38 protein-coding genes (1 of these 38 running past the window's edge) are annotated in these 57,671 nt (G+C 50.9%); 9 read left to right on the plus strand and 29 right to left on the minus strand.

What is annotated here, in order from left to right; all coding sequences use genetic code 11:
• Window positions 1-158 precede the first annotated feature (158 nt).
• Entirely contained in the window at window positions 159-881 is a 723-nt protein-coding gene (gene bglS, locus A3849_RS14930; protein WP_074112140.1) for a beta-glucanase, read from the plus strand.
• Between the two features lie 190 nt (window positions 882-1,071).
• Window positions 1,072-1,806 (plus strand): beta-glucanase, encoded by a 735-nt coding sequence (bglS, locus tag A3849_RS14935; protein WP_372237767.1) that lies wholly within the window; start codon window positions 1,072-1,074, stop codon window positions 1,804-1,806.
• 65 nt (window positions 1,807-1,871) lie between these two features.
• On the opposite strand, the gene A3849_RS14940 is transcribed toward bglS (A3849_RS14935), so the two are convergent.
• Window positions 1,872-3,452 (minus strand): extracellular solute-binding protein, encoded by a 1,581-nt coding sequence (locus A3849_RS14940; RefSeq protein ID WP_074112141.1) that lies wholly within the window; start codon window positions 3,450-3,452, stop codon window positions 1,872-1,874.
• Window positions 3,453-3,571: 119 nt separating this feature from the next.
• Between A3849_RS14940 and A3849_RS14945 the strand changes: the two genes are divergently transcribed.
• Window positions 3,572-5,317, plus strand: coding sequence for a sensor histidine kinase (locus tag A3849_RS14945; RefSeq protein ID WP_083613520.1), 1,746 nt, complete (start codon window positions 3,572-3,574; stop codon window positions 5,315-5,317).
• The gene (locus tag A3849_RS14950; RefSeq protein ID WP_074112142.1) at window positions 5,295-6,902 is read left to right on the plus strand and encodes a response regulator; all 1,608 of its coding nucleotides are present in this window, start codon (window positions 5,295-5,297) and stop codon (window positions 6,900-6,902) included. The genes A3849_RS14945 and A3849_RS14950 overlap by 23 nt, the downstream gene beginning before the upstream one ends.
• Before the next feature lie 5 nt (window positions 6,903-6,907).
• On the opposite strand, the gene A3849_RS14955 is transcribed toward A3849_RS14950, so the two are convergent.
• The 9 genes from A3849_RS14955 to A3849_RS14995 all read right to left on the minus strand — a co-directional run bounded on the left by A3849_RS14955 (window position 6,908) and on the right by A3849_RS14995 (window position 20,845).
• Window positions 6,908-9,877, minus strand: coding sequence for a GH36-type glycosyl hydrolase domain-containing protein (locus tag A3849_RS14955; protein WP_074112143.1), 2,970 nt, complete (start codon window positions 9,875-9,877; stop codon window positions 6,908-6,910).
• A 33-nt stretch (window positions 9,878-9,910) separates the two neighbouring features.
• On the minus strand, window positions 9,911-10,768 hold the full coding sequence (locus A3849_RS14960; protein WP_074112144.1) for a carbohydrate ABC transporter permease: 858 nt from the start codon (window positions 10,766-10,768) through the stop codon (window positions 9,911-9,913).
• Window positions 10,765-11,745 (minus strand): carbohydrate ABC transporter permease, encoded by a 981-nt coding sequence (locus A3849_RS14965; RefSeq protein WP_083613521.1) that lies wholly within the window; start codon window positions 11,743-11,745, stop codon window positions 10,765-10,767. The genes A3849_RS14960 and A3849_RS14965 overlap by 4 nt, the downstream gene beginning before the upstream one ends.
• 79 nt (window positions 11,746-11,824) lie before the next feature.
• A complete protein-coding gene (locus A3849_RS14970; RefSeq protein WP_256700783.1) occupies window positions 11,825-13,231 on the minus strand; it encodes a sugar ABC transporter substrate-binding protein in 1,407 nt (468 codons plus the stop codon).
• A 133-nt stretch (window positions 13,232-13,364) separates the two neighbouring features.
• On the minus strand, window positions 13,365-17,912 hold the full coding sequence (locus tag A3849_RS14975; protein WP_074112145.1) for a carbohydrate binding domain-containing protein: 4,548 nt from the start codon (window positions 17,910-17,912) through the stop codon (window positions 13,365-13,367).
• A 232-nt stretch (window positions 17,913-18,144) separates the two neighbouring features.
• Window positions 18,145-18,354, minus strand: a complete 210-nt coding sequence (locus A3849_RS14980; RefSeq protein WP_042179559.1) for a hypothetical protein — start codon at window positions 18,352-18,354, stop codon at window positions 18,145-18,147.
• A gap of 14 nt (window positions 18,355-18,368) precedes the next feature.
• A complete protein-coding gene (locus A3849_RS14985) occupies window positions 18,369-18,890 on the minus strand; it encodes a PRC-barrel domain-containing protein (RefSeq protein WP_074112146.1) in 522 nt (173 codons plus the stop codon).
• Window positions 18,891-18,986: 96 nt separating this feature from the next.
• Window positions 18,987-20,138, minus strand: a complete 1,152-nt coding sequence (locus A3849_RS14990) for a cysteine desulfurase family protein (protein ID WP_074112147.1) — start codon at window positions 20,136-20,138, stop codon at window positions 18,987-18,989.
• A 227-nt stretch (window positions 20,139-20,365) separates the two neighbouring features.
• The gene (locus tag A3849_RS14995) at window positions 20,366-20,845 is read right to left on the minus strand and encodes a 2-thiouracil desulfurase family protein (protein ID WP_074112148.1); all 480 of its coding nucleotides are present in this window, start codon (window positions 20,843-20,845) and stop codon (window positions 20,366-20,368) included.
• A 137-nt stretch (window positions 20,846-20,982) separates the two neighbouring features.
• On the opposite strand from A3849_RS14995, the gene A3849_RS15000 reads away from it, so the two are divergent.
• A complete protein-coding gene (locus A3849_RS15000) occupies window positions 20,983-21,663 on the plus strand; it encodes an SOS response-associated peptidase (protein WP_074112149.1) in 681 nt (226 codons plus the stop codon).
• An 83-nt stretch (window positions 21,664-21,746) separates the two neighbouring features.
• Here the strand turns inward: A3849_RS15000 and A3849_RS15005 are convergent, their stop codons facing one another.
• From A3849_RS15005 to cymR, 13 genes are all read right to left on the minus strand, one after another.
• Complete coding sequence (locus A3849_RS15005) at window positions 21,747-22,307, minus strand: DUF1541 domain-containing protein (RefSeq protein ID WP_074112150.1); 561 nt, start codon at window positions 22,305-22,307, stop codon at window positions 21,747-21,749.
• Window positions 22,308-22,558: 251 nt separating this feature from the next.
• The gene (locus A3849_RS15010) at window positions 22,559-23,290 is read right to left on the minus strand and encodes an SDR family NAD(P)-dependent oxidoreductase (protein ID WP_074112151.1); all 732 of its coding nucleotides are present in this window, start codon (window positions 23,288-23,290) and stop codon (window positions 22,559-22,561) included.
• A 52-nt stretch (window positions 23,291-23,342) separates the two neighbouring features.
• Complete coding sequence (locus tag A3849_RS15015; protein ID WP_074112152.1) at window positions 23,343-24,626, minus strand: condensation domain-containing protein; 1,284 nt, start codon at window positions 24,624-24,626, stop codon at window positions 23,343-23,345.
• 65 nt (window positions 24,627-24,691) lie between these two features.
• Window positions 24,692-26,137, minus strand: coding sequence for an MFS transporter (locus A3849_RS15020; RefSeq protein WP_074112153.1), 1,446 nt, complete (start codon window positions 26,135-26,137; stop codon window positions 24,692-24,694).
• Between the two features lie 59 nt (window positions 26,138-26,196).
• A complete protein-coding gene (locus tag A3849_RS15025) occupies window positions 26,197-26,808 on the minus strand; it encodes an anthranilate synthase component II (RefSeq protein WP_074112154.1) in 612 nt (203 codons plus the stop codon).
• Window positions 26,805-28,205, minus strand: a complete 1,401-nt coding sequence (locus A3849_RS15030) for an anthranilate synthase component I family protein (RefSeq protein WP_074112155.1) — start codon at window positions 28,203-28,205, stop codon at window positions 26,805-26,807. Before A3849_RS15030 ends, A3849_RS15025 begins: the two co-directional genes overlap by 4 nt.
• Window positions 28,195-29,523: a phenylacetate--CoA ligase family protein gene (locus A3849_RS15035; RefSeq protein ID WP_074112156.1), complete on the minus strand. Its 1,329-nt coding sequence runs from the start codon at window positions 29,521-29,523 to the stop codon at window positions 28,195-28,197. The genes A3849_RS15030 and A3849_RS15035 overlap by 11 nt, the downstream gene beginning before the upstream one ends.
• A complete protein-coding gene (locus A3849_RS15040) occupies window positions 29,520-35,051 on the minus strand; it encodes a non-ribosomal peptide synthetase (RefSeq protein ID WP_074112157.1) in 5,532 nt (1,843 codons plus the stop codon). Before A3849_RS15040 ends, A3849_RS15035 begins: the two co-directional genes overlap by 4 nt.
• A 39-nt stretch (window positions 35,052-35,090) precedes the next feature.
• Complete coding sequence (locus tag A3849_RS15045; protein ID WP_256700784.1) at window positions 35,091-36,251, minus strand: DNA glycosylase AlkZ-like family protein; 1,161 nt, start codon at window positions 36,249-36,251, stop codon at window positions 35,091-35,093.
• 33 nt (window positions 36,252-36,284) lie between these two features.
• Window positions 36,285-37,637, minus strand: coding sequence for a serine hydroxymethyltransferase (locus tag A3849_RS15050; RefSeq protein ID WP_074112158.1), 1,353 nt, complete (start codon window positions 37,635-37,637; stop codon window positions 36,285-36,287).
• Window positions 37,621-38,622, minus strand: a complete 1,002-nt coding sequence (locus A3849_RS15055; RefSeq protein WP_074112159.1) for an alpha/beta fold hydrolase — start codon at window positions 38,620-38,622, stop codon at window positions 37,621-37,623. Before A3849_RS15055 ends, A3849_RS15050 begins: the two co-directional genes overlap by 17 nt.
• Window positions 38,623-38,673: 51 nt before the next feature.
• Entirely contained in the window at window positions 38,674-39,717 is a 1,044-nt protein-coding gene (locus tag A3849_RS15060; RefSeq protein ID WP_218619239.1) for a hypothetical protein, read from the minus strand.
• Between the two features lie 588 nt (window positions 39,718-40,305).
• On the minus strand, window positions 40,306-40,725 hold the full coding sequence (cymR, locus tag A3849_RS15065) for a cysteine metabolism transcriptional regulator CymR (RefSeq protein ID WP_074112161.1): 420 nt from the start codon (window positions 40,723-40,725) through the stop codon (window positions 40,306-40,308).
• 313 nt (window positions 40,726-41,038) lie between these two features.
• Between cymR and mnmA the strand changes: the two genes are divergently transcribed.
• Complete coding sequence (gene mnmA, locus A3849_RS15070) at window positions 41,039-42,157, plus strand: tRNA 2-thiouridine(34) synthase MnmA (RefSeq protein WP_074112162.1); 1,119 nt, start codon at window positions 41,039-41,041, stop codon at window positions 42,155-42,157.
• Between the two features lie 120 nt (window positions 42,158-42,277).
• On the opposite strand, the gene A3849_RS15075 is transcribed toward mnmA, so the two are convergent.
• From A3849_RS15075 to A3849_RS15090, 4 genes are all read right to left on the minus strand, one after another.
• Window positions 42,278-45,259, minus strand: a complete 2,982-nt coding sequence (locus A3849_RS15075; protein ID WP_074112163.1) for a glycoside hydrolase family 48 protein — start codon at window positions 45,257-45,259, stop codon at window positions 42,278-42,280.
• Window positions 45,260-45,286: 27 nt separating this feature from the next.
• Window positions 45,287-48,022: a glycoside hydrolase family 9 protein gene (locus A3849_RS15080; RefSeq protein WP_074112164.1), complete on the minus strand. Its 2,736-nt coding sequence runs from the start codon at window positions 48,020-48,022 to the stop codon at window positions 45,287-45,289.
• A 380-nt stretch (window positions 48,023-48,402) separates the two neighbouring features.
• Window positions 48,403-49,707, minus strand: a complete 1,305-nt coding sequence (locus tag A3849_RS15085) for a replication-associated recombination protein A (protein WP_074112165.1) — start codon at window positions 49,705-49,707, stop codon at window positions 48,403-48,405.
• A 240-nt stretch (window positions 49,708-49,947) separates the two neighbouring features.
• On the minus strand, window positions 49,948-50,229 hold the full coding sequence (locus A3849_RS15090; protein WP_074101937.1) for a CD3324 family protein: 282 nt from the start codon (window positions 50,227-50,229) through the stop codon (window positions 49,948-49,950).
• Between the two features lie 435 nt (window positions 50,230-50,664).
• On the opposite strand from A3849_RS15090, the gene A3849_RS15095 reads away from it, so the two are divergent.
• The 3 genes from A3849_RS15095 (at window position 50,665) to A3849_RS15105 (ending at window position 53,939) form a co-directional block, all read left to right on the plus strand.
• Entirely contained in the window at window positions 50,665-52,245 is a 1,581-nt protein-coding gene (locus A3849_RS15095) for a helix-turn-helix domain-containing protein (RefSeq protein ID WP_074112166.1), read from the plus strand.
• Window positions 52,246-52,338: 93 nt separating this feature from the next.
• On the plus strand, window positions 52,339-53,355 hold the full coding sequence (locus tag A3849_RS15100) for an ABC transporter substrate-binding protein (protein ID WP_218619240.1): 1,017 nt from the start codon (window positions 52,339-52,341) through the stop codon (window positions 53,353-53,355).
• 11 nt (window positions 53,356-53,366) lie between these two features.
• Window positions 53,367-53,939: a nitroreductase family protein gene (locus tag A3849_RS15105; protein ID WP_074112167.1), complete on the plus strand. Its 573-nt coding sequence runs from the start codon at window positions 53,367-53,369 to the stop codon at window positions 53,937-53,939.
• A gap of 152 nt (window positions 53,940-54,091) precedes the next feature.
• On the opposite strand, the gene A3849_RS15110 is transcribed toward A3849_RS15105, so the two are convergent.
• Both A3849_RS15110 and A3849_RS15115 read right to left on the minus strand, forming a co-directional pair.
• Window positions 54,092-56,290 (minus strand): HelD family protein, encoded by a 2,199-nt coding sequence (locus A3849_RS15110; RefSeq protein ID WP_074112168.1) that lies wholly within the window; start codon window positions 56,288-56,290, stop codon window positions 54,092-54,094.
• 183 nt (window positions 56,291-56,473) lie between these two features.
• On the minus strand, window positions 56,474-57,671 hold the 3' portion of the coding sequence (locus tag A3849_RS15115) for an NCS2 family permease (protein WP_074112169.1). The gene runs 104 nt beyond the window's last position; only the last 1,198 of its 1,302 coding nucleotides appear in the window; its start codon lies beyond the right edge, outside the window; it ends in the stop codon at window positions 56,474-56,476.

The raw sequence follows: 57,671 nt of genomic DNA on the forward strand, positions 1-57,671 counted from the left end.
ATATCAGTATGTGTGGGAGGATGGCAAAATACTCTTGTTGCCCAACAAAAAATTGCTTTTTTGTTATTTCGCTTCGGAAGTTGGTATGGTGGCCGGAATAGGCATTGGTTACAATTTAAATGTAAAACGCTTTCATTTCAAGGAGGGATGCTTTTATTATGAGAAGGTTGAAAAATCTTTGCGGTGCAGGTCTGACTTTGCTGCTTGCCGGATTGCTGGCGGGGGCTCCGTCTGTTTCGGCAGCCACCGTCTTTTATGAGCCACTAACCTACTTCAATTCCGCAACCTGGCAAAAAGCCGACGGCTATTCCAATGGCGGTATGTTTAACTGCACCTGGCGCGCTAACAACATCTCGTTTACCAGCGGAGGACAGCTTCGCCTTGCGCTGACCAGCTCCAGCTACAATAAGTTTGACGGTGCAGAGTTTCGGTCTACTAACAAATATAGCTACGGGAAATATGAGGTCAGCATGATGCCGGCTAAGAACAGCGGAATCGTCTCCTCCTTTTTCACCTATACCGGACCTTCCGACGGAACTCCCTGGGATGAAATAGATATCGAGTTTCTGGGTAAAGACACCACCAAGGTCCAGTTTAATTATTACACGAACGGTGCCGGCAACCATGAGAAGATTGTGGATCTTGGATTTGACGCTTCCCAAGGATATCATACGTACGCCTTCGACTGGCAGTCAGGCTACATTAAATGGTATGTGGACGGCGTCTTAAAACATACGGCAACCAGCAATATTCCCTCCCATGCCGGTAAAATCATGATGAATCTGTGGAACGGTACAGGTGTGGATTCCTGGCTCGGGTCATATAACGGAGCCAATCCGCTGTACGCTTATTACGATTGGTTGAAATATACAAGCAACTAAATGTGGGTATTGGACCCCGACAGGCGAGCAGACTGCGTCTGACAGGGTCCTTTTGCTTCTAATGGAAATCCAGTATCTTCAGAATTTGTTATATGGATTGATACATTGGTATGGCGGCCTAAGCCGGCATTCAGTACGATAATAGCAAGACAATATCACAGGAGGAACAGCATTGAATCGCAGAAGGTTAATCAAATTGTCCGCAGCGGTCGCAGCTCTGTCGGCCGCAGTATGGGGCATATGGGCCTTCACTTCAGTATCTAAATCCGAGGCTGGAGTTGTGAAGGACAATTTCTCAGCATTCAACACGGAGTTATGGAATAAAACAGACGGTTATTCCAACGGAGACATGTTCAATTGCACCTGGCGCGAGGACAACATCAAGTTCGCAGGTGACGGTCTCATGACCCTGTCAATCACCAGTCCGTCTTCTGGAGAATTCGACGGTGCAGAGTACCGTTCGCTGGACAAGTACAGCTATGGCAGATACGAAATCCAGATGAAGCCGGCTGCCAATCCCGGTGTAGTCTCTTCTTTTTTCACTTATACCGGTCCCTCGGAAGGGGAGCCTTGGGACGAAATCGACATTGAATTTTTGGGCAAGAACACACAGCAGATGCAGTTGAATTACTTCACTGACGGCGTAGGGAAGCACGAGCAGGTGATCGACCTTGGCTTTGACGCCTCACAGGAATTTCACTGGTACGGCTTCGACTGGAAGAAGAATTCCATTACCTGGTACATCGACGGCCGCCCCGTTCACACGGCAACCGAGAACATTCCCTCCACTCCGGGCCGCATTATGATGAATCTCTGGAACGGGACAGGTGTGGATTCCTGGCTGGAGCCGTTTGACGGCAAAGTCCCGCTCTATGCTTACTATGACCAGTTCCGCTATACTCCGGATAAATCGTCGGACAAGTAAGTAGTTCCGGCGCCATTCCGACAAGAAACCGCCTTAATCAAGGCGGTTTCTTGTCCCTGCGGCTCTCATCGACGGCTGCGGTCCCAGGCATTGACCTCCGAGGTTTCGGTTAGTCCCCCATAGGCTTTCCATTTATCAACGAATTCGTCAAATTCCCCGATGCCGCTGTCCGCAAAGATGATTTTTTGGAAGCTTTTTTGTTCCAGCTTCTTCAGCAATTCGCCGTCGCTCTTCATCGTCGCAGTTGGCGGTCCCGTGAACTGATCCTTGCGGGAAGCCTCCTTCTGGCCGAGCAGCACGGGGGTAATGTCCGTCGGTATTTCCTTGACGACCTTGGAGGGAATTCTCGCTCCATCGAAGGTTAGCGTGTAGGAAGCGACCCGGACACCTCCCAGCGGCAAAGCAGAGGGCGCAATAGTCGGCTTACCGCCTACCATTGCCCAATCATACCCCTCTGCAAGACCATTGGCGAATTCGCCGGTCGAGGTAGCGTAATAATCAAACAAATCATTCTGATAGGTAAAAAAGATTTCAGGATGCTTCATTTTCTTGTTGATTAGAATAGCGCCGTTGACAGGCAAAGTCCCTCTTCTCATGGCGATGCCGTCAGGGCCGTATGGTATGGCAACGGCCTTAACGCGCGCCCGAGGGTCTTTGTCGGTCAGGATGGACAAGGGCCAGCCGCGCATCCAGTACGGACCGGCAATAATGCCAGTCTTGCCGGAGACGAACAGATTAGCGGCACCCTCTTCATCAAGCCACGCACTATCGGTGGACAAGTATCCTTGCTGCACCCAATGCTTCATAAGCGCGACAGCATTCCGGGCGCCTGGCTGCACAGACCCGTATTCAAGTGTTCCGTCGCTCCGGCGGTTCCATTGCTCGGGAACCGTACCGAACGCGCCAAAAATCCAACTGCTGTCCCCCATCCAGGTACTCGGACCGTTGCGGAAACCGACGGCAAGGCCGTAAGTGTCCTTAATACCATTGCCGTCCGGGTCCCGGTTGACAAAGGCATCCATAACCTGCTCCAGTTCGTCCAGAGTCCGCGGCTCAGCAAGTTGCAGCTTGTCCAGCCAATCCTGGCGAATCCAGAGCAGTGGATCAGAGTTATACTCGTAATCCATAATTGGTATCGCATACTTGTGCCCGTCCCGCACAAAGGTATCCCATGCCGAAGGGTCTTCGGCCACAGCCTCCTTCCATACTTTGGAAGCGTACTGTTCAAATAATCCGCCGACTTCCATGAATTGCCCGGAGTCAATCAGTTCCTGAATGATGTCGGCATCCCGTGTCGTTACGACATCGGGCATATTGCCTTTGACCATTTCAAGCCTCAGCTTGTTGGCATAGTTCTCCGAGGTGCCGGAGATGGTCCAAAGATAACGGATACGGATGCCAAGCCGATTCTCGGCCCAAGTTGTATGAACGTTATTTTCAAGGCTCTCGCCTTTTTTAAAGGTCAGATTGGGGTTCACGGAGCCTACCGTATATAGATCTACAGGAGGATTATATTTGCCCGTCTTGATATCGAAATGAGGCGAAGTGCTCTCCGTAGAGATTGCCGGGAGACTTTCACCTGAGCTATGAAACGCGCAGCCCGACAACGTCAAGAGCAGCACGAACAGCGAAAATCGAATTTTCATAGAACCACCTGCTTTTCGTAAATGTTCTGGGGAGTCCCAACAAATTGTACCATAAGCTTCTTGGGCATCGTGTGATACACTTCTTTTAGTACAGCGAAGTCTTTGAAAAGGATGATCTTATGACCTGGCGTCCGAACCTATTTATTAAAATGGTTGCGATTCTTCTCTCCCTTATTTCAGTCACGCTTTTATTCTATGGATTATCCTACCGCAAGGATATCGGTGTCATTTCGAGTCAGATCAAAACGACCGATTTGAATCATCTTGAGTTCATGACCCAGCAGATGGACAACAATATCAACCAATTAGCAGGCAGCATGTATGCCCTTCAGAGAGATCCCACCGTCCGCGACTATGAGCAGATCCGGCAATTGGGCCATCTCATTGATCCCGCCCAGACCATTATGACCGTGCTGGAGAAGCTCTCCCTTCAGACCAGCTCCAGCACGTGGGAGAACCGGATCATCCTGTACAAGCCGAACAGCGGCGAGACCCTGGGCTCAGATTCCTCTCTTTCCTTTGATTCCTCCGTACTGGACAAGCCTTTGCCTTCTGGCTGGGAGTATATATCGGAGGACAAGGGCAGCACTGAGGCGGGCTTCCGTCTGTTGCTGTCGGACCCTGCCGAGAAGAGAATTGTTCCCCGCAAGGCGGGACTACTGATGTCAATGTATTTTCCTGTATCCAATATTGAACGGATGTTCGATGCCTACCAATCGCAAAACAAGGGTGACACCTTCCTGTTCCATCCGTCATTCGGGGTGATTCTTTCACGCAATACCGACCGGGAAATGGCGGAGCAGATCATTACAACACTGGCTCCTTCGACCAATCAGGGGAGTTCAGAAATCTTCAGCCTCAAGGAGGGCAGCTTTCTTGTCAGCTCCGTCCCATCCTCGGCCATTAATTGGCAGGTCGTGCATTATTCGCCGCTGAAGCAGATTCTTCAGCCGATTCGAAGCAGCCGTTATACCTTTCTGACGGGCTCGGCGATACTTTTGGCCATGAGCCTGCTGTTCTCGCTGCAGCTCTACCGCCAAGTGCAGCGTCCGGTAAGCCTCTTGCTGCGTTCCCTCAACAGAATGAAGGAAGGGCGCTGGTCTACCCGTATTCATACCAAGACCAATCCTGAATTCACGATGCTCAACGAAGAGTTCAACGAGATGGCGGAAAAGATCCAATCGCTGATCGAGCAGGTCTACCTGGAACAGCTCCGGGCTAAGGACGCTCACCTGAAGCAGCTTCAATCACAGATCAATCCGCACTTTCTCTACAATTGCCTGTTCTTCATCAAGAGCAAAGCCGTTGTAGGCGATACGGATTCAGTGGAAGCGATGGCGCTTAATCTTGGCGAGTATTACCGCTATATTACTAAGGTTGACCACTCTCTCACAACGCTCCAGGATGAGCTGAAGCTGCTGGAGAATTACTTGGAAATTCAGAATTTGAGGAAACAGCGCATCCGGTACGAGATGGACATTGCTGATGATGTGCTGGGTCTGCAAATTCCCCGGCTGCTGATTCAACCCTTAGTCGAGAACAGTATCATCCATGGCATTGAGAAAAAAATTGGCCCGGGCTTCATCCGAATCACCGCCAGCCAGACGCATGAGGCGGTCACCGTCACCGTTGAGGACAACGGAGCCGGCATGACCCCTGAAGCGATTGCCTCTCTGTATAACACAATATCCGAATCCACGCGCGAGGACGGAGGATGCGGGCTATGGAATATCCAGCAGCGTCTTAAGTCTCATTATGATGATTCTTCCGGCCTTCTGATCGCCCCTTCGCCTGACGGCGGTCTAAAAATCACTCTCCTTATGGAGAAGAAAGAGGAAACAAATGCATCAAATTCTGCTGGTTGACGACGAACCTTACGTCGTCGATGATCTATCCATCTCGCTTCCTTGGGCGGAAATGGGGTTCGAACAGGTTCATAAAGCCTACTCCGGGTACGAGGCGCTGGAGCTGCTTCAGCACTATCCTATCGACATTGTAGTAACTGATATCAATATGCCGGAAATCTCAGGCATTGAACTGATCGCTTCCATCCGCAGCCGTTGGAAGCATATCCGGGTAGTTATGCTGACCGGTTATGCCGAGTTTGAATACGCCCGCAAGGCGATAGAAGAGCAAGCCAGCTCCTACCTTCTAAAACCGATTGCAAATGACCAGTTGATCGCCGTCATCGTTAAGCTCCAGGAAGAGCTTCGAAAAGAGTGGGAAACATGGTCCTCCTATCAGCGAACCATGCAGACCTTCCGCGAACACCTTCCTCTCCTGCGGGATCGCCTGCTCAGCGAGCTGCTACAGGGACGGAAGCTGTCCGGGGCGCAACTGCAAGAACGGCTGGCCCAGTTCGATCTACCGCTGCGGACCGATCTGCCAGTATGCCTCGCAGTCGTAAGACCGGAGGAGTTCTTCCGGCGCCAGGACATGCACAGCATGCTGTTGTTCGAATACGCGATCATTAATATCGCACAGGAGCTGTTCCAGGACCTTTTCCGCATATGGTCCTGCAAGGATGTACATGATTATCTCGTATTTCTGCTCCAGCCCAGGGATGACATTGAATCCGACGGCGATCCGGCAGATGATGTAGCCCAGGCGGCCTATCAGCTGCAGAACCATGTCAGCACGCTGATTGGTGGCGGCCTATCCGTTGTGACTACAGGCTGGGGAGACTTCCCCGACCAGGTCTACCCTCTCTATCAATCCGCCATCTCGGCCATTCGCCAGCATATCGGCAGCGAAACAGGCATCTATCTGGATGTAACGGACAACAGCGGCTCCCAGCCTGTGGAGATTCTTCAGCCGCTCTATGAGCCTCCGCTGCTCTTTCACATGTTCGAAGCGAGCAACTGGCAGGGTATCGAAGACAAGCTGAATGCAATCACTTCGGAGCTGGCCCGAAATCCGGACCGCTCGCTGGAGCACATCCATGAAGTCCGTCTTCATCTGGAGACGGCATTCTATTATTTCGCCCACAAGAACAACAAAATGCTGAGCGAGATTGTCGGCAATCCGATGCTGGAGCAGGCTCCCTTTCAGACGCCGGACAAGCTGCGGGAATGGGCGCTTGAGGTAATCGTTCTGCTGAGAGAGCATTTTGAATCGGAACGCCGGGACAGCCGGACCGTCCTGATTCGGAACGTTCATGAATATATCAACAGCAATCTGCATTATGTCTCACTCCAGGCCATCGCCGATCATGTTCAGATGCACCCGGTCTATTTATCCAAAATGTACAAGCTTGAGACAGGCAAGCGAATCAGCGACTATATCAGCCAGATAAAGATGGAAAAAGCGGCGTATTTGCTAATCCATACGCCGCTGAAAATTTATGAAGTTTCCGCTGAGCTTGGCTACTCCAACGCCCATTATTTTATTAAGCTTTTCAAGGAATACGCTGGCATGACTCCGCAAGAGTTCCGCGATCGGTCGTTGTAACGATCTTAGCCTCGAAATCGCAGTTCCACCTCATGGGAGAGGCCGTCATCTATAGCGGGTACAAGCCCTCCCTCAAGTGTGCGGCCATCCATAATCATATGGGCCGTGCTGTCCTGCGTCCGGCGGAAGCCCTCCGGCTTGCTGATCCGAATCCGGTACGAGGAGCCACCGAGCTTGAGCGTGTAGGCGAACTCCGTCTGCTCTTCCCGCAGGATCGGATTGAGTGCAATGCCTTGCGCTGTATATTCAATGCCCAGCGCTTCCATAAGCGAGAGGGTGAGCCAGGTCGAGGTGCCGCTAAGCATCGGACCGATGTTCTCACCAGTCTCGCTGTTATTATATTGGGTGCAGAATCGCGGATTTCCGCAGATTGCAAACGGATCTTCCATGGTCTTAAACGGCATGATCCGGTCCAGCAGCCAATAGCCGAAGCGACCCAGCTCCGCGGCAAGTTCCGTATCCAACACTTCCTTGGCACCCTTGAACATCGCTGCAGCCGCCATCATGCAGGCATGCTTGAACACGCCGCCATTCTCCCTGTCACCCGGAAAGTATTCGTCCGAAGCTGTGTGGGAGGACACCCGTCCCAGTGCAACAGGCGAGACCAGCTTCAGCCCGAAAGGCGTCATGAGATGCGACTTCATAGTGTCCAGCATCACAGTGATCTGTCCTTCATCGGCACAGCCGGACAGGATGCTCCAACTGAAGGAGTTCAGGAAGTAAGAACCATCGGATGCCGGATCTGAGGACAGACCATCCCCCGCGGCTCCCAAATACGTGTATTCGTCGTTCTCATACCGGTTGAACAGCACGCGCGCGAAGAAGTTATCCTTCCAGGCATGATATTGAATACGTCCCCGCAGCTCTGCTCCAAAGCGTTCCAGCTCCGCGGCATAGTCTTGCTCTCCCTTCCGGGCAGCCAGTACGGATAATTCATCCACCGCTACCTTCAGCAGGAAAGCATTCATGACGCTCTCGGAATAATCGCTGTCCAGCGGATCGCCGAAGACTCCACCAGCTTGTAGCTGCTTCCGGTAGCGTTCTTCCTTGGCCGGGCCGTTCAGATACGTATCGTCGAGCTTCAGGCAATCGTTCCAGTCTGCGAAATCCAGCAATGGAAGACCGTGGCGGCCAACCGAAATACGTCCCGAATATACAATGATCGCCTTCAATGTCTCGAAGACCGGACGACTGGTTTCTTGTCCCGCCACCGGGCAAGACTCGTCCAGGAATTCAAGATCTCCTGTAAGCATTACATATCGATAGACGGCTTGAACAAGCCATAACGCGTCGTCGGACCATTTGCCCGGCTCCTTGCCGACCCAGAAGAAATTGTGATAGGCATAGCCCATTTCGAACACCATACCGGTCCATTCCTTCAGCAGGCTTTTCACCAGACCGCTTCTTCCCATTGAAGCGAAATAATACATCGAAGCGTACAAATCCTGGATTTCGCGGAAGCCAATCTCCCTGTACCCCTTCTGCGTCTGGCAAAAGGAACGGGAGACAAACGATTGGTAGAGCACCTGAAACGGCAGGTTACGATTGACAAATACATCGAAATCCCTGTCACCGGAGGATACCTGCAGGAACTTGCCATACTCGCGCACGAAGCCAGACGATTCCTCAAGCGCCGATTCCGCCGCACTGCGGTCAGCGAAACGGGCAAGCAGCGGCCCTACCTCATCCGCCAGCACCGTTTCGCTCCAAGGCGCACCGCTCTTATCCGAGACAAGCCCGGTCAACTGGTCGATAGTTACCACGCTTCCGGCTGGAATATGAACCTCACCGGCTACAGCGAAAAAGCCCGGTCCCTTGCGGTGCAGAATGCTGCTCAGTTTGAGCGCACCGGCCGGCCGGTGCAGTGAGCCTGTACCGACGAATTCATTGTAGCTGACGCAGTATTCACGCGGCAGTAACGGCCCTTCGGCTCCATGAACGATCATCGTGTGGAAGCGCAGGTCGTGACGGCCTCCTTCCGGATAATAATCGGGACTGATGGCAGCAACGCCTCCCGAGGAATCCTGGAGCACGCCGCCCTGCATGATGACATTGCTGTACAGCACATCCTCGAACAGTGCACCCGGAGCAGCAGAACCGAACATTCCGGTGTAGACAAGCCGGAGACGGCGGTCGCCTTCTCCGTGATTTGCAATCTCAATCTGCTGTATTTCGGTGGCCAGAGGCAGACCTTCGGAGTGCGGCAGGATAAAGATGGTGCGGGTGATTTCCAGACCACAGCGGGTGCGATAGCTTATGACGGTTGCATTCTGTGAATGCCGGCAGATCGCCGATTCAATGGCTGCCTCGCCGGGGTCGGCGGAATAGAAAATCTGCTGACCGTCCTCGAACAGATAGAACTGCCGGTTAGCGGGGAAGCCATTCTCCTCCTGGCGCATATCCCAGCGGGTCGCCAGCACCTGAGTAGCTGCATGTGAACGAAAGCTGCCGCCACCGAACCGGTCTACAACACTCTTCGGTGTAGTCTGGAGCGGATGGGGGAACTGCAGACGGTTGCCCAGCAGCAGATTGACCGCGAAATGCGGACCCGGAACCGGTGAGCGCAAATCAATTACATGCTCACCTTCAGCGTTAAGGATGCCGGCCCAGCCTGGTGCAGCTTGTAGCTGCGCCAGTGCCTCGCTTGCGGTGGCCTTCGGTATGGCAACCGTCTGTTCCGCTCTTCCGGCGTGCCGGATATACAGGGACAATTCCGTGCCTTCACCGTTTGCGGCGAACAGCGCGGATGCGCCGGCCTCGGCCGGGAGCAGCGCTGCCACGGCCGGGAGCTTCAACAGCTCCTGAATAGCCGGCAGCCGAAACGGCAGACCAGCGATGCCGACAGCCCCGCTGCGCTCCGAATCGGTAAAGACGGCGCTAACGTGTACACCGGCGCCAAGCCGGTCGGCAAAGGCTTGCCTCAGAATATCCTCAGCTGAGACTTTGGTTTCTCTAGCGGTATTAAATATCAACATGATTTACTCTCCTCTTCCCTGGCATACTACGGCTCAGCCCTTGACAGCTCCCGCGGTCATACCGCTGATAAAGTATTTTTGCGTCATGAAGAATATCACCATAACCGGCACTGTAACAACTGTAGAAGCTGCCATCAGCAGGTCATAACGGGTATTGTACTGACCGACAAACAGGCGGATGCCGACTGGAATGGTCTGTACATCCGAGCTGGTCGTAAGTACCCAGGCGAAGAGAAGCTCATCCCAAGCCGTAAGGAAGATAAAGATACCTGTCGCAATGATACCGGGCAGAGACAGCGGCAGAATAATTTTGTAAAAGGCTTGGAATTTCGTACAGCCGTCAATGGTAGCCGATTCTTCCAAATCTCTTGGAATCGAGACAAAGAAGCTGCGCATAATCCAGATACTGATCGGGGTGTAGAACGCCGTATAGACGAGAATCATTCCCCAGTATGTGTTGATCATCGGTAAGCCGAATGTATTCTTGATCCACAGGAACATCAGATAGATCGGGAACAAGAACATAATCCCCGGAATCAACTGAGTGGATATGATACTCATGCTGAACAGCTTCGATCCCGGAAAATCAAACCGGGCCAGTGCATATCCGGCCAGCACAGCAAAGGTACCAGCAAGCAGAGTCGTTGCACCGCAGATCAGAAGGCTGTTGCGGAAATAGACGGCAAAATTAACTGTATCCCACATATTGATATAATTGACCCACTGCGGCTTCGGAAGGCTGAAGGTAGTGATCCCGTTCAGAATTTGATCATTGGAGTGCAGAGAGGTGAAGACCATCCACAAGATTGGGAATATCGTCAATATAACGATAAGCCAAGTCACTGAAGTCAGCAGGAACGAACTGACAGAACGTTTACGATGTGTACTCATTGTGCATTCAACTCCGTTCTAAAAGCGCGGTACCAAACGCCGACGATCAGCAGCATGGCAAACATCAGCATGATTGAAGCGGCAGAACCTGAACCGAATGACCAATAACCGAAGGATTGGCGGGTCAAGGCTGTCATCAGGAGGTCGCCCCATTCCCCTGGATATCCGGCACCGTTGCCGAACATCGTGGAAACGATGTTATAGGAGTAGACGTTGTTAATAATTTGGAATAAAAGCTGTACGGCAATAACCGGCTTAAGCATCGGCAGCGTCATATTCCAGAACTGGCGGAACTTGCCCGCACCGTCAATGGTTGCCGCTTCGTAGATATCTTCCGGAATCGTCTGGAGTCCAGCCAGGAAAATAACCATAAGGAACGGCCAGCCGCGCCAGATGGTCGGGATAATGATCGCCCAAATCGTATTCGGTCCAAGCAGCCAGAAAGGCTTCTCTGCATAGAGATGCAGAACGTCAACCAGGAAATAGTTGATAATACCGTTTTGCTGCCACATGAAGCCCCAGAGTACACCGACAACATAAGACGGTACAACCCATGGAAGCAACATTGCTGTACGGGCAATACTGCGGCCGGGAAAATCACGGTTCAGCAGCATGGCCATCATTAGGCCCATGACCATTACACCAATCGTCACGATGACCGCGTAAATGGCCGTGTTGCGAATGGCGAAATTCAACCCTTGGCGGACCGGATTATCGGAATTGAACAACAGTCCAACATAATTGTCCATCCCTACAAAAGGTGCCTTCAAATATTTGCCCAACGTAAATTGGTTCAGCTTCAAAAATGACATCCAGAATCCCTGAATCATCGGGAGCAGATGCACCAGTAACATGAAAATGATGGTAGGAACCATTAGCATATAAGCAAATTTATTCTCTCTAACCCGCTTGCGCCACAGTGCGCGTTTGCTTACGGCTGCTTTTGCGGGAAGATTTTTTTCAGTATGGAGTCCCATCTCTTATCCCTCACTTTAGTAATGGAAGAGCCGCCGCGCCTTATCGCGCGGCGGCCTCCCTACTCCTTGTAGTTATTGATTATTGATTGATAATGGCTTTGACTTCAGCTGCTGCGGAATCCAATTCTTCCTTAACGCTTTCTCTGCTATACTTGCCCTTCACGCCGGCAACGATATCCCAAACGTTGGCAAAATGCTTTTGCAGTGCTGTTTCTGTAGGCCCCCATTGCGGAATAGCCGGATAGGTTCTTCCGTATTTGGTTGCTTCCGAGAATGCTTTCATGTTGGCATCCAGATCTGGCGATTCCAGAAGAGACAGTCTGGCTGGAAGCTGACCGGATACGGCAGCATAGGCCTTCTGCGCTTCATCGGCGGTCAGGTATTTAATAAGCTCCCAAGTAGCTTCCTTGTTCTTCGAGCCGCTGAAAACGGTCAATTCACTGCCGCCGACAAAGGTAGCTTGTCCGCCGGGACCGGCTGGAAGCGGAGCAACCGCGAAGTTTTTCGCTGCTTTCTTGTCATCCATACCGCCGTTTGCTTTTGGTGTCGCAAAGTTCTTAGCAAGCCATGGCCCAGAGATAATTACGGCCGATTTGCCATCACCGAAGTCACCCTCGATCTGCGACGAGTTCTTTTCAAGCGATGCCTTATCAACAAGGCCTTCCGCTGCGAGTCCTGTGTAGTACATAACGCCATCAAGCCCTTTGTCTTCGTTGAAGGCTACGTTTTTGTTATCTTCCGACAGAACGTCGCCGCCTGCAGCCCAGATCCAAGGGAAGATATTATGCACTACGTTCCAGTCGTTTTTACCCGGAAGTCCAAGTGCAGCGATCTTCTTGCCGTCAACCGATTGTCCGTTGACCGCTTCCAGCGCACTTTTGAAGGAATCCCAATCCTTGAATGCAGTTTCCGGATTTACCCCTGCTTGTTTGAATACATCGGTCCGGTAGTAAATGGCGCGCGCATCCACGAACCACGGTACTCCGTACACCTCGCTGTCACCTGCGATGGAGGTTGTTTTCCAGATAGCCGGCAAGAAGGCATCTGCGCCGCCCACATCGGCAACCTTATCAGTCACTTTATCAATACCGCCCATGCTGGCAATTGCCGGCACCCAGGTGCTACCCAGTTGAAGCAGATCCGGGCCTTCGCCGCTTGTTGCCGCCGTTGTGATCTTAGTCCAGGCAGAACCCCAGTCAAGCACCGTTACCTTGACTTTGACATTCGGATGCTCTTTCAGGTAGGGATCAAGGGTCTTCAGGAAGTCCGCATCCGGTTTCGGGCTGTTCGGCATCACCCAGGCATTCAGTGTAACCGGTTCCGTGCTTGGAGCTTTAGAAGCTGCTGGAGCCGTAGTCGCGCTGGAGTCACCTTTCTCTCCTCCGTTGTTAGCAGAATTGGATGAGTTGTTATTGCCACCACATCCGCTGACGACTACTGAAAATGCCATGAGCAGCGCACTAATTGAAACGGCTGTCTTTTTCACAATTAATCTCCCCCATTGTCTTTTGAAGATCATGGAGAACGGTTGCCCATCCCCCATGTCTTGATTATAAAAGCGTTTGTCACCGGTCTAAATACCAAATCCCAAGCCTGGATAACAAATTATTAAGCTTGTCTCAAGGTGCAGATACCGTTCCGTTGTTCATCAACACAATATCATCGACATCTACGGCAAGATGGCCTGTACCTCCGTCCGCAATATTTCCCAGTTCGAAAGAAATGCGGCCGATGGATGTGCTTCCTCCGTTAACATCGAATTCCAGAGTATACTCAGCGTAGTCCGTACCAAGATCAATTATTTTGCTCGTATATCCGTGCCAGGTGTAATTGTTCGCAACGTCCAGCCAGCCGATGCTGATGTTCATTTTGCGTGGTGCTCCTGCCTTGGCTTTAAAAGTGAGCGTATAATGATTGCCTTCGTTGTAGGCTACTCCCTCGTAATAGACCTGCCGGTCCCAACTGTTCGTTCCTGTGGATCCGATCTGCATCCGCAAAGCCTCATTCACATTGTCAATAGACAATTCACCGCTGTCGGATGAATAGGAGCTCCAGCCCTGGAGCGGTGCTGAGAAATCTCCGTTCGGGATCAGATTCTCCCCATACGCTTCTCCGGCAATCACCGGATTTACCTGAAGGAGGGAAATGTTACTCAGCGTGACAGTATGTGCCCCAAGTGCCTCCGATACCTTGCCGAGACTGAACTGAAGCAGGGCGGCGGCATCGCTCTCTGAAGCGTTAAAATAGTATTCGAAGTGTCCGCCGGCTTCGCTCAGACTAGCCGACTTGTTCGTATACGCGGTCCAGTTGTTGTCCGAAGAACCGTCATGCTGAACTAGTACCCGAATCAACCGGGCTATAGAAGCTTCCGCATCGAAGCGAAGCAGGTACTTCTTACCTTTCTCCACCGGAATCGCGCCTTGCTTGACCTGTACATTCCATTCCTCGTCGCCGCTACTGCCAAGAGCAACCTGCAACGCTCCATTCTTAGCGGTCATTGCAGTATTCTTCACCGGATCATTGTCTACCCAGTCCTTCTTGAATAGCGTCCAGCCTTCGGTCGAATCGTCCTTGAAGCTGCCGTTCACCACCAGCTCGCGGGAAAGATCCAGCCAGGCCAAATTATAGCCGCTGCCGCCGAGACGGAAATAATAGGTTCCAGCGGGCAATTCAAGCGGTGCCCCGATGACTGCGCGATAGGATTGAAGTCCTCCCGTATCCCCAATTGCGGTGCTGTAGACAGCTGCCGTCACCACACTGCGCTTGCTGGCATCCAGAACAGACAGTTCCAGTTCGGAATCCGCCCGTACACTGGACACCCGGGCCACCGGAACAATGCTTGCCGCCTGAGGAAGAACCACTTTGTACTCCGCGTAATCGCCTTTGTCGATATCGGTAATATCCTTGCCGCCCTCGCCGCTCGGCGTCTGGCTGATTCCCGATGCACTCCAGTACTGGTCGCCGCGAAGATGCAGATAGCCGCTCAATGCTGGCGGATCGGCCTTACGGACCAGACGCACGTTGTCGATCTCGGTCTGTCCGGCAGACTGGCCAAGAAGAAACGACAGTGCACCTTCAGTGCCGGACGCGCCGGTCAGCGCTATTTCCGCTGTGTAGCTCTTCCACTCCGGTGACAGTGCAAGGGTTGAGCCGTCGGGATAGAGAGTCTCTCCCCCGCCGGTCTCCAGCTTGATTCCGAGTGGTTGCGCCTTATCCGATCTGGCATTGAATGCGAGCTGATAAACCGCTCCTGTAGACATAGGTATACCTGTCTGGGTGAGCGTCACATCCTCCGGGAATACGCCGGTAGTCTGGACTTCAGCCTCGAACTCCCGCTTCATAAGCGGCAGTTCCAGTATATTGGTTACCTTGGCTTCAGCCACTGCCCCCGAGTTCGGCTTAACCGCAAATGTCCAATAGCCCAGCCGCCCTTCTCCCTGGTCGAATCCTCCATTGTAAATCAGGTTTCCGTCTGTAAGCGGTGTGCGAACCACCGGTAGAGGCTCCGTCTCAACAACCCGGACGTTTGCTAAATATGCTGCAATGTCGCTAAGTCCCAGATTGAACTCGAATCGGACATTGTTGTCGGTAGCCTGGTCCATGTTAAAGGTGTATTCGAACGATTGCCAGTCCGGGGTGAGCTGGAAATTCCGTTCCTTGGAATACGCCGTCCATCCCCCGCCGAATTCGGTAAGCTTGCTCATCAGCGGACGGGCCGCATCCGCTTTGGCATCAAACGTTACCTTGTAGGCTTTACCCTTCTCCAGCATAAGCGGCATCTGGGTGAGCTGAATGGAATAATTTTTGGTTCCTGCCTCTTTGACAGCAACCTTAACCGCCTTGCCTTTATCCTTGTCCTCAATGACGGAGGCTGTGCCTTCACCGCCCGCATTTTTGATTAATTCCCAATAATTAGGAAGTCCATTTATTGCTACAGCATCGGTGAAATCACCGTTGTAAATCTGGTTCCCATCTGCAAGCCCAGGACGCTGCGGAACTGAGATCACTGGCTTCGTTGGACGATGTCCCGTTACGTCCGGCCACTGATCCAGCTTCTTGTACTTGTAGACCCGGACATAATCGACATACATTTTGTCCGAATGGAAGTCAGCCGCCGGATTCCCCGGCCAATCGCCGCCAACCGCAAGATTGAGAATCATATGGAACGGACGGTCAAACGGCGCGGGGTACGTATAGTAATCCGGCTGGCCTTCAGCCTTGGTTCCCCAATCACTCGTTTCGAAATACAATTTATCGTCCACGTAATACCGAATCAGGCCTGGAAGCCATTCCAGCGTAAAGTCATGATAATCGTCAGCGAACGTTTGGCCCTTCTGTAGAACGTAGGTCTTGGACTGGGACGTATGCGGAATGTCGTAATGAATCGAACCATGGACGGTTCTTGGATACAGATCAGCCTTCTCCGTATCACCGGCCACCGGTCCTGTCAATTCCATGATGTCCATCTCGCCGCTTCCCGGCCAAGGTCCGTACTGCTTCTCTTCGTCGGTTGGCATCATCCAGATGGCTGGCCACATTCCCTGTTGTATCGGCAGCTTGGCGCGGACCGTGAATTTCCCATAAGTCCAGTCGCCCTTCATCTTGGAGGTCAGCTTGGCAGAGGTATACTCTTTGCCGCCGTAAGCTTCCTTCCGCGCTTCCAGAGCCAGTACGCTCTTCCCGCTCTCCTTCTCCAGTGAGGCATTGTCAGGGTGGTAATATTCCAGTTCGTTGTTGTATACAGTCCCTGTATCTTGAATATTCCATTTGGTCTTGTCAACAGATTGGCCGTCGAATTCGTCGTTCCAGACCATTTCCCATTGATTCTCCTCTGATGGCGGAGTTGGTGTGGCCGCTACACTCGGGGTAGGCGTGGCGCTGGCCGTCGCCGTCGCTGCCGGTGTCGGCGTTGGTGTAGCTGGCGTTGATGTAGCTCCACCCCCAGTTCCGCCGCTCGCCGCGGAGGTAGCCGCAGCACTGGCCTTCGGTGAGGAAACACCTCCCGACAAGCCGCTTAGTATCTCTCCGGCTTTTAGCACTGTTCCGTTAAGAAACACATTGCCTGCCTTGCTCTCAAGCAAACCAATTTGCCCTTGGTTTACGATTTCTGATCCGGCAGCGGCGCCGCCGACAATCAGGGTATCCACCCTTGAGCTGGCCCCGATCTCTACTTTGGCCGGCTGGATCAATTCAATCCGGGCCGCAGAGCTTCCATCCTCCAGAGCGAGCCGTACAGGAGCCTTGGGGACGTCTACAGTGGTCTGCCCCAAGGAAGCTTTGCGGAAGACCACCGAATGACCGCTGCCTCCGGAAATACGGGTGTTACCCTTCACCAGTATTCCGGAGAACGATACTTCCCCTTCCCCCGTTCCGGCAGCCACATAAAGATTTCCGTTGACTGCCCCGCCATCAATCCGCACATTCGCCCGGTTGACAATAACGTTTCCGGACACAGCACCAATCGAATAAGTGCCTTCCGCCGGACTGATCCACCCGATCATCCGCCCTAGCAGCGCCGCCAGCTCGGCCCGGGTCATCGTAGCCCGCGGATTCAGCTTGCCTTCCGAATCGCCGCGGATATAACCCTCCGCAAGCATGGCATTCACAGCTTCCCGGGCATAGCTGCTAACCGCTATGCCGTCCGCCTGCCCGCGCAGTGCAATCTGGGAGGAGACCTCCAGCCGGAAGGCCCGAGCCAGCATCGTTATCGCTTCCTGCCGCTGAACTGACGCTCCCGGCTGAAATTGGCCATCTGCATAGCCTTCGATAATGCCCGCTGCGCGGACCCTTTCAACATCCATTGCATACCACGAAGAAGCGCTTACATCACTGAAAGAGACAGTACCCGGGTTAGTGTAACGGAATACCCGGCCCAGTATGACTGCCATCTCCGCACGGGAGACCGCGCGTCCCGGCTCAAATTTGCCCTGCCCATCGCCTTGCAAAATCCCTGCGGTTGCCAGCCTGTCCGCTGCCGCCCCAGCCCAATGCTGATTCATATCGGCAAACGCTGCCGTTCCGGCTGCGTCAGCACTGTTTGCGCTTACAGCTGATCCGGGAAGCCCATCCGGCCCCGCTGCTCTTGCCATTCCCGTGTTTCCCGGAAACTGAAGCCCTGACAGCAGCAGAACTGCAACCAGAAGCTTAGATATTCCTTTGCGGTACATCTAAACATTCCCCCTTATGTAGAACTTGTAGAATCCCGGCGTTACCGCTGGTCGATTTCAGTATAGAGTCCGCTCGCTGCAGGTAACATACCAATTCCTTAGCGCATATAACAAAGATGCAACTTTCGTAAAAAAAGCAAAAAGCCCAATCTTCGGGCGGCTGTAGCAGCCGCCCGAAGATTGGGCGCGGTGAATCTATGTAACTCTTTTGGAGCATGAACCAGGAGAAAGATCAAGAAGACGCATGAATCTGCGGGAAATCCTGGGCGATCTCTTCCCCGGAGAACAAATCGTCAAGCGAGCTGAGTGTGCCGTCTTCTTCAACCTGATACACCGACATTTTCTCGCCATTGACCGTCAGTTCGATGAAGCAGCCCCAGCAATAGAACTGGTGGGAACCGATCTTGCCGATATCCTTGGAGTTGCAGTTTGGACACTTCATATAAAACATTCCACCTATCCGTTAACAATATTAATGGCTTTTTGAAGCCGTTCTTCGCTCATCGCGGGAACCAGTACGGAATTCTCCCCAATGGACATTCCATCAGAACAAGGCAGCCATTTGCGGCCTTCGATCAAATCAGTTACTAACCCGTCACTGATTTCCAGCGCTACTATTGTGTTTCCCAACTTTTGGTCAAAATAAACATCAGATACGCGCCCGAGGATTGTTCCGGATGCCGTAAGCACCTGAAGATCCTTTAATTTATTTTTCCCCAAAAGAAATGTATAAGGTATATGGTCAGTGTCGGCCTTCACAATCGACTCTTTACTGCGGATCATGACAGCATCCCCGCCATAAGCGACGATATCCTCCCATGCCACAACTTTCACATGACTGGAGAAAAACGTTTTACTTTCCAGTTCAATACCCGTTATATTCCAGTTTGAATCCAGAAAAACGTCGACAATTTTGCCTATTTCGTTACCTTCTTCAACCTCGTATACAGCCAAGCCGATCATTTCTTGAAGTTTCATGGCTGTTTATGTCCCCTTTTACTTTGAGTGTACTTACGGGTTCCCTTAGGTTGAAGAGCACTCAAGCACTGTAACGGCAACGAGGCTACATTTAGCCTAATCCTTTTTACGCAGCCGGTTCAGGATGGTTTCAACTTTTTGGGCCACGTACTCCATTTCTTCACTAGTATTACCCAAACCTGTGCTAAATCGAATCGCAGAGTTCAAAAGATCCTCCGGAAGATTCATCGCCTGCAGCACATGGGAGATCTCCAGCGAACCTGAGGTGCAGGCTGAACCGCTCGCGGCCGCAATCCCCTCCATATCAAGGTTCATCAGCAGCACGTCGGTTCTAGCTCCTGGAAAGCTCAAATTCAGTATCCCGGGCATAAATTCCTGCCTGTCTCCGTTAATCACGTAGCCCTTCTGCCCGATCCGGCGGTCCAGCTCCTCCAGCAGTCCTGTTCGCAGCATGAGTGCCTTATCCCTGCGCTCTTCCAGCCCGGTTACCGCAAGTTCCACTGCCTTGGCAAACCCGGCTGAGTTCGCCAGACTTTCGGTTCCGGCCCGTCTGCCGCGTTCCTGCAGTCCGCCGTGCTGTCTCGGATGCAATGGAGCCCCACGCCGGACATACAACCCGCCGATCCCTTGGGGACCGCCAATTTTATGGGCACTGAAGCTCATATAATCCACAGGCAGCTCACGTAGAGTTATAGGCAGCATCCCCAGTGCCTGTACAGCATCGACATGGAACAGAATCCCGTGAGCTGCGGCTACTCTGCCAATCTCTTGTATAGGTTCTACAGTTCCTACTTCATTATTCACGAACATTACGCTAATCAGCACCGTATCTTCGCGAAGTGCGGCTTCTACATCAGAAGCAGATACCCGCCCTGCAGCATCAACCGGCAGATACGTGATAGTGAAACCCTGTTTCTCCAGCGCTTCGCAGGTATGCAGCACCGCGTGATGCTCAACGGCTGTCGTAATGATATGTTTCCCTTTATGGGCAGCGGCCGCAGCCGCTCCGAACAAGGCAAGATTATCACTCTCCGTGCCGCCGCTGGTGAAGACCCATTCATCTGGCGCACAACCCAAAAAGCCCGCGATGGTATCGCGCGCGCCATTGATAATCTTTTTGGCGGAACGTCCGTACGTGTGCACGCTGGACGCATTGCCATATTGCTCAAGCAGCATATTATACATGACCTTGGCCACCTCCGGATGAACCGGGGTTGACGCAGCGTGGTCTAGATAGATCGGTTTCATAACGATGTTCTCCGCTTCTGGTTATTCAGGATTTTCATACAGGACTACTCGATTATACTGCTGAACCTGGCCTTTTACCACCTGTCAATAAACACAATATTGTAACATTTTAGGAGGGGAAGAACCATGAATAATTTTCTCCAGTTGAATAGGACACTTCCAAAAAAGGCCGTTGCAAAAGGTTCGAAGCTTCAGCAACCGTCTTTTGGTGCAACTCCCACAGCAGCTTATTCCTCCGGAGAGTCCAATTCCTTCAATCTGGAAGCAAGCTGTTCCTCGGAAATGACCTCAAGGCCACTGCGTCTAAGCAGCGCAGAGGTCACACCCTGGCCGGGAATCTTCAGGCCGGTGAAAGTACCGTTGTAAATCATGGAGCTGCCGCAGGAAGGGCTGTTCTCCTTAAGAACTACGATTGTGGCTTCAACCTTACGTGCTTGCTCAAGTGCCTCATAGGCGCCTTGAATATACATTCCGGTGACATCGTTTCCGAGCCGGTCTATGACCATAGCCATTCCGTCAAGCACCGCATCCCCGTCTCCCCCAACAATCTCCGCCGGTTCCCTCGGAGTGGAGAACCCGCCAAGAAGCTCAGGGCAGACGGCAACCGCCTGATTGTTGTCCAGCAGCTTCTGAATGGTCTCATCCAGGCAAGCCGTACCATTGTATCTTACTTTCATGCCTGCCAGGCAGGAGCTTACGATAATCATAGGATGCACTCCTTCGCTATCATCCGCATCTTCTTATATAATGGATGCTGAGAAATACAAAGAGCATAGCATGAGGGCTTCAACACTGTAAACAAGCCCCTGCCATAACTTCATAAATCCGGGGAGGCCACTGCAAGATGTGCGGAAGATATACCATTATGGTAAGCATGGAAGAATTGATGCTCCATTATTTTATCGAGGAAACCACTATGGTCCATTATGCACCGAAATACAATGCAGCCCCCATGCAGAATCTCCCGGCGGTCATTCATGACGGTAAGCAGAACAGGCTCGGACAGCTGCGCTGGGGGCTGGTGCCCTCCTGGTCAAAAGATGACAAGCAAAGCAGCAAAATGATTAATGCCCGCCAGGAATCGCTACAGGACAAACCCTCCTTCAGGAACCTGATCAGCTCGCGCCGATGCATCATTCCGGCAGACGGCTTCTACGAATGGAAGCGGCAAGCCGGTAACAAGCAGCCGATGCGGATCGTGATGAAGAGCGGTGAGCTTTTTTCTATGGCGGGTCTGTACGATATCTGGATGGATACCAGCGGCAACCGACTTGGCACCTGCACCATTATTACCACTGTGCCCAACCGCCTGATGGCAGATATTCATGACCGCATGCCGGTGATTCTCAGCCGTGAAGCGGAATCGGAGTGGCTTGACCGTAATAATCATGAGGTTCCGAGCCTGATGAAGTTGCTGCAGCCCTATGCTGCGGAAGAAATGCGGGCATATCCGGTGTCACCCGCGGTAGGCAATGTGCGCAATGACTATAAGGCATTGGTTGATGAAGTGAAGCTCTGCTTATAGTGAAGGCGAACCTATCCTTGTGTCCGCAACAGCAAACAGAAGCTCATCCAAAGAGAGACTGGGCTTCTGTTAGTTCACATTGACTATTTTGCCGACAGCTCACTTTCTACAACCCATTTATGATTAGTCACCTTATCCCCGCCGGTTGTGGGGGTGTAATCGATCATATACACTGTCGTTTGCACGGCTGAATCCACAACGGCGTCTGCCCCCTTCATTCCAGGCATGTGATCTGCTGTGATTGTAATAGCAGCGCCTTGCGGATACGTGCTCTCCTTTGCATCCTTAATCTCTTCTTGGATGATCCATTTATGGTTGGTAACTCTCGCACCACCAGTTGTCGGGGTATAAGATACCGCATATGCTGTTGTGTCATAAGCGCCCGATACGGTCGCTGTAGCCCCCTTCATTCCGGGCATGTGATCTGCCTTTACAACAACCTTGCTGCCCACCGGATAAACTGGTTTCTCAGCCTTCTTAAGTGATTCTGGAACTTTACCAGAGCCCTTATGCTCCGCCTCCGTATTGTGCGCCACTTGATTGCCGTTCATGATGCTGTCTGTTTTCGTAAGATCCTTTCCGTTCCCGCAAGCGCTCAGAGTAACGGCCATAACCAGGCTTAGTAATACAAATATCTTTTTCATAGCTGCAGCACTCCTTAATGTGGTTTGTTGGGTTCTTCAATATCATACCCCCTAAGGGTATATATCAAACCTGGCGCTTGCGAGGGGAATTAACTGCGGCAAAGGAATGATGTGGTTATGTAACCATAGATTATCTGTTAAGAATCGTTTACTTTTGAGAATTGAACCTTGTTCCCTTCCAAAATTCGTATATAAAAAATGTGGAGTGTCCCATCGGTAACCTATGGGACATTCCACTTTTCAGACAAAAATTATCCTATGAACATTGCACCGTTAACGTCTATTGTTGCGCCACAAATATAAGATGCCTGCTCACTACACAAAAAGCAAATTGTAGCAGCCTGCTCTTCCATAGTCGAGGGACGACCGATCGGAATGCGCTCCAAAATAGACTTCCTCTTCTCTTCATCGTAGGCTGCCCACATGGCTTCAACCCGTTCAGTCAAGGTCAATCCAGGGGCTACAACGTTCATTGTAATTCCAAATGGAGCCAACTCAAAGGCGCATTGTCTGGTAAAACCAATAAGGGCAGCTTTGGCTGCTGTAAAATCCGCCCCTCCAAAAAAGGTGAATGTCCGGCCTGCTACAGCAGATACGTTGACAATCCTCCCCCATCCCTGTTCTTTCATACTTGGGACAGCAGCACGCGTGCAGTTAAATACATGTTGAAGGTTCAGCTCAAATGTTGCATTCCAATCGCTGACTTCGATAGATTCTACTGATTTGGAATGCATAGTACCGCCCACTGTATTAACCAGAATGTCGATCCGGCCGAGCTTATGAATAACATCTTGGAATGTCTGTTCAACTTCAGAGGCATTTGTAACATCCACCTCCCATCGTAAAGAGCTATCCTGTGTTCTCAGCTCACCTATTTTTTTGTCCAACAGTGCAACTTCGCAACCACTTTCCCTCAGCCGAGAAGCTACCTCTCTTCCAATACCGTTTGCTGCACCAGTTACAATTGCTACTCGTCCTTTCATTTTCCCTCTCCTTTGGCGAGAAAATATTCTTATTGCTCCCTCGTTACATGGATTATGCGTTTAAGATGAACTTATTTAATTCTTCAACCATATGTCCGGCTACCTGGGTGGCTCTGCCTTCATATGCGTCCAGATCCATATCCATGCGGCCGGAAATAGACTCTGACTGCTCATCAAGAGTCATTTCAAAACCCACTCTGCATGTACTGTTTGGCAGGAGATTTACCGTCATCCATTCTGTCTGACCCAATGAAATTCTGGAATGGACACGTTGAGAATTCCATGCATTGAACAACTGGGGATACGGTAGTTCATACGCCGCAGTCCGAGGTGTAATTCCTTTGGGATACAGCGCTGCTGGCTCTATGTGCTGGCGTTCCGTTGCTTTGATAACGCTAAGCTGTATGGATTTAACTGTTTCTTTTATTGAACCTTTCAGATCATATTGGGTTGGAATCGGCACTGTATTGGAAATAGGACCGACTACAGTGTAGTCCTCCGGACGCCGCCGGTTCACCAAGGGGACACCCGTTATAACCCTGCTTGTCCCACTTACAGCACTGATTGCTTGCTGATAGGCAGCGAACAATAAGGTGAATGGTGTGACACGGTATGCTTTTGAAGAAGCCAGGACCGTCTGACGGAGTATATTAGTATGAAAAGGGACACTTTGCATCCGTCCAGTAGAACCTCGCGGGGTCGTGCGGATGTTATCCATGCCATAGGGGCCTTCAGCAAGATATACATCTGTCATATCACGACTTAATTCTGTTCTTTCCTTAGCATAGGAATTCTCCAGGCTGGCGTATTCTGTCCATTCAAGGGGATGGTGGGTTACAGGAACGCCAGTATACCGCTTCGTAATCTCATCGACTATCAAGTCAATTGATGCTCCGTCACAAGTAAAGATCCAAAAACCGATCCATATGTGCAATCCAGAATCATCCCTGACGGATGCCAGACGGAGACCCGGGTCGCTGGCATGTCTCGCTCGATATGCAAGAAACGATTCATTCGTAACACCCTGATGCCCTGTCTCCAAGTGCTCCCTAAGCGCCAAACGCAATTTTGACTCTGTAGGAGCGTGGCCTACAACTGTGTCATTATCATACTTGAAGCAGGCAGCAAGGATGGGGTAACGCGCCAATGTATCAGCCACAGCATCCCACGCTTCCTCTTGCACACAATCAGGAGAGAAATCAAGACGGAGGGCCCCCGAATAGGCACGGCCCGTTGCATCCAGCATGGCCCCCGTCCATTTTTCTCGCAACATTACTGTGCTGGGTATACTTATGATTGGTCCATCTACAGATGGCAATAGATAGTTCTGCGGCATTGGAGTCGCCTCCTTATTTCATAACTTCAGATCAACAAGGAATACGAAAATCAATGAATCTAGGATTATTGTGAATTCGCTGGTTTGGCATCATTCTTCTGGTGATCGGAATTCGATGCCAAAACAGTGCCCTTGGACCAAATAAGAATTACTCCGCTAATCAGTACAACAGCAATTAGGGAGAAAGCGATAGTAAACCCTAAAGGCTGAATCGTTGTGGATACGCCGACTCCGTCCGCTGAAGCTACCGCTACGGCAACAAAGAGTGTAACTCCGCCTACTTGGAACAATTGCTGTATCGTCGACGTTATGCCTGAACCAGCTCCTACATCCGCCTCTGAGAGGTCCAAAGTAGAGAGCGATTGAGCAACTGGGGAAACGCATCCAAACCCCACCGAGGTGACCAGCATAGCGGGCAATACCCTTGTCCAGTAATCCAGACCGGATATCCCGGTGGCAAACAGGATAAAACCCGCTGCCGATATAATCAGACCCACCATAGCAGCCGTTTGGAGGTTCCATCGCTTGGTGACATACTGGAAAAGGAACAGGCCCGGAAAGAAGCCAAGACAGAAGGGTAGCCAAGCCAGCCCTGCCTGCATAGGGGTCATACCCAGAGAATCCTGTAATATAAGAACACCAAGGTAGAATAAAGCGCCAGATGAGGCGGCTAACATCCCGACAATGACATACCCCGTAATTCGCGGAGAACGGGTAATCAGGCGGGCAGGAATAATGCCATTCTCCATCCGCTTACAACGCAGTACAACCCATATAACTCCAATCAGACCTAACAGAGTTAAAGCGAGGCGGAGCCAATAGGTCTGCTCAATTCCTGAACCGATGATGCCCAGGACGATCATTGAAACTGAAAAGGCTAATATCAGTGCATTACTAATATCCAACCGCGCAGACTTCTGCTTTGAAATCTTAGGGACAAAAATGACAATAGCCACAGAAAGAATCAGGGTAATAGGAATATTGATTCCAAAGATCCAGCGCCATGAAAGATACTCGGTAATCATCCCGGAGAGCAAAACGCCTACTATCGAGCCCAATCCACCCAGCGCGGCCCAGATCGAGAATGCTTTATTGCGTTCAGGACCGGAGGGGAACAATAGAGAAACCATGCCCAGAGCTGTTGCCCCGGCAAGGGCCTCACCCACTCCTTGGCCAGCACGTCCAACAATAAGCAAGGCTGCGCTTGGAGAAAAAGTAGCCAATAAGGAGAAGGCGCCGAAAACAGCAATTCCTGTCTGCAGTACACGCCGCAGCCCGAAAGCATCCCCAATGCGTCCACCAAGAAGCAGTAAAGAGCCTGCAGCTACAAGGTACGCGTTTACTACCCATGTTAAGGAGCTGGCAGTAAATCCTAGATCTTGCTTGATATGAGGCAAAGCCACATTTACCACAGTAGCATCAAGTAACAAAATAAACTGAACAATTGAAATTACCGCCAGCGCTTTCCATCGTCTTTCAAAGTTAATTTGATTGTGTGATTCTTCCGTCATTTCATTGCACTCCATTCTGAGTCTGGTTCCTGATATTCAATAATTTGGACATTTCTTGGTTACATCATAGGGTGGACACTTTCCATTGTCCGCAGTTCCTGATGTACTAACTTCAATGAATTTTGGATCATCCTGATACCGTACATCGTTCCAACGCTCTCCGGGTGAAACTGTACACCTTCGATGGGCCGGTAACGATGACGTACACCCATAACTACACCATCTGCATGAGCGGTGGCAGTGGCAACCAGTTCATTGTCTATACCTGGATGTGTAATGGCTAGTGAATGATAGCGAATTACAGTCGTAGGTGATGGGACATCAAGAAATACACCTTCCCCGTCATGTTGTAGCTGAGCCTCTTTGCCGTGCTCAATGGTAGGAGCCAGTACGAGATTCCATCCGAAAACCTGGCCAATCGCTTGATGGCCCAGACATACGCCAAATATCGCTTGATTTTTGTCTACAGCACGAATGATATCCAGATATCCATGTTCTTCCGGCGTTCCGGGACCAGGACCCAATACCAGCAGATGGGGTTGCCACTCACGATAATGGCTGATAGGATCCTCATTGACTCGCACAACCCTTGTTTGTGCACCAACCTTGGCATAATATTCAGCAATAACGAAAACAAAACTATCAAAGGCATCTACTAATAGAACTCTCATACGCCGCCTCCAAACGCTCGAGCAAAAGACTGTATCTTGGCACCCGCTTCGTCCCATTCTGCTGAGGCCTGGGAATCAGCTACTATGCCCGCAGCTGCTCGTAATTTATAATTCCCCGAATTGCCGGTGATCGTTCTGATCGTCAGGCTCAGTACACCATCGCCCGACCCATGAATATACCCGGCGCATCCGGTGTACAACCCCCGAGGTGTGTCTTCAAGTTCTCCTATAATCTCCATCGCACGAACCTTAGGGGCCCCAGTCATTGTCCCCGCCGGGAAATTCGCGGCAATCAGGTTCCATATATCGCAATCTTTTCGGATCGGAGTCTCAACCGTCGAGACCAAATGGAAGAGCGGACCATATGCGTCTGACTGCATAAACGAGCTGACATGCAAGCCTCCCGGAACAGAGCAGCGCGCCAGATCATTACGAGCCAAATCGACAAGCATTAAATGCTCTGCGGCTTCCTTGGGAATATGATTTAACTGGCTGCCTCTTTGATCATCCTGCGTCATTGTTCCTGCAATTGGACGAACCTGGGCCGTACCCTCCCGGGTACGTATCATGAGCTCAGGGCTGGAGGACATAACATGCAGGTCGCCAAGATCCAAGTAATACATGTAGGGAGCCGGGTTAATTGAAGCAAGTCGTTCATATAAATCTACCGGTGGTATCGACGCACTTGTTACTGCTTGCCTGCACAATTGCACCTGATAAATATCACCGGCACGAATATAATCCTTTGCCCGGTTTACTGATGCGTAGAATGCGTTTGGGTTGGTCACATCCTGTACGACTCCTGACCCCCATGCCTCATGAGAAGAGGGAGCATCTCCCGGATTCGTAAGTGTATCAATTAGAAATGCAGCATCCGCCGACTGATCATGCGGGGTGCTTAATACACGGAGGTTAGCCCCTTCATCTACCCCATTGTATTCAACCACATATCTATAGACGCGCATGACTACTTCCGGTTCGCTGCTATCTATCTTGATGCCTGGCAGGTGTTCAACAAAGCGGGCGGCGCTGTATGCCAAGATTAATACAATGGGATAATCCTCCGGTAATGCTAGGAGCTCCGAGACCTGCCGAAGGCGGTCCCACAATGGCTTACCGGAGTTGCTTACGATGTCAAGGCACCGGTCGGTTTTCATAGATAGCGGCCCCGCCCCGCATGCATGCCAGGTATCATCCAGCAGTTTCAGCTCAAACAACAAATCGACCATGAAGGTAGTCTTATTCCCATCAACAGGTTGAAATCCGGCCCCGGTCTCGAATAAAGCCGGCTGAGGACGCAAGTCCAGTACTGCCCGGCGAACCTTTGCTACAGGCTTAGCCTCAAGTACGGCATACCGATCAACGCTCAATGAGCTTACTTCAGCTTCATTGATCATGGGATGACCTCCAATCACGAATCCGTGCATATTTCCAAGAAATATAAGCACCTGTTTCCGTGCGTGGGTCCAGCTGGTTCTGCAATGATACTTGGACAGGAACATTGAATTGGGCAGCCAACAGCTCACGAGCCTGCGATATGGATCTGTTCCCCATCTCTGCGGCCAATGTAACCTCTATTTCGTCAGTACCATCCTTTCCCAGTCTGACATCCACTTGATACCCCCAGACACAATCGGCAACTCCCAAGACAGCGGATTCGATAGTTGCCGGGAATACCTTACGGCCGCCTATTGTCATCACATCATCAGCCCTTCCGAATATGCGTAAGCAACGGGAATGGCTGCCACAGCCACATACACTGGCCGGGTAGAGGGATGCCAAGTCTCCAGTACGAAACCGGATTAACGGCTTAGCCCCTGGTACAAGCATTGTCAGACACAGCTCACCGACGCTGCTGTCCATCCCTTCTTGGGGAAGTATCTCCACAAGATAATTCGTCTCAGAAAGATGCAGATTCCCATGAGTACATCCCGTGGCTACAGCATGTGTTTCTTGTGATCCATACAATCCGTGGGTACAATGCGCACCCCATATTAGTGAAATGTTTGAAAGCATCTCTGGTGTACACAATTCACCAAGCACCAGGATCTGCTTCACCGGTGTACCTGAAGGCTCAACGCCAATACTCTTATAAAAACGAGCAAGGGCAAGGGCAACAGCAGGTGAACAAATTAATGAAGATACTCCAAGCTCAGCAATTAAATGGGCAGCTTTTTCAAGTCCAACCCGTGGACTTTCCGGCCATAATCGCACAAAGGGAATGCCGAGATTCCTGCATATCTCTCCATAGGTATCTCCAAAGGCATACAGCTCGGATGGCCCCATGATGGCAGTAAGCGCCTGCATCGTACCAAAGGTTGATTGATATACCTTTTGTACCGCCTGCTGGACATACGCACCGCTCGTTTCGACGTCAATGGACGCCCGGGGACATGGCGTTGATTTCCCGGTAGTCCCCGTCGTTTCGTAGTAAGTCGCAATCCGGTTAAAGGGAAGACTGCACACGGCTGTGCCAACAGCACGAAGATCACTCTTGGTCGTGTACGGCAAGCCATGTAAGAGCGCAAACTCGCTATCTCCCCCAGTCCTGTTACGAAGATGCTCACCATAAAACGGGGATTGTGACTCGACGTATTTCAATATTTCTTGGGTTCGTAAATCTTGAACCTGACGCATAACTCCCCATTCGGTTTGTCCGTTCAGATGCTCTGCGATGCTTATGAGCCACTCCTGATTTAACAATTCTCTGATCATGGTTCCATCCTTTCTGCCAGATCGTTGGCCAAGTCACGGATCGTATCAGTCAGCAGAATGCTTTCCAGTGGAACTTTCGTTGATAATTTAGCTTCTAATTCGATTTTGAGTTTCATTGCAGCCATTGAATCTCCGCCCAGGTCAAGGAAGTTATCTTCTGGCAAGACGACTTCTTGGGCTAGTTGAACCGAAATTGCATGTACAATCACACGTAGGAGGTTGCGTTGATTCATAACAGGTGACCCTGCTACTTCAGTCTTGGATAGGATGTCTCGTAGCAATTTCACATCGACCTTTCCATTTTTGGATAATGGCAGTTGAGGAACATTCTTGATCAATTTCGGTACCATATATACTGGCAGACGACTACTGAGCGACTGGCTGATCAACTCAGGTCTGGGCCCGCCTACATACGCTAATGCAATATGCTTCAATCTCCCATCATTACCCGGCAATGCAACAGCACAGGCCCGCATCACGCCTTCACAGTCCTCGGTTGCTTTTTCAATCTCGCCGAGCTCAATCCTGAGTCCATTTATTTTGATTTGATTGTCAACCCGTCCAAGTATTTCAATTTCTCCATTAGGAAGATAACGTCCCAAGTCTCCGGTACGGTACATCCGGCGGCCGGTTCGCGGGTGGTTAACAAATGCAAGCTTCGTCAGTTCCTCCTGTCCTACGTACCCCCGTGCTAACGAAATGTCGCTTTCTACCAGCATCTCGCCAGGCACCCAGTCCGGGCGCTCGATCCAATCCTCTGAAATAATAAGATACTTGGAATTCCGCATAGGCACTCCATATATTACGGAACGGCAGATGCTCCCCTCCTTGGAGTCTATTTCATGAATGATAGACCAATTCGTAGTTTCTGTAGGACCGCCACATGAGAACATTCGCGCTGCAGGAAAAACGGTCTGTGCCCGAGGGATTAGCGAAAGTGGTATCCAGTCTCCAGCCATCACAATGTTCGCTACAGACGGAATAGGCTGAGTTGTATTGGTCGACTCGCCCACGCAACATACAAGATCCATTACAGCAGGAACGCATGCCCAAAAGGTGACTTCATGTTGCCGGTGTAATCTCAGCCAGGATTCCGGGTCCGGTCCAGCAGCATGTTCTGGGATTACGGCAGAACCACCATGAACCAAAGGTCCGAATATATCAAAAACCGACATATCAAAATGCAGTGCTGCTGTAGCGAGATGACGAGTAGACTCGTCCAGATTGAAGCGTTCAGCAACATCGAAAATATGATTGACTACTGCAATCTCCGGAATCTCAACCCCTTTCGGTTCGCCGGTTGAGCCGGAGGTGAAAATGATATAAGGCGAATAATTTTCAGGGACAGCTTCATAAGTGAGCTCTCTGCTCTGCTGTATCCAGTCGCCCAGTCTACCCGTGCTGTGTTCAACTCTGATCACATCCACAGGCAATGCTGTGCCGGGTGAAGTAATTACAGCTTTCACGTTTGCTTGTGCAAGTATTTTCCCTACACGTTCAGACGGCAAATCCATATCTAAGGGAATATAACCTTTGCCAGCCAGCAGGCAGCCATACACTGCAGCATACTGCGAACCCCCTTTCGGCAGCATAATCCCCACGAACCGTTCACTGGAACCGCATACCTGTTGAATCAGCATTTTGACATGCGCTGCTGCTCTCCCGATTTCACTCCACGTATACGTTCCTTTGCTATCAATAATGGCCGGGAGATTGGGGCGATCTATGATGCGTTCGAGTAACAGCTCACGCAAGTGAACTTCAGGAATCTGCTGCTCTGTGGAGTTCACCTGCTGTCTAACAGCAATCTGCCCCGTTGGTCTAAGCTCAAGCCAGGTCCGCTCCCAGATTTCAGAATTATCCGCCAATTGCTGCAGCAGCTTGCAGAAGGAATCAAACATTGCCTTAATAACATCAGGGCGTATAACCCCTGTCAGGTAATCCCACTTGTAAAATAAAGAGCCTTCAGATTCACGAATTTGAACATCAAGAGTCACCTGTGGTGTCTGTGAAACCCCAAACACTTCTCTGCCAAACCGGGACGCATCGTGCCGGCCTGGATGTCCAAGAAGGCTTGTCAGCACTACTGGCATCAGAGGCTCACGTCCAACTTTGCGAAGCCGGGACAGCTCGCGCAAAACCTCGACCCCTGTAAAAAGCCGGTGGTCCAGCGCTTCCCAGATTGCGTCTTGTAGTCGGCGACCCCGAGCAGCAAGGGTATCCGCAGCATCCGTTTCGTAAGGGACCAGTAAGGTATTGGTAAAATCGCCAACTACTAAATCAATGTCATCACTAACCGCCATACGGTCTGATACCGGAAAGTTCAGTGTAAATTTGTTCTCTTCGCTCCATGAGCGCAAAACTTCACACAGAACTAGAGCCACCACTCCGGAAGAAGATATTTTTCTTTCCTGAGCTTGAGCTTTGAGCCGACTCCACGACGCCTGATCAAGTATCCCCTCATGTCTGTCGAATTTCACCATCTGGTTGGACTGCCCCGGGTCTAGCTGCGGCAGTTTGGGAGCAGGGGGCAGCGCCTTGATCTTCTCCAACCAGTATTCACGGTGGGTACGATAGACTTCGCTTTGCCTTACCGTATTGCGGTAATGAACATACTCCTGAAAAGTGGTGTTAAGACTAGGCAGATCAGGCTGCTCTTCCGCGTACAGGTCAATCAAATCCGGAATAATGATTTGAAAGATAGACCACGCGTCAGCCACTAGCATATCAATGGACAGATGCACCCGGCTCTTGGAGTCGCTGATCTGGCTTACTCTAAAATGGAATAAAGGCCATTGGGTCGTGCCAATCTCATCATTTGCCATATCATCACGAACCCGGTTAATTTCCTTGTTCATCTCATCCGGTGAGAGACTTCTTAAATCCTGGTATTCTACGGCCTTTCTTCCATCAACGGCTCCAATACGCTGAAGGCCATCTTCATCAATTGTCATCCTGAGCATCGGATGCCGATCCACTAGTAACCCGACGGCCTGGATGAAGCGGTCAAAGTCCAGGTGCTCTACTTCCCACTCGAAGTATCCCTGACAACCTACACCACCGTAATTAAATTCAGGGCCGCGGCCGATCCATAGAGCCTGTTGACTCTCGTTGAGTTCAAAAGACTCCAGTTGATGACTGGCGGAAAGATGCTCAAATGGCGGTAAATCATTGTTACGGGAAGAATTAGCCAGATATACAAGGTGTGAAAATACCGGTTTCTCAAGAAAGGAACTCATCTGAATGTGAATTCCATACTTGCAGCTTAATTCACTCATCATGCGCATGGCCCGCAAAGAGTCCCCGCCAGAGTGCAGGAAATTAGACTCCAGAGTCACTTCCTTACAACCGCTCCACGTCAACCAGCAATCACGTAAAAAAATGTCAACTTCTGTTGTCGGAGCAAACACATGTCCCAGCGAATCTTGCTCCAAGGAATCGGATCGGAGCAGATCATAATCAACCTTGCCATTTCGTCCTAGCGGTAGAATCATCAAGCTGATCTGATTCGGTAGGGCTGCAGATGGCAGCTTTTCACTCAGATGGTTACGCACCATGTAAGTCACATCATCCGTATAAGGAGCCTGCTCAATAAAAAGTGCCAGCATTGTTCCCTCATCATGGGTAAATGCTTTGGCCGCAGCTTTTGCCACACCCGGTACTTCAAGAGCTGCAATCTCTATCTCGGCTAAGTCAACACGATGTCCCCGGATCTTCACAAGCGAATCGGTTCTCCCGAATATTTCGACAGCTCCGTCCAAATGGGCACGCGCTCTATCGCCAGAGCTATATTGGAGGGTGGAAAAGGTGTCGAGTGTATTTGGACGAAAAGATTTTTGCGTCTCCAAGTCATCTATGTAGCCGAGTGACAAGGTCTCGCCAGTAATGACCAGTTCTCCCACACAAAGCGCGGGTAATTCCTTACCTTTTGAATCGACAATGTACATATTGGCCCCGGGAATTGCTCGTCCCACTGTGGGCAGAATAGTACGGCGTACTCCCGACAAATCCTCTATCGAGACAACCGCAGCTTCTGCAGAGCCATAAATGTTAAGCACTTGGTAATTGAGCTCGGCAGGGGGCCATTGTTTGCACCGCTCACCAGCAATTAACATTGTTCTCAGGCTGGTCTGAGCCCCATAAGCCCAAATGGCTTCTGCAACAGATGTCATCACCAGGGTGTGTGTAACGCTTTTTTTATCGAACCATTTTGTTAAAAGCCCTATATCCTGCATGACTTCGTGTGACGGAATACATACTGTACCTCCAGCACACAGCACCGGCAGAGGGTCAACCTCGATCATTCCGTATCCGGGGGAGGACAGCCATGTTCCCCGTGAATACTGATCTAACCTGGCGGAATCAACAATAGCTTCAATCGTGCAAGACATGCCGCTATAGGATAAACAGACTGCCTTCGGTCGCCCTGTAGTGCCTGAAGTACCTGCAATGAAGCAGGTTCCGTTGTGATTCTCGCCCCCATCCCATTGTTCCTCCTGAACAGCCGGTGAAGGATAGGCAGCTTCGTCAAAATCCAGCAGAGGTACATTGAATACACCACGTGCCCTTTTATCAGTATTAGCATCAACAAGTATTGCGTCAGGACGAGTCTCGCTTAAAAAACCTCTTATTCGATCATCCGGATTCGCTGTATCCATCAATATGCAGGTGCCGCCCAAACGCTGAACCGCAACTATTGATGTAAGATATCTCCATCCCCGTTCCATAAAGAGCGCGATTCTCAATTGGGATTGGGAAATGGAGATATGCTCGCATAGCTGACGTACTACTCCCCCCGAAGCCTCCCATAGCTCAGCATAAGTGATATGCTCATCATTGATATCATCTACAATTGCCAGGCCTGACGGATTCATTTCTTTGTATTTGAATACGTATTCTGCCAGAGAAGTATATCGTCTGTTTTTTTCAAAGGTACTTTTGGCAGGGAGAGTGTCCACCGCAGCAGCAGCGTAAAAATTTACGGCTTTGGCACACGCAAAATCCACCACTTTTCTGAGATGTTCATACATGGGGTAATCCATGCAATCTTCCCGTACAGACAGTACACATTGGTCATCCTGAACAACCAGCCACACCAGTGAATCTGCCGGAGGCAGACTTGTTCCGTCCGTAACCTCTATGTCCACCGGATAAGTTACCTTTTCTCTATCCAATTCCTCTGTTAGACGAAGTTTAGTGATGAATTCTTGTATATTTCCGGTATCCTGGAGTTTTGTCGCATCGATCTCCAGACAAGTTGATGATCCCTGGTCATGTATGCCTATCATCACTCGTCCTTCGGAGCTGACAAGGCCGCCTAACATAGCAGCAACCCCAATAATGCCGTTCAAGGATACAGACATACTCTGGGGCAGGATGATCTTATCTTCCAATCTGCCGGCTGGCGTCAATTGTCGGGAGGTCCGGCTAATAAAAGCATTCCAGACAGGCGAGACTAAGCTTAGCTGTTCGATCTTCATTAGTGCATTTGCGGCCTGTTTTTCATTTGAACTTGATGCTTCTAACATTTGATTGCTCCCCCTATAACCATGAGATATAAAACTTCTTCAAGGTATATATATGGCACCAATTCGCTCTGCCCACATCACGGCTGCTTCTTGAATAATTTGTTGATCCTTCTGCAAAATATCATCGGGGAGATGTATGGAGAGTAATCGCTGAGAACCCTTTGCCGTTACACGCCAAGTAGTGACCGCTTTACTACCGATTAACACGACAGGCAGGCCATTTCCGGCATGATCGTAAGCGCCGATCTGATCAAGGCCGAGACACGAGCGATGCCTGGACCCTGGTGAGTATCCCATTAGCAGCGGGTCCCAATTCGGCAAAAACCGAACCCTTTCATCAGATGACTCACTAACATTAGTGGCCCAAGACTCAAATGTTTTCTTTTGAAGGGGACCGAGCCATAGCCCGGATTCGATCTCACCTGCTCCGGCCTTCTCCAGGAATAGTCGAGCCAGTTTCTTGGAAATCCCCATCCACCATGCAAGGTCTTCGACAGATACCGGTCCATATTGCTCAATATAATGACAAGCAAGTTCCCACTGTAATTGTTCATGGTCAACCAAAGCATCATGGCTATGCATCAGCTCACTGGGCGCAGCAGCATACAACCACCGGTTAGACCATGGGTTGGGTGAAGGTGCTCGGACCAACACTCCATTGTAGGTTGCTACAGTCGTACAAGCGCGTGCTTGAGAACCGCTCAGCCCCAAAAAACTTTTGATCTCTTCCAAACGAACAGGAGAACCGCTGGCGAATCGAATCAGCTCCGGTCTTATCCGCAGATAATCTTCCAGCGTGAGTTCCGCTTCACGCAGCCGCCACTCATGATCCAGAAGAGGCAGACACGTCGCACCAAACACCATGTTCGCCATAGATTTAGGGATTAAGAACTTCGATCTTCGCATGCCTGGTATTCTTACCAGTTCCGGGTCATCTTCCGCCCTGAGGGCTTCACTTTTATCCATATTGTGATTCCGTGCTAAGACTGCTTGCCAGCTAGTAGGTCTATTCGAGTACACTCCGATATATGCTCTCGCGATGTCCGCTACACTTGACCCGGCAAACTGTTCAAAATGAGTCCGCATGATCCATCTGGCCAGAAGCACGTTTGAGATCGGGTCCCCGGATAATTTATCATTCATGTCATTCGCGCTCAGGGAGTGAGGTTGAGCTGGGTTGGGCTTATCTGCGGTGTTCATATCTTAGACCTCCAATGAAGTAGAAAGCGGCTTTCACCATGTATAATCTGCCAGCGGATAGATACCGCAGAGCTTTTCTGCCTCTGAACGAAAGTGCTCTTGCAAAACAGGGTCCAATTCGAACTCCTTATCTCCAAGCGGATGCACACTATCCAGAATTCGGCACACCAAATCTACAATCTGATGGCAGCCCTGTTGATCAATATGACGTTGAGCCAAAGAACCTGTACCAATACGCAACCCGCTGGTGACGAATGATGATCGGGTCTCGCCAGGTATGCGATTCTTGTTTACAATAATCGAGCATTGCTCCAAAGCCGCCTCAGCAATTGCGCCGGTCATGGAATCAGTTAACCGGATTAGAACGGTGTGATTCTCCGTGCGTCCTCCAACGACATCGTAGCCTTTTTCCTGAAATGCTGCTGCGACGGCATCCGCTGCCATTCGGATTCGTCCCATGCTCGCATCAAACTCTGGTGACATTGCATAATTGAACGCAGCCGCCTTTGCAGCCACGATATTTACGGCGGGGGCACCTTGCATCCAGGGGAATATGGCTTGCTGTAAAGCTCGTCTAAACGTTGTATCCATCCCTGGAACTTGTTGATCCGCATCTCTCCCGGACAAAATCAGACCTCCACGCGGCCCGGCCAGCTGTTTGTGTGTACACATCGTTGTTACATGCGCAGCATTAATAGGGCTCGGGTGCCGATTAGTCGCTACGAGTCCTGCAATATGTGAAATATCCGCCAGCAAAATTGCCCCTACCTCATCAGCGATCTCCCGGAATCTTGCAAATTCCACAACACGGGAGTACGCTGTAGCACCGCAGATAATGATACGGGGGCGATGCATGCGGGCCAGCTCATACACCTGGTCGTAATCAATGATCCCTTCGGGTGTTGTCCCGTAACCAACTGCACGATAGTAAGTTCCTGAGAAGGTAACTGCACTGCCATGCGTAAGATGTCCCCCGTAGTCGAGAGCCATTCCCAGTATAGTATCCCCGGGCTTAAGCAATGCCGAGAGCACCTGGTAATTAGCATTGGAGGCTGAGTGCGACTGGACGCCTGCATACTGGGCGTTGAACAACTTCAAGGCCCGCTGAATAGCCAAAGTCTCCACCAAGTCCACGTTCACACATCCTGCGTGGTATCTTTTGCCCGGCAAGCCTTCTGCTGTAATGTTGGCAAGCACGGAGGATGCCGTAGCCAAGGTTCTGGGTGTCACCGAGCAACTGGAGGCAACAAGTGAAAGCGTCCGATGCTGACGTCTTACCTCCTCGTCCAGAATACTAGCCAATTCATGGTCTTTCTCTTCCAGGTCTTTCAAGCCTCGTTGCAGCAGTTCCGACTGGTTTCCAATGAGTTTAGTATAAGTGGCCATTGTATAACTCCTTTCTATTCTTGGAAGAGAATGAAAGCACAAGGTCTGCAACTTCTTTGGCATGCGTTCGCAAGAAATAGTGGCCGCCGCCGCTCACACTTGCTGACTCAGCCATGTCGATATATTTGCTCCATTGACTGACCACTTCCTCAGGATAAGCTGTAGCTGGATCTTCACTGCCTAACAATACTAATGCCGGTACTCCACGCGCTGGGAATTGAGACAATGTTCGATAGGCTTCAACCGCTATCCTGTGATCCCTTCTGCCTCTTCCCAGCATCCCGCTGATCTCCCAGTCGGATAATCCTGTGAACGCTCCCAATGATCTTAGGTACTGGCTCCATTCATCATTGGAAGTTGTCTCTGCTTCTTGCCATGCAGCATCCGGGTCAGCTATGGGCTTCGATGCAGCAACGACTAAGGTGACCGGACGGAGGGTGGAGGCTGCTGCCGAGGCTATACAGGCTGCAGTTGCTGCTCCTGCACAGTGCCCGTAAATAATATAATGATCGGCATCAATTCTCTTAATCTCCTGAATGATGGTATTCACCAATGATTGGAAGTCGGATGCTTTATCCATTTCAAAATTACCGAAATCCACTCCAAAGACGCTCACATTTTGATGTTCAAAAAACATTTCCCGATAGGCCGTGGGGTCCCCTCCGCCGTATGGCACACCGATTACAGCTATCGAACCTCCAACGGTTGACTCCTGTAGCGAAATAACTTTGACTTCACGGCGTATATTACTTAAAAGATAGTGTGCTAGTTGCTCTACTGTAGGGTGTTCAAAAATGGATACAACGGGCATGTCCCCGCCCAAACGCGAGAGCATACGTATAGCGTCAAATGAATCCGCACCAAGATCAAAAAAGTTATCCTGCGGACTGATGTGCTCTACTCCAATAACTTCACAGGCCACAGCAGCAATTCGTTTCATTTCTTCATCAATCGTTCGACTGGTTGAATCATCCTTATCAGACATCTTCTTCCCCTCACTTATAATGTAGTAGAATTATCAAATATCCTACCCCTACTAACCGGATAGAATATATGCCCATTCATATAGAAACTCACTTGCTGCATCCTTATTACAGAATCGGCCTTCGATTTCAAGGAACAACTCTGAATCACTAATCTGCCTGACGTCCACACCCACAGGGAATGCTGTGCCCACCACTAGCGACGCAGGAATCCCCCTTGGGAATGCGCCATTAACAAACAGTTCAGACTCACGGCAACACTTTAATGCCTCGCGTGCTCCTGAACTGAATTTTGCTTGGGCTTCCAGGCTAGATCGGGTTAGAGGCCGGGAACTTGTCCAGTCTTCTACCGGCAAAGGCGTGAGGCCTGTCATCATGCCGATAGCTCCCGATTCGTGTGTCAGACGCCAGCATTTAGACATACAGACAGTATTGCCCTCAGCCACTTCACCTGAGCGGTGCAGCAACGACAGAAGGACAGAAGTTGCCTTTTCCTTCAACGAGTTTTTTTCCGTATTCACAACATGATTCAGGCAAATGCGGGGGGATTCCTCACTCCATGCAAGCCGGCCGGTTTTCGAGATACGCACGGGTGACATCAAAACACATTCCGTCTCCTGTACATCTGCACCATCCTTGGCCAGCATACGTTGCCGTTCCACGTAACTGTGGTAAAGTTGACGGCCCTGGATCATCTCATAAATAGCTGATTCTATCATTCCTGAATAAGCCAGTCTGACCAAACGGCTAATAACCTCTAGCGAATATTCATCTGCAAGCGCATGATGAGCCGATAGATAAATTTTAGAATAGTTTTTAGTTCTGACTATGCTAACCGCGATTAAAGCCGCACCAGACCGTACAGCAAACTGTGCAAAACGCAGAGCTTCCTCATCCGTAGCTTGAGCCTCAGCAATGGTTATATAGGGGGCAATTTTCTCTCCCCATCCCGAGATCAACAGCTTGCGTAATATTTCTTGATCAACATTCACCTCATCTTTCAAACATATGGCAGTAGAGACCTCAGGAGACACTCCACTATAAGAAGCAATTGCAACAACAGCTTTGGCTTCCGCACTTAACGGCATATCCAACATAACTTTGCTCATCCGTGTTCATCACCCTATCAAAAGAATGAAATGATATATTACACGTTGCAGTTGAACTCAGATCATTGAATTTTATTCCATGAAAAAAATGCATGACAAATCAAACTATCAGCGCTGGATGCCAAAGTTTCTTATGTAAATATTCGTTGAATTATGTAATTTCAAAGCGGATAAACCGTTTCATTTCCGTTGTTTTAAGAATTTTAAAAATTCAATTTTTTTAATAAATAGAATTAGTTATATCTTTATACCAATATAATCCATAATCCTTTCTTCGTTTTAGATCTTAGCACATATTTTTACATATGTCACTCTTAATTGTATATAAAATACTTTTTTGCTTTTTTCAGATAATTATTTAAATTTTAGTATTTTTTTAAAATTTCGGATTAGCGCTAATTCGGCATCTATGAAGTCAATCTTTTGCCCGATCCCCTCCGTTACCAAGACTGGACCTTGTCCAAATTCAAGATACACAGGTTCAAGCGGGTCCCCTAAAAGTTGCCTCATTTTCAGACATAAAAGGAGCGCTTAACCCTATAATTTCAAAGGTTCAGCGCTCCTTTTATTCACCCTCTAAATGTAAAACATGTAGTTGTCTGCATGACTTTCTTCTTTAAAGTTGATCAGATCGGACAAGGTTGTGGAATCCAGCACATCAGCGATGCTGTCGCGGATGCGCAGCCAGAGGTCGCGCTTCGCCGGGTCGTCCTCTTCAGTGAAATCCACGGGTGAAATAGGTCCTTCCAGCACGCGGATGATGTCTCCGGCGGTGATGGTGCCGGATTCACGGGACAAAATATATCCGCCGTAGGCTCCGCGGATACTCTTCACCAGTCCCGCGTTGCGCAGCGGTGCGATCAGCTGCTCCAGGTAATGCTCGGATAGTCCGTTTTTCTCGGCAATGCTCTTAAGGGATGTGGGACCTTCGCCAAATTTCAGGGCAAGCTCCATCATAATGGTTAATCCATAGCGTCCTTTTGTCGATATTTTCAAAGGTGCACCTCTTTCGGTTTAGTTGCTGGCGTTAGTTAATCAAATCGTTGCATCACATGAGAAATGTCATATCAACGTATTCCGATGTTTGCTCTCAGCTTATGTTATCATATCCTTGGACACATTTGGAGCGGAAACCGTAATTTTTTGCAAGAATGTTCGCCAGTGGTGGACAAGTTGTCAAATATTCCGTCAGATCTGCTACAATTTGCAGTTGGCTAATACAATCTGGGGTAGACAGGTATGTTATAATACACATTGAACCGGGTTCTGCAACCTACCGGTATTTTTTGCATAGAAAATGGTGATTTCGATGACAAAGGCAAATCAGGATACACGTGTCGTTGTCGGCATGTCGGGAGGCGTCGATTCCTCCGTTACGGCACTTCTGCTCAAGCAGCAGGGCTATGACGTCATCGGCATCTTCATGAAGAACTGGGACGACACCGACGAATTCGGCGTATGCACAGCCGAGACCGACGCCGAGGATGTCCGCCGCGTATGTGAGCAGATTGATATTCCTTACTATACCGTTAATTTCGAGAAGGAATACTTTGATAAAGTCTTTTCCTATTTCCTCGATGAATATAAGGCTGGGCGGACACCCAATCCGGATGTCATGTGCAACCGCGAGATCAAGTTTGGGGAATTCCTCAACAAGGCGCTTCAGCTTGGTGCGGATTATGTTGCCACAGGCCACTATGCACGGGTCATTGAAGAAGACGGTGTCTTCAAGCTACTGCGCGGCGTGGACAATAACAAGGATCAGACCTATTTCCTGAATGCGCTGAATCAATATCAGCTCTCCAAGGCCATGTTCCCGATCGGACATCTGCCGAAGCCTGAGGTGCGCCGGATTGCCGAGGAAGCCGGTCTCTACACCGCGAAGAAAAAAGACAGCACCGGCGTCTGCTTCATCGGCGAACGCAATTTCCGCGAATTCCTCAGCCAGTACCTGCCGGCTCAATCCGGTGACATGGTGGATATCGCCACCGGCGAAGTCAAAGGCCGGCATGATGGACTCATGTACTATACACTGGGCCAGCGGCAGGGTCTTGGCATCGGAGGTTCCGGTACAGGAGAACCCTGGTTCGTCGCCGAGAAGGATCTGGAACGCAACATTCTATATGTAGTTCAAGGAGACAAGCACCACAGTCTGTACTCGACAAGTCTGATAGCTTCCGGTGTGAATTGGATCGAAGCAGGCACACTCGGCACCGCCCCGGTGAAGTGTACCGCGAAGTTCCGCTACCGCCAGCCTGATCAGGGTGTAACCCTGACCGCGCGTGAAGACGGTACGGTACATGTAGCTTTCGATGTGCCGCAGAAGGCAATTACACCAGGACAGGCTGTAGTATTCTACCTTAATGAGAAGTGCCTGGGCGGTGGGATTATCGAGACTGCCGAGAAGGTGGTACCGCAGCCGCATTGATGATATAGCCGTATGCAAAAGAACCTTCAAAACCACAGAACTGTGGGTTGAAGGTTCTTTTGCATAATTTCACTTGAATACGTGCTTACTCTTCATCCTTCTATCGGGATTCCAGTCCAATTATGGCTGGAGCCCCCATACCAATACACCATTCAAATACAGCGGCACCCGGTTCCATTCGGTATAGGCCGTTTTGGTTGGATCGTAAGAATAATCTCCTGTCTCATTGTAATTGCTCCAGTCCGTTTTGTTGATCCGCAGCTGAATCTCCCCGGTGTTCGCACCGGGTGCCAGGCTGCCGGCTGCCGAACTGAATGAAATCTCCACGTAATAATCCGCTCCGGCTACAGCAGGAACAAGCTTCACGAAGTTGCCCTGCACATTGCCATTGCCTACCGTGGCATAATCCACATTGAACTGCTGGGCCTTTTCCCCGTCAATGGTGTAATAATAACGAAGCTTGAGTTTGCTGAGATCAACCGCTGTAGTTCCGTTATTGATGATCCGCAGTTGTGGACGGAACTGTGAGTCGCCGGCATTCGTATCCGTAGTGCGGTACTGTACCACCAAATCCCCCACTGTCGGTACAGGCACAGCTACAGGTTTGGCAGAGACTTCCGGAGAATCCGGGCTGGTCCCCACTTCGTTAGTGGCGCTCACTACATAATAATAGGTTGTATCATTAAGCACATTAATATCGTTATAGGTGGCCTGAGTGACAACACTAAGCGTAGTGTAAGGTCCGCCGCTCGTGGTTGACCGCTTAACCGTATAGCTGTCTGTGCCTGTCACCTTGTTCCAGCTAAGTGCAACCTTTTTGTCGCCGGCTACTGCCGCTGGTTTGGATGGGGCTTTGGGTATAGTGGGTTCCACATTGCCATTGTTGATCAGACGGTCATATTCGGCATAGGCGGTGGCCATATCCACCTGTGACCAGAACCGGTGATAGGTGAATTCAGGGGCTCCATTCTCCCATTTCTTGGTTACTGGATTGTAGGAGCTGTTATATTTCGATTGCAGATAACTCCATTTTGGATCATTTTTGATGGCAGGAAGTACATCCGTATAACTTGCGTATACTCCATTTCCGCCTTTGGCCGGATCGGAGACTACGGTAGAACTGCCCGGTATGGTGTTTCCCTGTCCAAAAGTACCCGTCCAGCCCGCAGGGAAATACACTTCTTTGGTGAAATAGCGGGAATAATCAGCCCGGTTCTCTACTGTAGTGATACCCACTCCGTCATTATAGCTCCATGCTGTATCCAGTAGTGATTTGGCCAGCTGTGAAGCCGTTACGCCAAGCGCAGTATTGCTGCCATGCTCTGCCTTATTGCCGGCAGCAAAGAACGTAAGCGCTTTAATATAGCTGCCCAGCACGCCTGTATCCTGGCCCGGATTCTTGGTGACGGCCTTCAAATTGCTGTTGCCGCTGAAATTACTGAAGCCGTTCCAGGTATTCGGCTGTCCTTGCCACTCCACATTGCCCGGAATCCAGAACTCACCGGGTGCGGATACGGTAGCCACTTGCGGGTCAGCACCGCCCAGAATTCGTTGTCCTTGTTTGTTCAGATAAAAGCCCTCTGAATCAGTCACCGGGCGGCTGCCGGCAAAAACATAATCGGTGGACCAGTCGATCCATTTCTCTACGACGCGTTTGGCCATTTGGAAATTAGCCGAAGTGGTATCTCCGCTGGAAGCCAGAATGTAATACAGTTCTGCTACACGCTCTACACTCCATGCCTGCATTCCGAACCAATTGTTGGACGGAGGATCATGGTAGACGGGAGCCTCATCATAGGCCATGCCATAAAATGTGCTTGTACCGGCTGGATATGCGCTGTATGAGCCCTTATAGCTGTTAGTGGCTCCACCCGCTATTGCCCCTTCGGATGATTGCAGCCAATTGTAGAATTCCAGCTGGCGGGTCAACGATTTACTCCAATCCTGTCCCGCCGTTGCCGAAGCGGGGACCAGGCCCCCGGCCGGATCAGAAAGGGCATACGCAGTAACTACGTTCTGGTAGCCCTGATGTGTATGGCTGGCGCCAATTCTCCACGCCCAGTTTCCATTTGCACCCAGGCCGCCGCCCCATGCAGTATACCAGGCCATCAGATAATGGCTGGCATCCTTGCCGGTTCCGGCTTCAGGCGTACCGTCTGCCGCACTACCGATCTTTTGAAAATACTTGTCGTACATGCCGTAGCGCAGATAATCGCCCATTTTCTTGGCTTTGTTCAAATAAACCGGATTGTTATAGCCAAGCTCTTTAGCCCAGTACATAGCCTGTACAGCACGCGCGTCAGCGTCCGTCGCATCGGTGTACCGCCACTGCGCCGAAGGAACATTGCTTTCTTTGGTGAATAGGCTCATGAAGCCTTCATTGGTTTTGCCGAATGATTTGTCATCCTGAGACGGATGCGGGACTGCTTCCCACACGGATTCCTGCTCGCCCCGCTGAAAAGTATTCACATAAGCGGCTGTATGCGAAGGATTCAGTAAATTTCCGAACCCGTACCAGTTGTCCACGTCTACAAGCCAGTGCATCAGATAGGTCTGATTGTTGCCATAAGTAGACTTTAGTTCGGTATCCAGCGGATCTTTACCCGCGACGTATTTGCCGTTCAGCGGGCTTGGATATTGGTCCGGCTGCCCGAACTCGGAGGCGTAAGTCGCCGGACTATTCGGGTTGTAGTTGCTCATTGTCGGTTGTTCCTGTACACCATCGCCTTCATTCACAGGTATGATGTATTTCTCCATGTTATCCCAGGCAGCTTCCAGCTTGCTCCAGTCCCCGGTATGATAGCCATACAACACTTCAAGCCACATCCAGTAGCTGTAGGCCTCCGAGGTAGTCATATGCCCATAATTAGGCGCTTCGCTGAGCAAGGTCTCTACCGAATGATACGGGACGCCCTCAGCTGAGAAATAGCCGTTTGCCGGGTTTTTCAGTTGGGCGTAAAGTTGCAGAAACCGCGTCTGTTCCACCGAAGCAGCCTTTGCTGTTGCGGGTCTGAAATTAAAGGTACCGGTCATAAGGGTGAGAATCAGGACTGCAGCCATGGCCAAGGAAATAGGTTTCCTGATTGAACTTAGCTTTATCATTTCGGCATGCTCCCTCTCTGGATCAATTTATGGTTCCAATCCCCATACCAATTTCCCTTCTTGGTGAAGCGTGACTTTATCCCAATCTGCGAAGGTCTGCTGGGTTCCGCCATAGGAATAATCATTGCTCTCATTGTAGGCTGTCCAATCTGTCTTGTTGAAGCGCACCTGGATTTCACCGGTATCCGCACCTGGAGCAAGATTTCCGGCACCTGCAGTAAAAGAAATCTCCACATAAGAATCTGCCGTCGCGCCAGGAACAGCCAGCTTCGTAAAGCTGCCGCTTAGATTCCCGCTGCCAAGGACAGCATAGTCACAGTGAAATTCCTGCGGCTTGTCTCCATCAACGGTGTAATAGTAACGGAGCTTCAATCCGCTAAGTGCTACCGCCTGGGTTCCCGTATTCACAATCCGGAACTGGCTGCGGATCTGCGAATCCCCGGGATTCGTATCATTCGTGCGGTATTGCACCCGCAGATCTCCCTTGGCAGGTATCGGAGTCTCACGCGGCCGGGCAGAGGCCTGTGAGGATGCTGTGCCCTCCCCTACTGCATTTGAAGCGGTTACAACATAATAATAATCCACTCCATTTACCAGCCCGCTGTCACTGTAGGCTGTTCCTGTTACTGTTCCAACAACCGTATAAGGTCCGCCGCTGACCAGTGCACGTTTGATGCTGTACTGTGTTGCGCCGCTAACCGCATTCCAGGTCAACGAAACACTGGCATTTCCTGCGGCTGCCTGCAGTCCAGTTGGACGGCCCGGAACCTTGGGTTCGCTGGGATTACCGCCGGACGGCAGCTCTCCGTAGACCTTAACACCTGCGTCGAACACCGGAATATACGGATTCTTCACAGGAGCGGAGGCACTTGAAGCCACGCCCCGGAAGGAGAAATCATTTGTGTTATCCCAGAAAGACGTGTTCATCGGAGCACTAATCCGGAACTGGATCTCCTTGTGGTAGACCGATTGGCCACCAGGATAAACCGGGGTGCCGGTGAAGTCAATTTTCGTGTAATAAATATGATTCGCTTCGTCAAAGGGCAGCAGCGGCGAAACAGTCCCGCCCTGGTTGTAGCCTCCTGCTTTGACCGTGATATCCTCCGGTCCATACCCTGCAGCCTGAGCTTCACTTAAGTCCACATAGTAATTAAATGACATCGAGCTGCTGGAACGTGCCGGCCATCCGGAACGGTTATTGATCAGCGCCCGGATTTCCACAAAATTGCTGCCGCTCGCATTCACCGAAGTCTCGGCGAACATTTCATCCTCCCGTGTTTCCGCCGGAGGGAAGTTGCTAAGCGGCTGTTGCCCCTGCCCGTGCAAGAGCATCATTTTGGCCAAAGCGCCTGTAAAAGCTGAATTGTAATCGGTTGCAACTTCATTCGAGACATAATCGCCGATCGAATCCGTATAGCTGTCGGTCTTGGATGGTCCACCCACCAGTGCACCATACAGAACATGGCGGTGGTTGACTGGGGTAGTCTGGCTGTCGCTCCAGGAGCCATGTGAAGTCCGGTGATGCGGATGCTGCGGTGCATTACTGCCGAAGCCGATGACATAGCTGCTGCTCCGGGGATTATCACCCAGCATATAGGTCATCTGCCGTTCGGCAAACGTCCGGGCTGTATTCCGCTTAACCGGATCGGTTACCCAGTCGGCATAGACAAAGGCCAGAAACGCCTGATTTGCCGCATATCGCAGTGCCCCCCACTGGTCCAGATGGGCAAGCCCTCCTGGTGTATAGGCTACACGGTCGGTTGTCCCATTCACCCCGGTTGTCCAATACTGCATATTCCGCTCAGTAGATTGAATAAACCGGGGATCGCCTGTGATACGCGAGAGCAGCAGCTGTGCACCATAATGCTTGTCATCCCAGGACTGGGTCCACTGATAGCCCCACTGACCGGATTGATTGGTGCCCCACAAGTTGCTGGCGGCTACGGCTTTGTCCAGATAAGTCTGTTCACCAGTCGCCATATAGAGCCAAACTCCGCCCCAGCTTAATTCGTCGGCATAGCCGCTCCAGGAATTGTAATACTGCTTGGCGTCAGTGATACTATCGGAGTATACCCCACGGTACGTATCGGCAAAATTGTACAGTTGCTTCGCGTGCAGCAGCAGCTTGTCCGCATATGCCGCATCCGAGTCCCTGAAAATGATTGATGCCGATGCTAAAGCTGCAGCAGTTTCTGCCGCCAGATCTGAACCGGGATGAGCAGCATCAATCTTGTACGACGGACGCGCCATAGGCATGACCTCCGCCGGCCCCCACCAATTGTGATCTGCCGTACCGTTACCGACCTGTCCCCACAGCTCATTGGGAGCGGTATGCGCTTTCACAAAATAATCTGTTGCCCAGCGGATGTTACCAAGAATTTCATCCAGCTGGCCTGATTGCACATAACCATCCTTGTACTCATAGACTGACCATGCCAGCATCGTGGCTGTGTACGCCATAGGAAACCCGAATTTAACATGGTCTCCCGCATCATACCAGCCTCCCGTCAGATCGTGACCGACATCCGCACCGTCCTGCAGCCCGGAGTCACCTCTCCATTCCACACGGTTATTACCCGGCAGATCCCCGGATCGCTGAGCTTCATAGAAATAGATAGATTTCTGCAGTGCCTCTGCATAATTGAATCCACTTCCCTCCGCTTTGCTGACTGACGGGTGAAATGCTGCTCCTGAGACCAACGTGCATGATAGCATTACACATAAAGATAAGATTAGGCCTTGCTTCCGCTTCTTCAGGTTCATCCAAGCCCAGCTCCCTTCTTCTTCCTCATCTTACATGCCTGCTCGATCCCTTCCATCACGGACCAATACCTCCCCAGTGTCCAGACTGTAATCATGTTCATTCGCCAGATTCATCTCCCACCTCCCACGATCATGTCAGGATATGCTCATCCCATATACACATATACCATATACAGGGATTTAATTCTATATATTTACAGTAAAAAATCTCTCGAAAACAGTATTTTTTGTAAAAAATTTTCCATTTCGATCATATTTCCGCGTGTATATTCGACTTCTATCAAATCTCCACAAAAAAAACCATTCTCTTACGAAAGGCCATGCTGCCCATTTCGTAAAAGAACGGTTCTGTTCAAATATTTCCCACTTCTTGATGGACGCTACTGTCCGCGCCGCAACCCCTGATTATGGCGGATCTTTGCCTCATTCCCCTGCTCGGTAGCCTGATAGAACACCTTTCGGGCAATCGCCTTCGGCAAATATTCCTGCTTCACATAATGGCCGGGAAAATGATGCGGATACTGGTAGCCTTCATGGCCAAGCACCGATGAGCCTTTATAATGTGTATCCCTTAGATGGAGCGGCACCTCGGCGGATTTCAGTTCCTCAATACTATCCAGCGCGTTCGAAATCGCCATCACGACGGCATTCGACTTCGGGCTCTCAACGGCGAACAGAATCGCCTGAGCGATGTTCAGCCTGGCCTCCGGCCAGCCATTATTGCGGTAGGCCTCGAGAGCACTGACCGCCTGTACCATCGCCTGCGGATTGGCCAAGCCGATATCCTCGCTGCTGGCCGCAATCAGTCGCCGGATGAACGTCATCGGGTCCATGCCGAGCTTCTCCACGGCATAGAGGAACCAGAACAGAGCGGCATCACTGGAGCCGCGGATGCTCTTATGAAAAGCCGACAGAATGTCGTACTGCGTCGATTCATCGGCTTTGACAATCGGACGGCGGATGGATTCCTCCGCTACCGCAAGCGTAATATGAACGCTGCCGTCGGCCTCCGGTGCTGTTGTCATGGCAGCCAGCTCCAGTGCGTTCAGTGCGCGCCGGATGTCACCGTTGGCCATGCCCGCAATATGCTGCAGCGCTTCTTCATCCGCCTGCAGCTGCATGAATCCCAGCCCCCGCTTCTCATCAGCCAGCGCTCTGTGCATCGCAATCAGGCTATGCTCACTTGTCAGTGATTCCAGCTGAAACAGCGTGGAGCGGCTCAAAAGCGCTCCGTTTACATAATGGAAAGGGTTCTCCGTAGTCGCTCCGATAAAAACTATCGTGCCCTTCTCTACAGCAGGCAGCAGCGCATCCTGGCGGGAACTGTTAAAACGGTGTACCTCGTCCAGGAACAATATCGTCTTCGAGCCGTACAGCGATTTATTGCTCTGCGCACGCTCAATGACCTCGCGCACATCCTTTACCGATGCCTCCACCGCATTGAGACGTACAAATTCCCCTTGCGTATGATGGGATATAATATGAGCCAAGGTCGTCTTGCCGCAGCCAGGCGGGCCATAGAGCAGAATGGAAGACACCTGGTCGGCTTCAATCGCACGGCGCAGCAGCTTACCTGGTCCCACAATATGCTCCTGGCCGATATATTCATCGAGATTCTCCGGGCGCATCCGGTCTGCAAGCAGACGTCCGCCCGCGGGTTCCTCACCGAAGGAAAATAAATCCATGATTCCACTTCCTTGCTATGATCTTGTAGGCGTTATGAAGCATTACCGCTCTCTATCATACCACACGGCGGCAGCAAGCGAAGTGGAAACGGCTTCGTCGTCCTATAAAAGGACGATATCCGTTTCAGCGAGAAATAGAAGGATCATTTATAGCGTGAAATATATAAATGCTTATATTTAAATAAAAGAGCATGACCTCGCCTTCCCGGCGGGCGCCATGCTCTTTGTTCAAAGTTCAGGCTAGCGGTTCATCGCCAGCCGTGTTTTTGAAATAATCTTGCGGATGCTTTCTTCAGATAAGTGGTACCTCTGCTGCAGCTCGTTCACCGAGCAGCCGCTGCTGTGACTGCAGAAAATTTCCTCGTTGCGGCTGGCAATCTCTTGCCTGGAGCCGCTGTTCTCGCCCCATCTTACCCGCTCTTCCGTTTTCTTCGGGATGTAGAGCAGTTCACCCTGGATGTATCCCTGTAGCTCTTCGAGCAGACCCGGGGGGAGCACATCCTTTCCATTTACATAACTCACGTACCGTTTCCTCCTTCAACAGGTGTGTTCCCTTGTGTCCGATCACTGCGCTGTTCATCAGCTTCATGCCACCTGCCTCCTTTCTTCTCCTCAAATTTGGTAAAACCGTAATTTCATTATATAAAACCCTGTGGTTAGCGTCTACATTCAATGTAATGTACTTTTCATAAATGATAAGGAGGCCTCGCGGCCTCCTCGTATGCAGGCTTCCGCACTAGACGGAAACCACCTCGTATTCTGAAAACATTCCAATCAGCCTCCTTCCAGAAGTAATCTTGCCCGGCCGGACACTTATTATTAAGCCATAGGGAAGCCCCGGTTACAAGTTCAAGAATAGTTATAATCGTTCTCCACCAGAAGAAGTAAGATGTTTCCCGTTCACGGATGAAGGTATACTAAGAGCAGACCGCACATGAAAGGAGTATTCAAGCTGAGATGAGAGCAACTGACGGGCTATACAAACTCATTGGCGCCAAGCGCGTTAATGCCAATCCATCTGAGACTGGGCTTCACAAGTCAGATCAGCATACACTCCTCATAGTGATCAAAGGCAGCGGAGAAGTTGAAGCAAAGGGTTATTTGTCTGCGCTGCGTCCTTGCGATGTGCTGCTGCTGCTCCCTGGAACATCATGGAACCTGCTGGTGAGGGAGCAGCAATCCTTGGAATACTGCTCCTTCACCTTTGATGTGTATTCAGAGAATGATCAGAATACGCTTCAGCGGGGTGAGCTGGAGGCCGGTATTTATCCGCCCATACCATGGCCTGAAGCAGCACAGAGGGCCTGCACGATCTGCTCGGGCTGGCAAGAAGGTGAATGGGAGCGGATGGAATCGGCTATCCGGTTTCAGGAGCTGCTGCTTCATCTATGGCGGCCCGTAAAGAACGGGATAGTGAAAGACCATGCTTCAGCCGGGGCGATCAGCCAGTCCAAGACCTATATCGATACTCATTTCGGACATTCCTTAACCCGGGAAAAGCTTGCCCAAATGACAGGAATGAGCGTGGCCCATTACTCCCGGCTGTTCAAGAAACAGGTAGGACAAAGTCCAATGGAGTACCTGAACGCTGTCCGCATTCAGAATGCAGGTGATTTGCTGCTCCGTTCTGAAATCACACTCCGTGAAGCTGCGAACCGGGTGGGCTATCAGGATGAGTTCTATTTCAGCCGTAAATTCAAAGCAGCAACCGGTATCCCGCCAACCGTTTATGTCAAAAAACAACGCATGTCCACACAAATTGCTTCCATAGCCCATCCTTACACTTCCCACTTGCTGGCGCTGGGCTTAACGCCTTATGCGGCGCTGGTCAACCCTTCATACGGCCCTGCTTCCGGCTTGAAGAATGTAATCAGTCTAGGGCATGATCAGCCTGACATTGACAGTCTGGTCCAAGCCCGCCCAGAGTTGATTATCAGCTTCGAGCAATCGGATTACGCGGAACCGGACAAAGCTTCTTTGTTCCCTCACATTGCACCAACCTGCACTGTGCCTTTTAAAGGCGATTGGCGTGAGCATTTCCAAATGATTGCGAGAGCCGTGAACCGTCTGGAGATCGCGCAGCAGTGGCTGGCGGGGTATGAAGTGCTCGCTGAGAGACTGCGGGCAAATGTTAGGGAAAAGATAGGAGACAGGAAGGTCGCAGTAGCGCAATATGAGAAAGGCAGCTTCCGCTTGTTCGGCAGTCGTAATTTGGGTACAGTGCTCTATAACGATCTTCAGCTCTCCAGACCCCGTCAATTAATGAATGTGGATCATTCTATCATCCTTACTGCCGAACAGCTCGCGGAATGCAGCATTGACCATCTGATACTATTCACATCCTGCGACGCTCTACAGCGTACCGCGATCCATCGCTCGCTTGCCTCACAAGTGGCATGGAAGGGCCTAAAAGCCGTTCAAAAAGGACATATCTATGAAATCGGGGATTCCAGCCGCTATTCGTGCTACACCTCCTTGGCCCACGATCTATTCCTGCGCCGTTCAAGCGAATTGCTCATGAGCCAAATGTCCAGATGATGAGCATATTTGTCCATGGCCCCCTTGCAGACCACTCCTTATAATAAGTATTGATAATGATTATCAAACTCATTTATGAAAGGTGTGTGGCTTGTGCTTCCAAGCATTCGTAGGTTTAATCACAAATTTAATCGGGGAGCCATCGGCCTGATTGCAGTTTTAATGCTGGGGCTCACCGTCGGATGCAGCAACAGCAGGAATAACGGAAATGCGGCAGAGGCAGCAGCCCCTTCCCCATCACCTGCCAATACGGCAGAGCATTCAGAAACCCGGATCATCTCCACCATCAAAGGGGATATAGAAATCCCGGCACATCCGAAGAAAGTCGCGGGCATGCTCTATGTTTTTGCAGACCATTTACTAGCACTCGGAATTGAACCGCATGCCATGGTTACATACAATGACCTGGGATTCCCCGAATACTTGGCAGACCGGATGAAGGATACTATCGCCATCGGTTCGGGTGAAGCTCCAAATCTGGAGGCGCTGCTTGAAGCGGAGCCGGATCTTATTCTTGCCTCAAAGACACTGAATGAAGCTAATTATGAGCAGCTGTCTAAGATCGCGCCAACGATTCTTTTTGACAACGAGAATGAAGAGGATTGGACAAGATTCCGGCAGACCGCAGAGATCTTCGGGAAAGAAGCTGAGGCTGACCAGATCCATGCCGATTATGAAGCCAAGGTAGCCAAGGTAAAAGATGAGCTGGCTGCTGTGGCCCCCAATGAGACCGTCGCTTATCTGCGGGTGCAGGACAAGCAGCTGCAGCTGATACAGCCCGGTGACAACTTCACGTTATTCGGCCCGCTTGGATTGACTCCAGCTTCTGTTGAAGGCATAGATTTCAAGGATTCCTGGAATGTAGCCATCTCAGAGGAAATTCTACCTGAACTGAATCCCGACCGTATGTTCATTATTCTCCGGCCTGGTGAGAGTAATAAGACAGCGCTCGATAATATTATGAGCACTTCAATCTGGGCGAACCTTACGGCCGTCAAGAACAAGCATGTGTATATCGGGGATGCGAATCTATGGTTTGCAGGCTATGGCCCAATCGGTCTGAGTAAGGTCATCGACGAAATTTCGGGTGCTTACTCACCGGAATCTTAAGGGACGCTGCCATGAACCATTCAGACAGCCAGCTTATACAGACGATACGCGGGAGAAGAACAATACAGGAATTCAATGGTGTCCCTATTGCCCAAGAAACCCTTATGGACCTGCTGGATAACGCGGTCTGGGCACCATTTCACTCCACAAAAGAGCCATGGCGGTTCATCCTTTTCGTTGGAAATGGCCGGGCAAAGTTTGCTGATGCAGTACTGGCGGCACGCTCCGCAGCATTCGCTCAACAGTATGGCGCACAAATCTATGATGCATATTGCAGCCAAACCCCGGCCCATCTTGTCGTGGTGATGAAAAGCGATCTTCCCGGAAAAGCCTGGGAGGAAGCTCTCGCAGCGACAGCCGCCCTGATTCAAAACATCCAGCTGTTGGGTTGGGAACAGGGGATCGGAATGGTATGGAAAACAACCGCCTTCAATGAAGCCTCCTCCTTTCGAGAAGCATTAGGCGTCTCAACGGCTGAAAAGGTGGTCGGCACCCTTCATATGGGATATTTCGATCCCAAGAACCAGCCCGCTCCCAAACCGCGCACAGCTGCAGCAGACCTGCTTACGGTCATAAAAGATTGAAAAAAAGGATCAAGTACAAGCAGGCCAGCTTGTATTTGATCCCTTTTTTATGCACCCGTTTCGCATTCTATCACAATGGATGAAAATGCAGAAACACGAAAAATCGAGCCAAGCCCGCCCGGTGTCTAACCTGCGCAGTCTTGGCTCGTGTATTATATGATTTCTGGCTCCGGCCACCCTAGTGCAGTCCCATCCCCATTCCGAAGATACGTCGGAAGGCTGCCGCCATACAGCATCCACAGCTCGTGGAGTGCACGGGTACAGCCTACATACATCAGCTTAGCATCCCAGGCCGCATCGCCGTAATGGTCCGAATCGGCATCAGCGAGGATTACAGCATCGAACTCCAGCCCCTTGGACAGGTAGACCGGCAGCACGGACAGCCCGCCCCGGTATTCGGTCATGCTGCCGTCGATCAGATGAATATCATCGAACGACCCAGCAAGCTCTGTGTACAGCTCTGCGGCTTCCCGCAGGCTGCGGGTCAATACAGCCACTGTCCTGTATTCCCGGCCTGAGAGCGATGCCAGCGCCGTTCTAACGGCCTCCATACGGCTGTCCCCGCCTGCTGTATGCTCCGGCTTCTCTTCTGCATATGGAATCAGCCGAACCGGATTTCCGCTGCGGAAGACGGGTACGGCCAACAGGCTGCTGCCGACTCCGGCGGACAGAATGCCGTTGGCGAATTCGATGATCTCCATGGTTGAACGGTAGCTGCGTGTCAGCGCATGGTAAGCTGTGTGCTCAGGGGCGAACAGCGTCTGCATTTCTTCCCAGGCATGCACGCCTTTATAAGCATGAATCCCCTGGGACAAATCGCCCAGAATGGTAAAGGAATGACCTTTTACATACAAATCCAGTACTGCAATCTGAAAAGGTGAAAAATCCTGCGCTTCATCAATAACAATATGGTCAAAACGGCTGCTGCCTTCATTTCCGTTCAGCAAATAATGAATGTACAGCAGCGGCGGCAGATCCTCTTCATGCAAGATACCTTTTTTGAGGTCCTTGACCGTCAGCTTCAATACACCTTGCGGAATTCTGTCCGGCGCTTCTGCCGGCCAATCCTCAGGGACCTTTACGGCACGGAAAATCTGCTTGTAGATCATCAGCGGATCATACTTTGGCCATTTTGTGCTGTAGGCCTTTTCGCGCGCCGCACTTTTCTTCTTGCGGTCCTTCAGTACCGCAGCCGAGGGGCTCTTCTTCAGCTCCATTTCAATCCAGCGGTGAATCCGCGCCATGACCCGTTCCTTGCGCTTGGCTGGCGGATACGGAGCGTACTCTTCATTATGCCAGCGCAAAATCATGGACCGGCGCAGCACTGAACCTTCCCAGGGACTGAAGTCACCTTCCGGCACCGCACCGTTCTCCAGGAGGCCTATGGCAGACTCAATAATTCCCATCAGGGCAGTCGATCCCTTGAAACGGCCTGGTGTTTCTTCCGTAATCTCCGGCATACCGCCCTCACGTTCAAACCAAAGATTCATAGTATCTGCAGCATTCTGATCGGGCAGCACAACCCCCAGCACATCTGCTGCCCAGTCCGGGAAGGTGCTCTGGGCGATATTGCCAACGCCAAGCTCCGGCAGCACATCCGAAATATAATCCAGGAACATCCGGTTTGGCGCAAAAATAATCATTTTCTCCGCTGATACCTGATCCTTGTATTGATACAGCAGGAACGCCAACCGGTGCAGAGCGACCGTGGTTTTCCCGCTGCCCGCAACGCCTTGGATAATGAGCGCGGTGTTCTTTGCCGCCCGGATAATCCTGTCCTGCTCCTCCTGAATCGTTGAGACGATGTCACGGAGCCGGTTGTCCTTGTTCTCACCCAGCCGGTAGACGAGAAATTCATCCGATACGGCCGGTGCGTCGCTGTCGCGGTTATAGGTATCTGCCACCCGCTCCAGAATCTGCTTGCGGATCACTACGTTCCGCTTCAGGTACACCAGCCCTTCGATCAGCCCCTCCGGAGCTTCGTAGGAGGCCGGCTCCGTCCCGCCGGTAAACGAATAGAACAGGCTCGCTACCGGAGCACGCCAGTCGATCACCAGCGGACGGTCGCTTACCTGTTCCCGGTCTACACCGATTTTACCGATATAGAGCGCCTTGCGTTCATCCTCATCCTTGCCCTGAAAATCAAGCCGTCCGAAATAAGGCTCCTGCCGCAGCTTGGCAAGATCTTTGCGCCGCTGCTCTCTTGAGTCCTCCAGCACCTGCTCCGTATACTCATGCCCAGTGTATACCGGAATGCCCCGCAGTCTCTCAAGAACGGTGTCAATCTCCGTAAGCGCGCTGTTCAGCCTGTCTTCTTCCTCTTGATAGGCACTTTGAAAGTTGTCCTCCAATTTCAGTTACCTCCTAAAAGTCTATGGGCATACGCCTGCTTCCGGCAAGCGCACACCCTGATTTGCCCCGTGCAAGACTGGCTTCACTCACACAAAAAGGATATTCATCATATCACAACGGATTCTGGAATACCATCCCTTTTGAACCAAGCAGAAACGGTTTCCATTTCCGAGGAAAATAGACTATCCCATCAAAGCATGCAGCACAAAGTTGGCCACAAACAAACCGGCGATGCCATACAGCGCGGGCGGAACCTCTTTGCCTTTGCCCATAGCCAGCTTCACAATCGGGTAGGTGATGAAGCCAAAGGCCATGCCGTCCACGATACTGTAGGTGAACGGAATCATCACCATAATCAGGAATGCGGGGAACAGCTCGGTCAAGTCGCTGAGATCCATCTCGCGTACGCTCTGCACCATCAGACCGCCGATGACAATCAGAATCGGCGCAATAGCGCTGTCCGGCACGTAGGCCAGCAGCGGAATGAACAGGAACGTGGCACTGAACAGGAGGCCAGTGACCAGCGAGGTCAGGCCGGAGCGGCCGCCTGCAGCAATCCCTGCCGTAGATTCAGCAGCCGCAACCACAGGGCTGCTGCCGAACAGGCCTGCAGCGATATTGGCGATGGATAGCGCACGGAGGCTGCTTTTGAAGCGCTCCGGACGGCCTGCCATCAGTGTCTGGGACGAGATGAGGCCGATATTTTCAAACACGACTATCAGCAGCAGCAGGAATACAGCGATCCAGAAGACCAGGCTGATCCCCCGGCTCCAGTCCATTCCGGCAAACACATCACCATATCCAGCGAAGATATGCCCAGAATCGGTCTTCTCCGGTGCATGGGCTGCCCCCAGCAGGTAAGCCAGCCCCGTACCTGTCAGCATACTGATCAGCAGTCCGCCCTTTGTACCACGTATGAACAACACCAGGGCAAGAATGAGAGTCACACAGGAGGTGATGACAGCCGGATCACTAAAATGGCCGATGGCGACAAAGGTCGTGCGGTGGGCAATCACGATGCCGCTTTTTTGCAGACCGATAAACGTCAGAAACAGCCCGATCCCGACTGTAATCGCATGCTGCAGATTATGGGGAATCGCATCGCTCAAAATCCGGTACAACGAGGTAAATGCCACAATGGCGAACAGCACTCCTGTTACGACTACTACTGCGAGCGCTTCACGCCAGTCCAGCTTCATGGAATGCACCAGCGTATAGGTAAAAAAAGCATTGATGCCCATACCCGGCACCACAATAATCGGCGTTTTGCCGCCAAAAGCCATCAGGAGACAGCCAGCAACTGCCGTCAACAGTGTTGCCACCATCCCTGCCCGCAGCGGCATCCCCGCATCATGCAGAATTGCCGCGTTGACCATCACA

It is taken from the genome of Paenibacillus sp. P46E (assembly GCF_001909095.1).
Classification (GTDB): Bacteria; Bacillota; Bacilli; order Paenibacillales; family Paenibacillaceae; genus Paenibacillus_AQ; species Paenibacillus_AQ helianthi.

Excerpts from the sequence above, each read along its gene's own strand:
- bglS (WP_074112140.1), top strand. The coding sequence starts at position 159 with ATGAGAAGGTTGAAAAATCTTTGCGGTGCAGGTCTGACTTTGCTGCTT.
- A3849_RS14940 (WP_074112141.1), bottom strand. The coding sequence starts at position 3,452 with ATGAAAATTCGATTTTCGCTGTTCGTGCTGCTCTTGACGTTGTCGGGC.
- A3849_RS14945 (WP_083613520.1), top strand. The coding sequence starts at position 3,572 with ATGACCTGGCGTCCGAACCTATTTATTAAAATGGTTGCGATTCTTCTC.
- A3849_RS14950 (WP_074112142.1), top strand. The coding sequence starts at position 5,295 with ATGCATCAAATTCTGCTGGTTGACGACGAACCTTACGTCGTCGATGAT.
- A3849_RS14955 (WP_074112143.1), bottom strand. The coding sequence starts at position 9,877 with ATGTTGATATTTAATACCGCTAGAGAAACCAAAGTCTCAGCTGAGGAT.
- A3849_RS14960 (WP_074112144.1), bottom strand. The coding sequence starts at position 10,768 with ATGAGTACACATCGTAAACGTTCTGTCAGTTCGTTCCTGCTGACTTCA.
- A3849_RS14965 (WP_083613521.1), bottom strand. The coding sequence starts at position 11,745 with ATGGGACTCCATACTGAAAAAAATCTTCCCGCAAAAGCAGCCGTAAGC.
- A3849_RS14975 (WP_074112145.1), bottom strand. The coding sequence starts at position 17,912 with ATGTACCGCAAAGGAATATCTAAGCTTCTGGTTGCAGTTCTGCTGCTG.
- A3849_RS14980 (WP_042179559.1), bottom strand. The coding sequence starts at position 18,354 with ATGAAGTGTCCAAACTGCAACTCCAAGGATATCGGCAAGATCGGTTCC.
- A3849_RS14985 (WP_074112146.1), bottom strand. The coding sequence starts at position 18,890 with ATGAAACTTCAAGAAATGATCGGCTTGGCTGTATACGAGGTTGAAGAA.
- A3849_RS14990 (WP_074112147.1), bottom strand. The coding sequence starts at position 20,138 with ATGAAACCGATCTATCTAGACCACGCTGCGTCAACCCCGGTTCATCCG.
- A3849_RS14995 (WP_074112148.1), bottom strand. The coding sequence starts at position 20,845 with ATGATTATCGTAAGCTCCTGCCTGGCAGGCATGAAAGTAAGATACAAT.
- A3849_RS15000 (WP_074112149.1), top strand. The coding sequence starts at position 20,983 with ATGTGCGGAAGATATACCATTATGGTAAGCATGGAAGAATTGATGCTC.
- A3849_RS15005 (WP_074112150.1), bottom strand. The coding sequence starts at position 22,307 with ATGAAAAAGATATTTGTATTACTAAGCCTGGTTATGGCCGTTACTCTG.
- A3849_RS15010 (WP_074112151.1), bottom strand. The coding sequence starts at position 23,290 with ATGAAAGGACGAGTAGCAATTGTAACTGGTGCAGCAAACGGTATTGGA.
- A3849_RS15015 (WP_074112152.1), bottom strand. The coding sequence starts at position 24,626 with ATGCCGCAGAACTATCTATTGCCATCTGTAGATGGACCAATCATAAGT.
- A3849_RS15020 (WP_074112153.1), bottom strand. The coding sequence starts at position 26,137 with ATGACGGAAGAATCACACAATCAAATTAACTTTGAAAGACGATGGAAA.
- A3849_RS15025 (WP_074112154.1), bottom strand. The coding sequence starts at position 26,808 with ATGAGAGTTCTATTAGTAGATGCCTTTGATAGTTTTGTTTTCGTTATT.
- A3849_RS15030 (WP_074112155.1), bottom strand. The coding sequence starts at position 28,205 with ATGATCAATGAAGCTGAAGTAAGCTCATTGAGCGTTGATCGGTATGCC.
- A3849_RS15035 (WP_074112156.1), bottom strand. The coding sequence starts at position 29,523 with ATGATCAGAGAATTGTTAAATCAGGAGTGGCTCATAAGCATCGCAGAG.
- A3849_RS15040 (WP_074112157.1), bottom strand. The coding sequence starts at position 35,051 with ATGTTAGAAGCATCAAGTTCAAATGAAAAACAGGCCGCAAATGCACTA.
- A3849_RS15045 (WP_256700784.1), bottom strand. The coding sequence starts at position 36,251 with ATGAACACCGCAGATAAGCCCAACCCAGCTCAACCTCACTCCCTGAGC.
- A3849_RS15050 (WP_074112158.1), bottom strand. The coding sequence starts at position 37,637 with ATGGCCACTTATACTAAACTCATTGGAAACCAGTCGGAACTGCTGCAA.
- A3849_RS15055 (WP_074112159.1), bottom strand. The coding sequence starts at position 38,622 with ATGTCTGATAAGGATGATTCAACCAGTCGAACGATTGATGAAGAAATG.
- A3849_RS15060 (WP_218619239.1), bottom strand. The coding sequence starts at position 39,717 with ATGTTGGATATGCCGTTAAGTGCGGAAGCCAAAGCTGTTGTTGCAATT.
- mnmA (WP_074112162.1), top strand. The coding sequence starts at position 41,039 with ATGACAAAGGCAAATCAGGATACACGTGTCGTTGTCGGCATGTCGGGA.
- A3849_RS15075 (WP_074112163.1), bottom strand. The coding sequence starts at position 45,259 with ATGATAAAGCTAAGTTCAATCAGGAAACCTATTTCCTTGGCCATGGCT.
- A3849_RS15080 (WP_074112164.1), bottom strand. The coding sequence starts at position 48,022 with ATGAACCTGAAGAAGCGGAAGCAAGGCCTAATCTTATCTTTATGTGTA.
- A3849_RS15085 (WP_074112165.1), bottom strand. The coding sequence starts at position 49,707 with ATGGATTTATTTTCCTTCGGTGAGGAACCCGCGGGCGGACGTCTGCTT.
- A3849_RS15095 (WP_074112166.1), top strand. The coding sequence starts at position 50,665 with ATGAGAGCAACTGACGGGCTATACAAACTCATTGGCGCCAAGCGCGTT.
- A3849_RS15105 (WP_074112167.1), top strand. The coding sequence starts at position 53,367 with ATGAACCATTCAGACAGCCAGCTTATACAGACGATACGCGGGAGAAGA.